The organism is Balneolales bacterium ANBcel1, assembly GCA_029688905.1.
Lineage (GTDB): Bacteria > Bacteroidota > Rhodothermia > Balneolales > Natronogracilivirgulaceae > SLLW01.
Map to the genome: position 1 here is coordinate 115,343 of JARULB010000006.1, position 57,671 is coordinate 173,013.

Genomic DNA, 57,671 nt, shown 5'->3' on the forward strand with positions numbered 1-57,671 from the left:
TGTAGTGATACATTCTGCCCGCCCGTCATCCACCCAATCCGTTCACCCAAAAACAGCTTCAAGCAAATGAGTCATATTCCAGAAATTCGTACATCCGCGACACAACGTCCCATTGGGGGAATCTCTCTTTTTCTGATGGTGTTGTTGCTTCTCACCAACTGCACGGCAATGGAGGCTACGGCTCAGTCAGAGCAGGTTCCCCATGAAATCGCGCCGATAACCGCTCCCTTCCCGATGCCGCAGCTGGAACGCCCGGCCATCCCCGACCGGGTTTTCGACATCCGGGATTTCGGCGCACAACAGCGGCATGAAAGCGAAGACGAGCTCATCACCGACGCTATCCATGATGCGATTGAAACGGCGCATCGTTCGGGCGGAGGCACGGTATTGATTCCGGAAGGATCGTGGCTGACCGGCCCCATCCACCTGATGAGCAACATCAACCTGCATGTAGAGGAGGGCGCGACCGTCTATTTCAGTGAAAACAGGGAAGATTACCTGCCGGTAGTCCGCCAGCGCCATGAAGGGGTGGAAGCGTACAACTACTCTCCGCTCATCTATGCCTACAAAGTGAAGAACGTGGCCGTAACAGGCAAAGGAGTATTTGACGGTCAGGGACAGCAGTGGTGGGATTGGTACCGTGAATATGGTCCCCCGCCCCGGGCCATCGCCACCAAAGTGCCGCTCAGCCGGCGCGATTTCGGCAAGGGCTCCGGCATGGAGGGCATGAGGCCCAATTTCCTGGTATTCTGGGAGTCGGAGAACATCCTGGTGGAAGGGGTCACGTTCAACGACGGACCGATGTGGAACGTCCAGCTGATTTACAGCAAAAACGCCATCGTGCGGGACGTGACCGTCAACAGCCTTAATGCCCCCAATGGCGACGGACTGGTGATCGACTCATCCAGCGAGGTGCTTATTGAGTACAATCACTTTGAGACCGGTGACGATGCCGTGGTGATCAAATCGGGACTCAATGAGGAGGGCCTTGAAATCAACATCCCTACGGAAAACGTTGTTGTCCGGAACTTTACCGCCCGTGATGTCAGGACCGGCAGCGGCGGTGTGGTATTCGGCAGCGAGACCTCCGGCGGCATCCGGAACATCTATGTGCATGATGCCGTGTTCGAAGGCAGTGACCGCGGTATCCGGTTCAAAACCGAGCGCGGCCGCGGAAATGTGACCGAAAATATCTATGTGCGTGATGTTCGCATGAAAAACATCACCTACGAAGCGATCAACTTCAATACGTTCTATACCGGCCCGGATGTTATCGGACCCGCCCCCGCTATTCGCAACATCGACATTCGAAACGTGGAAATCGACGGGGTCCCCAACGCCATTGTACTCATCGGTCTGCCCGAACTCTGGCTCGAAAACATCACCCTGGAAAACATATCTGTGGTTAACGCAGAGCGCGGGGCACAGCTTACACGCGTAAAAAACCTGGCGATTAAAAATGTGGATATCCGGTCCAGTGACCGTGCGATGACCGCCGAGGATGTCTACGAATTCTCCATCGAAAACCTGCGCCTTACGGATGATACCGGCCAGGCTCCGCTTCTGTTCCGGGGCCGCCATACAGGCGCCGTGTTCTACGGAAATTTCCCGACCGACCAGGTCCGATTCGAGGATGGCCTGACCGATGATATCCTCAAGGAACATATGGACCCGCAAGCCTGGTAGTATATGTATGCCAATTATTTACCTTTCTGGATCGTGGCCGTCCTGCTTGTCGGGACGTGCCATGCCTCCGGAACCTCGCTTTCAGACACACCATCCGGCCTGGAGCATCGCCTGGCCGGTTCTTCGCCGCCACACCCGGAACTGAGCGAATCCGTTCTTTCCCGGTTGCTGGATGTGCTCCATGTCCCTGATCAGCCGATGCATGAACGCGAAGCAGCCGCCCGAATTCTGGATCATACCAGTGTGAATCAGGCCCGTTCTCTTCCGCCGGATTCTCTGATCGATTTCCTGGACCGGCTCCATCTTGTTCCCGCGGATCTGCGATGGTACACCGGACGACTCCTGGTGTATGCCTCAGCCGCACACACTCCCGTCTACGAACACCTGATGACCCTCTCCGCCGGTCATCCAGAGCCCGATGTGCGATACTTTGCGGCAAGGATCCTAACCGCAGCCGGCCCTCATCCGGAAGATCACGATATCTCATTCCGGCACTTTATGGACCTCCATGCGGCGGATGCAGACGCTTCCGTGCGTGAGGCAGCTCTGAGATACATCGAAACGTGCGCATACACGGACAAACGGGCAGTGGACCTGTTTGTACGCCTGCTTCGCAATACCGACCCATCCCGACGGTTTCTTGCGGCAAGAGCTTTGGAAAAGTCCGGGGAATACGCAGGTGACGCACTTCCCCATTTGCTCGACCTGTTGAGCGCTGAAGACGGATACCCCGCGATACGGGCGCAGGCATGGCGGGCATTACGCAGTGTTGGCGGCGACGATCCCCGGATTGCCGGTCCGCAGGCCCCACGCTCTTCTGGTTCGGGTGATATGGTTCCCGGACTGGAACAGCGGCTGGATGCCGGGTTCAGAAGTAGCGCCGAGTCTGACCGGTTCACTTTTCCGGATTCGTTTTCCAAAGGGGAGGCGCTGTTCTCGACAAGAGGCTGGAGAGGCGGTGAGATGCAAATCCCGGCTTTTCCCGGAGCACAGGGATTTGGCAAATGGACTCCGGGCGGCCGCGGTGGCGAGGTCTACCATGTTACCAGTCTGGGCGACGACGGACCGGGCACCCTGCGTGACGCGGTCTCCGAAAGCCATCGGATCATCGTATTTGATGTCTCGGGTATCATTGAGCTCGAGGAGCAACTCGATATCGAGCAACCGTTTATCACTATCGCCGGACAGACCGCCCCCGGCCGTGGCATCACCGTGTCCGGGAGCCGGACACAAATCAGTGCCAATGACATCATTCTGAGGCATCTGCGATTTCGTCCGGGGGATGAATCCGGGCAACGTGACAAAGCCATCAATGTAACTACTGCCGACAACATCATCATTGATCATCTTTCCACCAGCTGGGCCAAGGAAGAGACCATGTCGGTGGTACACAGCGGTCGTGTCACCATCCAGAACAGCCTGATTACCCATGGCCTGGTGGATGCCGGTCATTACAAAGGCGACCGGGGGTACGGCTCGCTTATCCGTGGAGCAGGTCCGGGCAACCGTGATTACGCCCAGGGATCGAATTACAGCTTCATCAATAATCTGTGGGCCCATCAGAGATCGCGCGCACCGCGACCCGGCAACTATCTGGATCATCAGACCGATCCGGTCGGACCCGTTTTCGATTTCCGCAACAATGTCTTCTACAACTGGGGCGGCAACCGATCCGGAGATAATTTTGATGACCACAGTATCAGTCGCTACAACTTTATCGGCAATTACTACAAACCCGGTCCGGACAGCGACGGCCACTACGCGTTTTACGAGGAGTCCCCGTATGCAATGGCTTACTGGCGGGATAACGCGATGGCGGGTGCCGTGCCCGATGACCAGTCGCAGCTTATTCTCGGCCTGGAGGAAATTCCGGGCGATTATCTGCAACCTCAGCCGTTCCATGCCGGGGATTACGGGATCACCCTGAGTGCCCGGGAAAGCTACTACCGTGTTTTGGAAAGGTCAGGCGCCCATCCTCGTGACCACTACGACCGGAACGTGATTGAGGAGGTTCGAACCGGCGGAGGCACCCTGATCGACAGCCATACCGAGACCGTTGGTTTCCCGCATCATGGCCGTGCCCTTCCACCCGTGGATACCGGAGGAAACAGCATGCCCGACTGGTGGTTGATTCGTCATGGTATCCATCCGGAAACAACACTGAATCCTGATGGCGACTTCAACCGGAGCGGATACACCAATATTGAAGAGTACCTCAACGGAACAAGCCTGGATCTGTTCTATCAGGCCGGGAGTCCCGCAAAGAAGTGATTACCGGTTCCCCTTTGTTCGGTGCATACTATTAGATTCCCCATGTGAACAGCCGACGGTGGAATATCTGTCGCTCCATCCTGCCGGTCACTCTTTGCGATTGTCTGCCTTTTGTGTTAACCGGTCGGGGTTTGTTGAACCATACAGATGCCGGAAAAGCCGATTTTTGGCCTTTCCCGGTTCTGTGACCGGGACATGACCCTTTAGCCGACGCATGAATTCCGAGTTCTGCTTTAGAGCTTCGGCAAACGTCTCCAGGTGTTCATCACTATCAGACAAAAAAGTATCTCCTGCTGTCATGCCTGGTTTAATGCATAAATGTTTTCTTTATGCACTGACGCAGGCAGAGCCCCATACTCGTGACATGCAAAGTGAAGATTTATGCAAATTTTCCCGATAACCGGAGTTTTTTGTTCAACTCGGGGAAAAATGCACACCGGCTTTACCGGTTACTTCTAAAGTCAAAAAATTCAGTCAGCTCTCATGGCTTCCATATGGCAGACAAAGTGCTTCAAACGGGCGCGAAGTGTCTTCAATGCACGCCTGATTTGCGTATCTACGGTATTGACAGATATGCCAAGTGTTGCGCTTATCTCCTTGTAGGAAAGTCCGTGCAACAAACGCAGCACCAGGATTTCCCGCCGGCGTTCCGGAAGTGCAGAAATAGCTTGTTGTATGGAGTTGGAGGCGTCCTGCCCGTGCAACTGTTCCATTGGAGACGGAATGCGATCCGGGATATTTGCTTCGGAATCCTCTTTGAGCGGAGTCTCAAAGCGCTTTTTTCGATAGTCGTTGATAACCTGGTGGTAGACCGATCGGTACAGATAAGCTCGCACAGCAACCCTGGGCTCCCAGCGATACCGGTTTTCCCATATTCTGACGAACACTTCCTGCACAACGTCTTCCATCACCTCCTCCTGCTTCACATAACTGTAGGCATATTCGCACAGAGGTGTGTAGTAGGTCTCAAATAAATCGGAGAAAGCCGCCTTGTTATCATTCCTGATCTGTTCGGCCCAATTCATGTCACGGTCGTTAATCCACTTACATTCCATAGCATCAAGGTGTTAAAAAAGCGCTTTCAGCTGTTTGACTTTTTTTACTGTTCTCTATTTATGCCTTCGATCCTGCATCCCCTTCCATGACCGAATGTCGATTATTGTACGGCCAAAGTAAACGGTTAAGTAACCTGTAAAAAAAACACCGGTATCACAACCCGGAGTGATTACATATCAACGCCAATATCCGCGCTTTCATTGATCGTAACTTAATCGGTTACTCTCTAAGTAAGAGAAATTTGAAACGGTTGTCAACAACAATTTCAAAAAAAAATCGCCCGCCGGTAAACTCTTGAAGTTATCGCAGTAAACCGATGTCTTGGAACAGATTACGCACCCTGCTCAGTCAGGCATTACCTTGTAACTGAAATAGTCGAGGGCGTTTTCGTAACAGAGCCGGCCGACCATATCACCGATCATGGTGAAATCCATCGGTACGATGCCCTGCTCCATATCGGAGCCCAGCATGTTGCAAAGCACGCGCCTGTAATATTCATGCCGCGGAAATGAGAGAAAACTGCGGGAGTCTGTGACCATGCCTGTAAAGCGGCTCAGCAGGCTCATGCTGGAGAGTGTTTTCAAATGTTCTTCCATGCCTTCTTTCTGGTCGTGGAACCACCAGGCAGGTCCATGCTGTACTTTGCCGGCGATTCCGTCTCCCATAAAGTTGCCGATCATGGTGGACAGTACGGCGTTATCAGACGGATTCAGATTGTAGAGAATGGTTCGGGGCAAATTTCCGCTCACTGCCAGCCGGTCAAGAAAACGCGAGAGCGGACGTGCAATTTCAAAATCACCGATAGAGTCGAAGCCCTTGTCGGCTCCCAGTTGACGATATCCCCGCGTATTGTTGTTTCTCAGCGCACCGATATGCATCTGAAACGCCCACCCTTTTTCATAGTCCATGAGCGCAAATTCATGCATCATCGCCGACTTGAACTTGCGAATACGGTCATCGGAAAGCCCCTCTCCTTTCAGGGCCGCCTGAAAGATCTCTTCGATCTCTTTTTCGGTGTAATCTTCGGCATAAGGTTCCTCGATCCCGTGGTCAGATGCGCGACAGCCCAGGGTATCGAAATAGTCATGACGCAGCCGCAGCGCTTTCAGAAATGACTCAAAGTCATTGATATCCACTCCGGAAACTTCCCGCAGCCGACCGACATAGTTGAGAAAACCTTCCGGCTCTTCAATCTTCATGGCATTATCCGGACGAAATGTGGGGAACATCACCGGCTCGCTGCCGCTCCGGTTTTCCATATATGCACGGTGGTGCTCCAGCGAATCCACCGCGTCATCCGTGGTGCAAACCACCTCCACATTTTTGTTTTTCAGCAGATTTCTTGTTGAGAACTCCGGACTCGCAAGCATCTCTTCGGTCTGTCTCCACACCGATTCGGCGTTCTCCTCGTTCAGCAGATCCTCAATACCAAAGTACCGTTTCAGCTCAAGATGCGTCCAGTGAAACAACGGATTCTTCAGGGTTTCGGGTACAGTCCGGGCCCACGCGAAAAACTTTTCACGATCGGTGGCGTCTCCGGTAATCACGTTTTCGTCGACTCCGGCGGTACGCATGGCCCGCCATTTATAATGGTCGCCCTTCAGCCAGACTTCCGAAAGGTTTTCGAATTGCTTGTCCTGGTTGATTTCGTCCGGTGGAAGGTGATTGTGAAAATCAACGATCGGCCTGGAAGCGGCATACTCATGGTAGAGTCGTTTCGCGGCTTCGGTCTGCAGTAAAAAATCATCATGGATGAACGGTTTCATAGGAACCACACTTTTTTATTCGAATTGGATATTGGAGGCAGGACAGCCGTATTTCGCCTGCCGGGGCGGGTAATCCGGCCGAATCCTCACACAGATGCCGATTAGCGGTCAACCCGGCCCGATCCGCCCCCTTTCATCAGTTTCTCGACCTCTTCCCGCGACACCAGATTAAAGTCACCGATTATCGAGTGTTTCAGGCATGACGCGGCCACTGCAAACTCCAGCGCGTCACGGGAGTCGTCATAGGTCATCAATCCGCAAATCAGACCTGATGCAAACGAATCACCGCCCCCGACCCGGTCAACGATCTGGATATCGTATCGGGTGGAACGGACCGGTTCGCTGCAATCGCCATCGTCGTGCAGCATGGCGCTCCAGCCATTCCGGCTGGCGGAATAGCTTTCTCGCAGTGTTATGGCCACCGTCTCAAATCCGTATTTTTGACGGATGGATCGGGCCAGCTCACTATAGCCCTCCTCATCCAGTTCTGCCGACTCCACATTGGTTTTGCCCGCCTGGAACCCGAGGCTTTTCTGAATATCCTCTTCGTTGGCGATACTGACATCCACATACTCCATGAGGGGATTCATCACCGCCTGAGCCTCCTTCTCGGTCCACAGCTTCTTGCGGAAATTAAGATCGCAACTCACCGTGGTTCCCGCTTTCTTCGCAGCCTTACAGGCAACTTCCAGACACTCCCGTGCATTCTTCCCCAGTGCGGGTGTGATGCCGGTCCAGTGAAACCAGTCGGCGCCGTCAAACAGCGCATCCCAGTCAACCATCTTCGGGCGCATCTGCGTCACTGCGGATTCGGCCCGGTCATAAACCACTTTTGATGCCCGCTGGCTTGCGCCGGTCTCCAGAAAATAGATGCCGACACGGTCTCCCCCCCGGGCGATATGATCGGTATGGACGCCATGTTTCCGTACGGCGTTGACCGCCGCCTGCCCGATTTCATGCTCGGGTAGCCGCGTTACAAAATGGCTTTCAAATCCGTATCCCGCCAGGGCTACGGCGACATTCGCCTCACCTCCGCCATACGTAGCGTCATAGCGGTCGGTTTGAACAAACCGCGAAAAACCGGGCGTTGCCAGGCGGAGCATAATCTCTCCAAAGGTCACTGTTTTTTTCATCGTTCGGCTATCCTCGTTATACGTTCTGTAAATAGTTCTGCTATTGGCTTTCCTGCCAGTCAGCTACCGCCTTTGAAAGCGCGGCGGCGTTATCACGGATCACATCAATGTTACCGGCACGCACCGCCTTGATATCCACCAGGGCGCTTCCCACCCCAAGGGCGAAGGAACCGGCATCCAGCCAGGCCCCGACATTATCCACCGAAACGCCACCGGTGGGAAGCAGTTTGAGGTGCGGCATAGGGGCTTTGACTCCTTTAATGTAGGAAGGCCCGAGCGTATCCGCGGGAAACACCTTGACCACATCGCTGCCCAGCTCCCAGGCCGTCTGAATCTCTGTCGGCGAGTAGGCGCCTACCGATACTGCTGTTCCGGCACGATTTGCGGTATCGATGATCTCCTTTTTCATTACCGGGCTCACCACGAACGAAGCTCCGGCATCCACCACCTGCTGCGCCATGTCGGCATTGAGCACCGAGCCGATTCCAAATACCATCTCATCCCCCACCCGTTTGATCAGGGACGGGACATGTTTCAGCAGTCCCGGGATGGTCATGGTCGCTTCAATGAGCCGGACACCCCCCTCCAGCAAGGCGTCAACCACCGGATCGAGCTCTTTGGGATCGTCCAGGCGCACCACAGCCACCAGTTTGTGCGTGCCAATCGCATCCAACACCTCTTTTTTTTCCATATGTGTGAAATCCGTTTAGATCGTGTATATAAAGTGATTCTGCATTTCGGGTGCCGCACAGTCTCCGGGTTCCCGCTGCACGTTCGGACAAGCCGCCAAATCAACCGGCGACACTTGCGTCATCCGTCCGTATTCCGCGGGTGAGCACCGAGAACCGCACTCCGGGTCCGACGGCATGCAACACCGTGGAACAAAATCCGGCTACCCGGACTTATTCTGAAAAATAAATTACACCTGGTTCCGGCTTCGCTCGACTTCAAGCGCTGTCCGGATTCCCATCTCCACGCCGCGCAGTACTGCAAGGCCGCGCAGGCGTCCGATGTAGGAGTATCCCGGCGCGGAATTCATATGCAGGCTTCGGAGGATATTCTGACCGTGATCGGGACGGAACGGGATCCTCAGGTCGGTTCTGCCTTCTTTATGCCGGCGCTCCTGCTCCATAATGATATTATAAATAACCTTTTCCATCGCCACATCGCCCTTCAGGTGAAGCGCTTCATGGAACGATCGCCCTTTCTCTCTGCGGACATTCCTCAGGTGCAGGAAATTGAACCGGTGGCCAAGCCGCTTCACCATACCCGGAAGGTCGTTGTCCGGCCGCACACCGTAGGATCCGGTGCAGAAAGTGAGGCCGTTACAGGGAGAGTCGTATGCTTCCACAATCGCCCTGGCATCGGCTTCGGTACTGACCACTCTGGGGAGCCCAAACAGGGGAAACGGGGGATCGTCCGGATGAATGGCCATCCGCACGCCGGCCTCTTCGGCTACGGGAGCGATCTCCCGGATAAACGCGTGAAGATTGGCCCGCAGATCGTCTTCGGAGATACCGTCATAGGAATCCAGTATCTCCTGAAACTCTTCCGGCGTATATCCCTCTTCCGATCCCGGCAGCCCGGCCAGAATGTTTCTGGTGAGCTTTTTTGCTCCCTCATCATCCAGGCTGTTGTAATATGACTCCGCTTCCGTCAGCAGTTTCCTGTCGTATTCCCGCTCAGCGCCCTTGCGCTTCAGCACAAACAGGTCGAATGCGGCCAGGGCCGTTTCATCAAACCGGAGGCAGGTGTAACCCATGGACATTTCGTGATCCAGGTCGGTCCGGGTCCAGTCCAGTACCGGCATAAAATTGTAGCACAGCACCGGAATTCCGGCTTTGCCCATGTTGCGAACCGACTCCTTGTAATGCTCGATATAGGTGCGGTAGTCTCCGGTTCGGCGCTTGATATCCTCATGTACCGGAATACTCTCTACGACCGACCATTTCAAACCGGCATCATCGATCATCGCCTTGCGTTTTTCCAGCTCTTCCAGCGTCCAGACCACGCCGGTCGGCCGATGATGCAACGCCGTCACAATACCGCTGACGTCCGCTTGCCGTATGGCCTCCAGGGTGATGGTGTCATCCGGCCCAAACCAGCGCCATGTTTTTTCAAACTTCACATTCATCGGTGGTATCCTGTCGTTCTCTGTTCACAAAAATCGCCTCAAATATCGGAAATTATGATACGCCATGCATCATGAATATTCCTGGGGAGAGTACTTGGGGCACTTCTTATCGGCAAAGAGCGGTTGGAGGCGGGAGTGCCGCTGGATGCCATCCACCAGGGGGATGCTCACCCAGTCGTCGCCGATCAATGGACGCGCATAGCGAATGAAGTCGTCGGTCACATCATGCCGGTTGTCGGCGATCCACTGCTGCGGGAATTCACGCTCCGAGTTGGCGACCTGATCGAGCGGCACCTTGTCGTACCACACATGGTAGAGGTCACCCGGCATGCGCAGGATGGTGGACATGAAGCCCGATCCATCCTCTTTTGCGATCATCACCGCCTTCTGTCCCACACGGTACGCCTCTTCGAGATCGGTTACGGAGGCATAGATCATGTTGTGGCGCTGGTCGGTGCCCGGAACATTGTTACGCGCCGCGCCACGTGCCGGCAGCCCTTTCTCGTTGAGATGGTTGACCAGCTTCTGGCCCACCGTGATTTTGCTTGCCGAGAACTGGGTGTGCCCGAAGGAGTCTTTGGTTTCACCGATATCCCCCATCGGGAAGCCCTCGCTAACGGCCACGATGGAACGCCCGAACCTGCGGACATTGTCGTTGATGGCGTCGGTCATCTCCTCCAGACTGATATTCGACTCCTTCATGAAAATCTGAAGCGGCATTTCACGATTCGGATCGGCCAGCCGTGCCGCCGCCGGGATAAAACCGATCTTGCGCCCCATAATCTGGATGACCAGCACCGGATCGGCCGGCGAGGATCCGCGGTTTTCTTCATTGGCGTTCTGAATATTCAGAGCCCAGTACCGCGCGACGCTGCCATACCCGGGGGTGTGATCGATAAGCCGGAACTCCGAGTCGCCGACATCGTTGTCGATGGTTTTTGGAACACCGACCCCGATGAGATCCAGGCCCCGCTCCTGTCCAAGTTTGGCCACCTTGTTGGCCGTATCCATGGAGTCGTTTCCGCCGATATAGAAAAAGTATCCGATATCGTGAGCTTTCAATACCTCAATGACGCGGTCAAAGTCCGCTTCCTGGTGTGGCTTAAGCTTGTAGCGGCAGGTGCCGATGGAGCCGGCGGCCGGGGTGGTTCGCAGCAGTGCGATCTCCTCCTCAGGCTGGCGCGACAGGTCGATGAGCTCCTCCTTCAGCACCCCTTCGATGCCATGGTTACCGGCATAGACCGTCCCGAAGGTATCGGGGTAGGCACGGCAGGTTTCCACGATGGCGCGCAGAGAGTTATTTATGACCGGTGTGGGGCCGCCCGACTGGGCGACCAGTACGTTTCGGGCTTTCATGACTGCCTCCTATATTTTCAACCATTCGGTGTGATAGCTTCCGTCCTTGTCCACACGCTCGTAGGTATGGGCACCGAAATAGTCGCGCTGTGCCTGCAGCAGGTTGGCACCCAGACGATCGAGCCGGTAGGAGTCGAAGTAGCTCAACGCCGAACTGAAGGCCGGGATGGGGATGCCGATCCGGGAGGCGGTGGCCACCACTTCGCGCCAGGCGTCCTGTGATTTGTGGATGGATTCCTTGAAATAGGGATCCAGCAGCAGGTTCTTCAGGTCCGGATTTTTGTCGTAGGCATCCTTGATGTGCTGCAGGAAATGGGCACGGATGATGCAGCCACCCCGCCAGATCATGGCGATCCCCCCGAAGTTGAGGTCCCAGCCGTATTCATCGCTGGCGGCCTGCATCAGGCCGAAACCCTGGGCATATGAGCAAATTTTGGAGGCATAGAGGGCATCGCGGATGGCGTTCTTGAATGCTTCGGGGTCGCCGTCAAACGATATTTTGGGTCCCTGGAGGATACCCGATGCCGCCACACGCTCATCCTTCAGGGAGGATATGATGCGCGCGAATACGGCTTCGGCGATGGTAGGCACCGATACGCCGAGATCGAGTCCGGCACGCACCGTCCACTTGCCGGTCCCTTTCTGCCCGGCCTTGTCCAGAATCACATCGACCATGGGTTTACCGGTATCGGGATCGGTCTTGCCCAGGATATCGGCGGTGATCTCTATGAGGTATGAGTCCAGGTCGCCGGAATTCCATTCGTTAAAAGTCTGATGGAGCTGCTCTGCATCCATCCCGAGTACATGTTTGAGCAGCATATAGGCCTCGGTGATTAGCTGCATGTCTCCGTATTCGATGCCGTTATGGACCATTTTCACGAAATGTCCGGCGCCACCCTGACCAATATGTGTCGAGCAGGCGTCCCCATCCACCTGTGCCGAAATGCGCGTAAATATCGGCTCCACCAGTTCGTAGGCTTCTTTCTTTCCGCCCGGCATGATGGATGGGCCCTTCAGCGCGCCTTCCTCACCGCCGCTCACGCCTGTGCCGATATACAGAAACCCTTTGGCTTCCAGTTCCTTCGACCGTCGCTCGGTATCCTGGTAATCGGAGTTTCCGCCATCGATGATCAGATCGCCCTTGTCCAGATACGGCAGCAGCGACTCGATGGTCTTATCGACCGGCGCACCGGCTTTCACCATCAGCATCACTTTGCGAGGTTTCTCCAGGGCATCGACGAACTCCTTGATCGAGTAGGTTGGCAGGATATTTTTGCCGGCGGCTTTCTCTTCCGCGAATTTCCGGGTTTTGTCCTCCGTCCGGTTATACACCGCCACGGAAAAGCCTTTGGACTCCATATTCAACACCAGGTTTTCTCCCATCACCGCCAGTCCGATCAATCCAATATCATATGTTTTCATAATGTCTCAGTTTTTGGTTGTTTCAATAGTTTGTTTTGTCAAATGAAATTGTTTTTACAGGCCTGCTTCGCTGTCCGCGCATGGTCTCCGGCTGCGTCATGAGTACCGGATCATCGCGTTACTCTTTCAGCCGGTACAATATTTCTCCCGCCTTTTCCACGAGCAGCACACCTTCGTCTTCCCTGTTTCTCCACTGTTCGATGTCAATAGTGGCGGGATCCATATACCCGAGGTTGATTTTCTCGCACCTCTCCGGACCGATCTGCGATGCCAGCACCACATTCACATTGGGGGTCTCAATACCGTTTTCATAGGTCCCGCTGCCTTTCACATGGGTGGAGTGGGCCAGAATACCGCGTGGAATGTGGCTGAAGCGATCCATCTGCTTCATGAAATAATCCCTGACATGGTACCCGATTTCATCGATAAGCTTTCCGTGTGTGTAGGAAACCTCGGTGATATGCGGGGCATAAATGATTAAACGCCCTCCTTTCGCGATAACCGGCTCGAGCTTGTACATGCACTTCCCTGCGGTCCAGACATCCTCGTACATGGGCGGGGCCATGGAGAGCACATCGGTATAGGGGGTATCCACAAATCGGATATGTTCCTGGGCGGAAAGGTCGGCCGCTTTCTCGTACGACCGCTCCGGAGCGCCCATGAAGATGCCCTTGATTCCGCTTCCCTTGATCACCATGCTGAAACAGGTTCGGGGAAGATCAATCATCGCCGCGGCCATATCCACCACCTGCCTGACCGGCGTGTAGCGGGTCCCGATGATGTCCCTGTTGGTAATGACCGCCCCCAGCCAGTGGAAAAAATTGAGGATCTCGGGTCCGGATATACCGGGAAAGAAGTACTTGTTGCCGCCCGAAAAACCGACCACCTCATGCGGGAAGGTTGGAGCCAGTATCAGCAGATAGTCGTATTCGTAGATCAGCTTGTTGATTTTGACCACTACGTCCTCGCCGAACAGGCCGCCGGAAACCTCCTCTATTTGCGCTTTGGTGATGACGCCGATTTGCCGGAGCTGGTCGGGATTGTCCCAATGGTGGTTGTGCACCTTGTAGGACGGGACACCCTTTGCCTTGCGTCCCAGCATGTTGTCGATGGCTTCCTCCGACATGGGCTGATGGGTACCCAAAGCCACCAGATATTCCAGTGCGGCGACCCGGTTACCGATATTCTCATGGAGCAGCCGGTAGAGCGTCGCCAGCGGAGCGGTTCGGGTGCTGTCCGGAATAATCACCAGTACCCGTTTGCCGTCAACCGGTACCTCGGCAAGGGCATCGGCAAAAAAGCTGCCCAGTTCGGCATCAGTAAGGTTTTCAGCGGAGCTGATCTTCTCTTTTACCATTTCATCTTCGTGTTATGAACGTATGTGGCTGTTGATCCGGAGGAACACCGGCCGGACTCATCATCATTTCCAGGGGGGTGTTTCGGGAAGGCTGGCCAGGAACTCTTCAACCAGCTGCTCTTCGTACCCGCCGGCATACGTCTCGTTTATAAAACGGTCGGCCGCTTCGTCATGGAACTTCTTCCAGGAGGCGTCCTCACGGCCCGGCATAATCGGGTAAAACAGCGCGTTATTGGCCCGTGCGGCTTTCAGGTCACCGGGTGCGTCGCCAATCATCAGAATATGGTGCGGTTCGTATTTTCCGGATGCGGCCAGGGCAAGGTGCTCTTTTTTGGCCCCCATCTCCTGCCCGGCGATGACCCGGACAAACGAATCCAGCGCGTTCTCCGACCACTCCTTCTGGAGGGCTTCGGTCGGTGTGGCCGAAACTACCAGCATGTCCGCGAGGTCATTGAGTTTTTCGAGACTCTCGCGCACATAGGGAAACGGCGGCATGCCGTACACCATCTCGTCGACGGTGCGGTTGACCGCCTCGCTCCACTCAAGTGCGGTCTCCAGCTCTTCGTTGCTGCCGGTTTCAGCGATGTACTCCTTGAAGGATTGATTGCTCAGCGGCCGGCCCGAGTCGATAAACTTCCGAACCTCCGGCGCTTCGGGAATAGCCACCCCGCGTTTCTTCACATCCTCCCGATCACGGAGCAGATCGAAACCCATTACCAGGGCCGGGAACCGGTTGATACCACGCCATTTGGAGTAGAGATTGACGAATTCGGCCGCCTCTCGCGCATATTTGGATACCGCCTGAAGTTTCCAGTACCGGATGTTATTGGGGATGAAACACTCCTTGTGCTTGATCTCCATGGTATCGAAAACACAGCCGTCGGAATCGATACCGATGAAAAACTTTTTTTCGGGTTGAAGGTCGCGAAGGACGGAGTTGGGTGAGGATTGACTCATGTTGAAATAACGGTTAACGGATGATAGGTTCACTGTTGAAATCAGACGCCGCTGAAGGCGGAGAAGCCGCCGTCCACCGGTACAACGACGCCATGAACAAATTTGGATGAAGGGGCGACCAGCCACATTACAGTCGAAACCAGGTCTTCCGGATCTCCGAAACGGCCCGCCGGGGTGTGATCCACGATGGTCTTGCCGCGATCGGTCAGGCTCCCGTCGGTTTCACTGGTGAGCAAAAACCGGTTTTGATCCGTCAGCAAAAAGCCGGGGGCAACGCCGTTGACCCGGATATCGGTGGAGTAGTTATGCGACATGTGCACCGCAAGCCACTGCGTGAAGTTGCTCACCGCAGCTTTGGCCGCGGAGTAGGCCGGGATTTTCGTTAATGGCGTGAACGCATTCATCGACGAAATGTTGATGATGTTTCCGCTTTTCTGTTCTGCGAAATAGATTCCGAAGACCTGGCACGCAAGGAAGGTACCCATGAAATTCAGGTCGAATACCCATTTCACCGCATCTTCGGGGAGATCGAAAAACGGTTTATCCGGACCGGTTGTGGCTGCGGGTTTGTTGCCGCCGGCTCCGTTGATGAGAATGTCCACACGCCCGAAGCGTTCGACGGTCTTCTTTGCCGCCGCCTCGATACTCGACTTGTCCAGGACATCGGTCCTGACCGCCAGGGTCTCTATGCCTTCGGCTTCCATTTCGGCGGCCAGGGCATCCATGGCCTCTTCCCCAATGTCCAGAAGTGCGATTTTTGCGCCGGCGCGACCGAGCGCCCAGGCCATCGAGGCACACAGTACTCCGGCACCTCCGGTGATCGCGGCGACCTGTCCCTGTACATTAAACAACTCTGTATTACTCATTTTCTCCTGTTATTTTTTTCCATGTTCCATCTATTATCGTGTCGCGCCCGGATCCGATTTCCGAATGCGGCTGTCCGTCACCTGCTGTTTCGGACAATGTCGGGAGCCTATGCCAATGGCCTGCTATCCCCGGCCCTATCGAATCAGGCGCCTTTCGGAGGCGAACCCGTACAGGCTCAAACCTGCCCATCAACCCGCCTTGCAAACGCGGGTTTTTCAAACATTGGGGGGCCTCCTCATAAGCTAATCATTATGCATTTTTTTCGAATGGTGCAATGTGCCTTCGGAAGTGCCGGTACAGACATCCTTCGTACACATCTTCATTACGGGCCATCACCTGCACCATCCGGTCACGGAAGCCCGGTGTGCCGTCTTCCCCGCGATGTGTCAGCACGGATCCGAAAGTGACATGAAACACCTGTCTTGCATTATCGTCGTCCAGCAGCTTCGGAAGTTCCTGATCGCTGTAACTTTCCGGTAAACCCATCTTGCCGGTATCTGCGGAAATATGATACGTTTTACGGTCGGTATCAAAGTGTTCGAGAGAAAACGCCAGAATTTCGCGGAACAGCTCCGTGTCGGTCATCGCAAGGGCTCGCAGAGCTTCGAGATAACTGGTCCCCGCGGTCTTGACGTGCACCTTCCCAACGTCGAGGTCACCGATCGCCTCATAGACGCGAAACTTGTCGCTGCCGGAGTGGATGCTCAGTTTGTATCCGCCGTAAGCCCCGGCAATAGCCTGGTGCAGCAGGTACTCTTTGCGAAACTCCTCGATATCGCCTTTGTAGTCCACCCCTTTCTCAAAATCTCCACAGAACCGGGGGGCGAGGCTGACCAGCTCCACACCCAGCCGCTCAAGTTCGGAGGCAACCACCAGGTGCTCTTCCGGGGTAGTGGGATGCGGAGTTTCATCGACCGACAGTTCTACTTCGGTATCATGATCCGGGTACTGATCCCGCATGTACCGGAACATCTCATGGGTGTGGATGACCACTTTTCCGTACTTGACCGCCGCACGCAGAATATCGGTTTCGGATGGTTTGAGCACAACATCGCCGGCAAGGGAGAGCGGCTGACTGGTATACCGTTTCATGAATCGGTCCGGGTCATCCTGCAGCTTGTCCCATGGCAGCTCCAGAAACGCCTTTTTGAGCCGGGTTTCGTCCATGGACTGGCTCTCGTTGTTCACGTGGTCGCTCGGATCGATGGTGTACATGGTGAAGCCTGCGCTGATCATCCGGTCGATGTCGGCCGTAGTCTTGAGGTGATCGGCGTCCGACCCGAAACCCTGCCGGTACCCGGTCTCGAACACCGCCCAGGTCGCCGCATCCATCACCTCCTCGGCAGATCTTTCGGTACGATCGAGTTCGCGGATAGACTGCTGTGCCAGGATCGGCTTGAAGAAGGGCTTGCTGTCCATCAGACACTGGAGATGAGCTGTTCCGGCATTACCGATCCGGTCACCGAACCCGAAGGAGTCGGCGTTGCCGATAGTTACCGGTTTAGTAAACGGCACAAAAGCACGCAGGGCTTCGGCGTTTTGATGGTTGGTACGGCAGGCCATAAAGCAGACATCGCCGCGCTCAATAATTTCACCGGTAAATCCGGGGGGCAGGTCGTCTCTGTCCGGCGCACCGATGATCAGCCACTTTTCCACTCCTTTTCTGGCAAGAGTCATCAACACGGGCTCTTCCAGAGTCACTGATGATGGGATGATCATGAATCCGGGCAAAATTGTTTTAATGCGACTCAGATAACCGGTGTTCTCTTCGGTTTCGGTATTCACTTCGGGTTTGGACATAACAGCTTTTCTTTTGTGCTTTATCAATTAGAAGCCCAACAACCTGGGCAGGAACAGGCTCAATTCTTCAAAATAGGTGACGACCATCAGGGAAAAGAGCATGGCGGCAAAAAACGGCAACAACGGCCTTACCACCTGAACAATAGAGAGTTTGGCCACACCGCATCCGACAAAAAGAACGGTGCCGACCGGCGGGGTGCAAAGTCCGACACTCAGATTGAGAATCATCATTATACCAAAATGGACGGGATCCATGCCGAGTTCCATGACAACCGGCAGAAAAATTGGTGTGAAAATGAGTACGGCGGGCGTCATATCCATAAACACTCCGACAGCAAGCAGAGTAATATTTATGATGACCAGGATCAGGAACGGGTTGTCGCTGAGGGTGAGCAGTCCTGCGGTGACCAGCTGCGGGATGTTTTCGTACGACATCACCCATGACATTCCCAGCGACGTGCCGATTAGCAGCGCTACGATTGCCGTGGTATTGCAACTGTCGAGAATGGTTTTCGGGAGGTCGGAGAGCTTGAGTTCCCGGTTGATGAAAGCCGCCAGGATGAAGGCGTAGAGCACCGCGATGGCAGAGGCCTCGGTGGCCGTGAAGATGCCTGCGATAATACCGCCGATGACAATCACGATCATCAGCAGGCTGGGCAGCGCTCGCCCGAATTTCCGTAACACTTCGCTCAGAGGCAGCCGGTCCGATACCGGATATTTCTTTCGAAATGCGTAGTATCCGGCGACGAACATGATCATCAGTCCGGTGAAGGCCCCGGGAAGGTAGCCGGCCAGAAAGAGTGCGGCAATGGATACCCCTCCGCTGGCCAGGGAGTAAACGATCAGGATATTGCTGGGCGGGATGAGCAATCCTGTGGTCGACGAGGTGATGTTGACCGCCGCGCTGTATCCGCGATCGTACCCCTGCTTGTTCATCTGGGGAGTCATGAATGTGCCGACGGCGGAGGCGGCGGCTACGGCCGACCCGGATATGGAACCGAACAGCATGGCTGCTATGACATTGACATAGGCGAGTCCGCCGGGTAACATGCCAACCAGGGATTTGGCGAAATCGATTAGCCGTTCGGCAATCCCTCCCTTGTTCATCAGCTGACCGGCCAGGATGAAAAAGGGAATCGCCAGCAGCGTGAAACTGTCCAGGCCGGTGCCCAGCCGCTGTGCTACGGTGGTCATGGCCGGTGTGACATCAACGCTTACCAGCAGTGTCAGAATCGTCGCGATGCCGATACTGAACGCCACGGGAACCCCAATCGCCAGCAGTACCACAAATGAGATAACCAGTACGAGAATCCCTATTATTTCCATAGCCTCTTTCGTTTAGCGTTCGGTTGACTCCATCCGGATGCCGATCCGGCGACTCTGCCGGAAACAACGGCTCTGTTCACCGGTCCGGCGGGAGCTGTTCCGAAATTATCCTGCAAGTACATCTTCCTCCTCCGTTGCATGTTCCGGTTCCACCTCCTTCCTGCGAATTCCAAGCTCCTGGAGGATAAACTCTACGGCGTAGAGTACCATGGCAATTCCGCTAAGCGGCAGTGCCAGATAGACCACCGACATGGACACCCCGAGGGCAGGAGAATACTGATCAAGCACATAGGTCAGGATTACCAGCTGAATGCCGCCGTAGACCAGCACGCTCAATGCGAAGAGCGCGATCAGGGTGTGAATTACCACGTTCAGCTTTACCCGTTGCCGCTCATTGAGTTTGAGCACCAGCAAATCAAGCGCCAAATGCATCCTGAGCCGGTAGGCGTAGGCCGCGGCCATCAGGCCCAGCCAGATCAGCAGATAGCGGGAGAGCTCCTCGGTGAAGGTGACCGGCGCCCCGGCCACGTATCGCATGAACACCTGAAACAACACCGCCAGCACCAGCACCGACATCAGTGCCACAGATAAACGAGAAAGAAGGTAATCAAGACCCTTAATCAATAAATTCATCACCCAGTACCTGAATTTCTGTCATCAGTTCATATATGAGAGGCTGATTTTGCCGAATGTGTTCATAGTATGGCTGCGAGGCCTCCATAAAGGGCTCCCGATCGGGACGTATAATCTCCACACCGGCAGCTTCCACCGCCTCCAGCGCATGCCGGCTGGCCTCCTCCCACAACCGGCGCTGATGCGGCACCGACTCCAGGGCCGCCTCACTGACAATCGCACGCTGCTCTTCATTGAGTACGTGCTCCCAGGTGTGCTCCGATATCAGCAAAATATCGGGGAGCGCGGTGTGCTCGTTGAGTGTGTAGTATCGAGAAACTTCGTAGTGCCGGGAAAGGTAAAAACTCGGGGGATTGTTCTCGGCGCCATCCACAACCCCCTGCTGCAGCGCCGTATAGAGCTCCCCCCAGGAGATCGGAGTTGCCGATCCGCCAAGCGTGTTGATCATGCGAATGGATGAGGCACTTTCCTGAACCCGGATGCTGAGCCCGCTAAGGTCATCCGGGGTGTGGATGGGCCGGCGGGTCGTGTAAAAACTGCGTGTTCCCGCATCATAATAACAGAGCCCGACAATGCGATAGGGACGGCTGGCATCCAGGATTCTCCGGCCGATCTCACCGTCCAGTACGGCATGCATGTGCGCGTTGTTCTGAAACAGGAACGGTACGCTGAATATGGAATACAGGGATGTAAAACTCTCCATCACCGATGTGGAGACTTTGGTGATGTCCAGGCTTCCGATCTGAAGCAGCTCCAGTGTTTCGCGCTCGGTGCCCAGCTGCTCATTTGGGTAGATATTTATGCGCATGCTGCCGTCGGACTTTTCATGAACCAGCTGCGCCATGTGCTCCATGCCCTGGTGCACTGGATGCGAGGAGTCCAGCCCATGGCCCAGACGGAGCACAACCGTGTCGTCTGAAGTGCCGCAACTCGTTGACAGAAGCAGAAGAAGCATGAGCGCCAGGCCGGTAATTCGGGTTCGAGTCATATGAAATAATACCAAAGTATACGGTTACTTTACCGATTAAGTAAGAATACTTCTTTTCTGATTGAGATACAAGAGTTGCATCCTTGCTGATGGTTTACCGGAGCCTGTTAATGCCGTGCCGGATAATACTGTCACCGCTACGGGTAACGGTATCGGAACACCCGAATAGCCTGGACAAAACCGACCGTTCTGCCGGTTTTACATGCGTCCGGTAAACGGCAGGTACAGAATAAGCCATATCACAGAAACCTTCTGAACCCCAGGCGGGAAACACTCGTAATTATCCGGGATGGCGAGAATCCGTCAACAGTATAAAGACGCAACGGCTTCGGATTTGCGCCACATGAGAAATCCGAAGAATTGCAGTTTACGGAGCGGGTGCTGCCCGGCGAATCCGGATTAATTCGCTTCGAAATTCTCCCTCAGGGATGGGCTGTGGACGATACCACCGGAAGAGGCATAACCGTGTCGTTATTGAAGCAGCGGGGATGGGTCATATGATGTGAAGGTGGGGCAGGCGCATAAAAAAAACCCGATACCCCTGAAAAAAAAGAAGTATCGGGTCAAGGTGATATAACCTTATGCAAGGCTCGGGTTGGGCCAGGCACAGTGTCGGCCGGCTCTGATGCAGAGACGGGCCGCAGGCGGTGTCAGGTAAACCCGGCACCGGGCCGGGTCCCTGAACCGCAACTTGTGGCGTCGATGGGCACGTTTAGAAGCCCATGCCTCCGCCCATGCCACCCATGCCGCCCATATCAGGAGCTCCGCCCGGGCCGCCCTTGTCATCATCTTCGGAAGGTTTTTCCGAGACAACGGCTTCGGTGGTCAGCATGAGTCCGGCTACCGATGCGGCATTTTCAAGCGCCGTACGGGTAACCTTGGTCGGATCGATGACACCGGCTTTCACCAGGTCTTCGTACACTTCGGTGCGTGCGTTGTATCCGAAGCCGTCCTTGCCTTCTTTCACTTTCTGGACGACAATGGAGCCTTCCACACCGGCGTTACCGGCGATAATGCGCAGCGGCGCTTCCAGGGCGCGTTTTACGATATCGAAACCGACTTCCTGATCCGCATTTTCGCCTTTCAGTGTATCCAGAACGTGAGCGGTGCGAAGCAGGGCGACGCCACCACCGGCGACAATTCCCTCTTCCACAGCAGCACGTGTCGCATGCAGGGCATCTTCCACGCGGGCCTTCTTCTCTTTCATTTCCACCTCGGAAGCTGCGCCGATGTACAGAACGGCAACACCGCCGCTCAGCTTGGCCAGACGCTCCTGAAGCTTCTCACGGTCGTAGTCGGAAGAGGTCTCATCAATCTGGGCCTTGATCTGGTTGATCCGCGCCTTGATATCGTCCTCTTTCCCTTTACCGTCGACAATAGTGGTATTGTCTTTGTCGATCGATATACGGGCACTCTGACCGAGGAAGTCGAGTGTCGCATTTTCAAGTTTGTAACCACGCTCTTCGGAAACAACGGTACCGCCGGTCAGAATGGCGATATCCTCGAGCATTGCCTTGCGGCGGTCACCGAAGCCGGGAGCCTTGACGGCCGCGATCTTCAGCGTGCCACGGAGCTTGTTAACCACGAGGGTGGCCAGCGCTTCGCCTTCGATATCTTCGGCGATGATCAGAAGCGGCTTGCCGGTCTGTATGACTTTCTCCAATACCGGAAGCAGATCCTTCATGTTGGAGATCTTCTTGTCGAAGATCAGAATGTAGGGATCTTCCAGCTCGGTGGTCATTTTCTCGGAGTTGGTCACAAAGTAGGGAGAGAGGTAACCGCGGTCGAACTGCATCCCTTCTACTGTTTCCAGGTGCGTATCGGTTCCTTTTGCTTCCTCAACGGTGATGACTCCGTCCTTGCCCACTTTCTCCATCGCATCGGCGATCAGGTTGCCGATAAATTCGTCGTTGTTGGCGGAGATGGTTCCAATCTGAGCAATTTCGTTGCGGTCACTGATGTCACGGCTCATTTTCTTGAGCTCGGCAACAACGGCTTTAACAGCGGTGTCGATACCACGCTTCAGGTCCATCGGGTTGGCACCGGCGGTTACGTTTTTGAGTCCGGTCTGGATAATGGACTGAGCCAGCACCGTTGCGGTAGTGGTTCCGTCACCGGCATTGTCGCTGGTTTTGGAGGCCACTTCACGCACCATCTGGGCGCCCATGTTCTGTACCTTATCCTCGAGTTCGATCTCTTTTGCAACGGTAACACCGTCTTTGGTTACGGTCGGCGCGCCAAAGGATTTCTCAATGACCACGTTGCGGCCGCGGGGGCCGAGGGTCACTTTCACAGCATTGGCGAGTTTGTCAACTCCCCGCTTGAGTTGGTCGCGGGCTTCTACATTATAATGAATCAGTTTTGACATAGGTCAGTTTCTTTTTAAAAGTTATGGTTCTTAAAGTCTGCATCAGCCGTTCGATCGGTTCTGTGTCGCCGAGGCATCAAACGGCCTGATATACGGTTCAGGAAAGTACTCCAAGGATGTCGCTCTCCCGCATGATGATCAGCTCTTCACCGTCAATTTCAATCTCGGTGCCGGCATATTTGCCGTAGAGAACCTTGTCCCCTTCCTTGACGGACATGTCGATCTTGTTGCCGTTTTCAACTTTACCGGCTCCAACAGCTACTACGGACCCGCGCTGCGGCTTCTCCTTTGCCGAATCGGGAATGATGATACCCGAGCTGGTTTTTTCTTCAGCTGAGTCGGGGCGAACCAAAACACGATCACTGAGAGGTTTGATACTTGCCATGATGATTACTTGTTTAATGGTGATAGGTAATGTTTGGCACTCTTTGTTTCGGAGTGCCAGTTTTTAATCCGTGCCAATAATAAGAACTGCTGGGTTATTACGCAAGAAGCATTTTTTACATTTTAGCAGTCACTACCAACAGAGTGACAACAGTGCCAGATCAACACAACGGAATCCCGATTCGTTCACAGTTTTTCCGGCTGCGCGCTCTCGTTGCGTGCTCGATATAAACCGGCATTTTGCCCGGCCGGTATTAAGCGTATCCCCGGTATCTGGCCGAAGGCGTTCGGCTATTTTGAAACCTCCTGTGAAGGAACGCCTCCCTCTTGTCGATCGAGCCACTCCGCGAGCTTCACAAACACTTCCGGCTCCAGTTCTTCCGCCCTCCTTCCCGCGTCAAACCCCTCCGGGAAGGTATTGCCGAAGAGGGGTTTCAATGCGTTGGACAACTTTTTTCTGCGCTGCTGAAACGCGGTGCGCACAACCAGCTTGAACCGTCCCAGGCTCACCGGGAGGTCTCGCACGGACCCCGGATACCGCTCGTTGCCCGGCCGGTAGAAGATCACCGCGCTCTCCACTTTGGGCGGCGGATGAAACACATGGCGGGAAACCGGAAACAGCAGCTCGATCTGCCCCAGTACCTGTGCCTGTACGCTCAGAATTCCGTAATCGCGGGTACGCGGCCGCGCCACAAGCCGTTCGGCAACCTCTTTCTGAATCATTAATACCGCGCCGGAAAACAGGTCGCCGTTATCTATCACCCGGAACAGGATGGGACTGGTGAGATAGTAGGGCAGATTTCCCACCAGAAACGGTTTGCCCTCAACTCCGGCTGCCATGGACTCTGGCTGCGCATCCAGAAAGCTCTGCGCATGCACCGTGAGGCCGGGATACTTCTGCCGCAAAACGGTAATGGACCGTTCATCCACCTCATAGGCCGTCATATCCGGAAACCGCTCCAGCAGCATGCCGGTCAGTGCGCCGGTACCCGGACCAATTTCCACCACACGGTCGGTATCGCCAGGGCGGACGGCCGAGACGATCTTTTCCGCCACCTGACGGTCACGTAAAAAATGCTGCCCCAGAGATTTCTTCGGCCGTATGTTCATAGATCAAAGCGTGGAGATTGTTTTCAATGCCCTGCCACCGTTTAATTTGTAAAACGTGGCCAAGTCACGTAACTTTTTGGGATATGACAACCTTCTGTGACGAACGTTTCAGCGTTCTGTTATCCCATCAACCCGCCGGTCCATGGAAATAATGAACCCCTACCAGGTTGCGCAGCAATTCGGCCTGAAGACCCTGGAAAAACCCGAAGAGCGCACCGGATCACATATCAGCATGAAGATAGGGCTCCCCCGCGAGCGATCCAAGGATGAACGGCGAATGGCGGTCACACCCGGCGGTGTCGCCGATCTCAAGGCCAACGGCCACGAGGTATTTGTCGAGGCCGGTGCCGGTGAAGACGCCCGGTTTCCCGACCATGAGTATTCCGAGGCCGGAGCCGAAATAGCCGCAACCGCCGAAGAGCTCTACAAGCGATCCGAAATCATCCTGAAAGTGGCCCCGCCCGACGAAAGTGAGCATGAACTGCTGCAACCCGATCAGGTTGTCATCTCGGCACTGCATCTTGGCGGCACTACCGAAAAGTATCTCAAGGAGCTGATGCGCAAAAACATCACCGGCATCGGCTTTGAGTTCATCAAATCTCCCGACAACAGTTTCCCGATTGTCCGGATGATGCACGAAATCACCGGCTCCATGTCCATTCAGATCGCCGCCCATTATCTGGAGAACAATCAGAACGGACAGGGCATCCTTCTGGGCGGAATCTCCGGTGTGCCGCCTGCGACGGTCGTGATTCTCGGAGCCGGCATCATTGCCGAATATGCGGCCCGTACGGCTCTGGGATACGGCGCCCAGGTGTTTGTCATGGACAATGACCTTGCCCAGCTCCGGCACCTTGAAAACTCGCTCGACCGTCGAATCATCACCGCCATGGCTACTCATCAGTATATCACCTCGGCCCTCAAGGTTGCCGACGTGGTGATCGGCGCGGCGATGGTCGAGGGGCACCGCGCACCCTGCTGGGTCACCAGGCCCATGGTGGAGGCGATGAAACCGGGCAGTGTTATTGTGGATGCCGTCATCGACCAGGGCGGATGTATTGAGACAAGCCGGACTACCACACTCTCCGATCCCGTTTTTACAGACAGCGGCGTGGTGCATTACTGCGTGCCCAACATCCCTGCCAACGCCGCCCGTACCGCAACCACGGCTCTGAATAATCTGCTGGTTCCGTTCCTGCTGGATATCGGCGACGCCGGCGGCATCCGTGAGGCGCTGTGGACCAACGTCAGTCTTCGAAACGGCACCTATGTTTATAAAAACCAGCTCACAAAAAAATCCCTCTCCCAGTTTTTCAACATCCCCTACCGTGATATCGAAATGCTGATCGCCAGCCGGATCTAGGTGCCGGATTCCGGTGTGCAACTCATTATCAGAATTACCCGTAATGAGGATCGCGCAAAAAGCCGTTGAAACCGGTCTGCATTTGACATAATATAGAACGTTGTCTGTGCCTCTCTCCGAATAACATGAGAGGCCAATGTGGCGTACCGCATATCACGGCACTTACTCCCCGCCGAAGCACCGGCAGGGCACGTTTCCATAGCAACCCAAATCATTACGTACTGATGAAATCATTTACCACGCATTTGTGCCTGACCGGCACCCTGTTTTTTCTGATTATTTCCTGCAGCCCCGATAATGGTGAAGTACCGCTGCCGGGCCCGCTTTCCGAGGCCGATATCATGGAGCATGTGGAAGTGCTCGCCTCTGATGAATTCGGCGGCCGCGCCCCCGGTACTGTCCATGAGGAGATGACGGTTGAATACATCGCCGACCAGTTTGAACGGTTCGGCCTGGAACCCGGAATGCCCGGCGGATCCTGGACCCAGCCCGTGCCGCTGATGGCCCAGCAGACCCATCTCGCAGAACTGACCTTGTCCACCGACGGGGAGGCCCTGAACTATCTGGACGACTTCATGGCCTGGCCCGCACACGTGCAGGAGTCGGTGGAAGTCAACGAAGCCGAACTGATCTATGTCGGCTACGGAATCGAAGCCCCGGAAGAGGAGTGGGACGACTTCAAGGGAACGGATGTATCCGGCAAGGTGCTGGTTTTCAAAAACTTCAACCCCGTCACCTTTGAAGACCGCTTTGACGGCGGAAACAGGCTTTACTACGGACGATGGACCTACAAATTTGAACAGGCGATCGCAAAGGGCGCTCTGGGAGCCTTTATCATCCATACCGACGAAACCGCCGGTTACGGCTGGGATATCGTTCGCAACAGCTGGAGCCGGGAACGTTTCTTTGTGTTTGATGATGAGGGACACAACACGGAGTTTTCAGGCTGGCTCACCCATGACCGCAGCAGGGAGCTGTTTGAAGCCGCGGGCCTTGACCTCGACGACATGCTGGCCGCCGCCGAAGACCCCGCCTTTGAGCCGGTGCCCATGCCCAATGTAACGGTTAACCTCTCCCTGCAAGCCGATTACCGCTCCATCGAGGGGCAGAATGTGGTTGGCAAGCTCCCCGGTTCCGATCCCATCCTCGCCGACGAAGCGGTGGTGTTCTCCGCCCACCACGACCACCTGGGCATCGGCACCCCTGTTGACGGCGACTCCATCTTCAATGGTGCCTGGGATAACGCCAGCGGGGTGAGCCTGCTCATCAACATGGGCCGGCTGTTTGCCATGGAATCGGAAGAGATCCGCCGCACTCTCTATTTTGCAGCCGTAACCGCCGAGGAGTCCGGTCTGCTGGGATCGCAGTACTTCGCCGAAAACCCGCCGGTCCACGCCGGAAAGATCTCCGCCAACATCAACCTCGACGCCACCAACATCTTCGGAAAAACCAGGGATTTCGTAGCCATCGGTTACGGGCGATCCGATATCGATGGAATTCTGGATGAGGAGGCCCGCAGGCTCGGCCGAACTGTCAAACCGGACCCGCGTCCGGAACAGGGAATCTATTACCGGTCCGACCATTTCTCGTTTGCCCGGCAGGGAATTCCTGCGCTTTACCCCAATCCGGGAACCGATTTTGTCGACAAACCCGACAACTTCAATGATCAGGTCGCAGAGTATCGCGAAAAAATCTATCACACGGTACACGACAAGGTCCACGACTGGTGGGATCTTTCCGGGGCCGTTGAGGATATGAAGCTCATCTATCGGGTGGCAAAACGCATCGCAAACGCGGACGCCATGCGGCAATGGGTTCCGGGCGGTGAGTTTGAACAGGCGCGGATTAACGCGATGGAAGAGGCCGCCGCCCTTCCGGAGCCCTACTAACATCCACGTATGGGTTCCGGGGGCAACAAAGGCGAATTGAGCGAGCAGAATTTTCGGCGTATCAGCCGGATAAATATTCTGCTCGTTCCTCCCCTTTTTATCATTTTCGCCTGGCCCTATTATGTGTTGGGGATTCAGGCAGGCCTTCCGGAATTACTGCTTTTCGCTGGATCCGCCGGTTTCTCGCTGTCATTCACCCTGACCATTCTCCACGGACATGTCACTATTGCCGTTGGCGCGCCACACCGATATAACTATCATGACTGGCTGCGAAGACACCGCTGGTCGTACGGACTGCTCATCAAACCGATCTTTTTTTCGACTCGCTTGCGGCTGTTTCTTTTGATTTTGAGTGCGGGAATTCTTATATCAGGCTTAGTACTCTGAAATCAAACCCATAACCCGTGCAATCAGGAAACCATTATGAGTAAAGATAACAGCATCAGCAGAAAAGCTTTTCTAGGGAAAATTGCCATGCTCGGCCTTGCCGGATCCGGAGCGGGTGTATTTTTAAAAGGATGCGGAAACGGAAATGGCGAAGAGGCGGCACCGGAAGCGGCGGCCGATCCGTGCGGAGATCTTTCCGGTATCAGCGAAGCGCAGCTTCAGCTCCGGGAGACTCTGAATTATGTAGCCGAAACCCCCAATCCCGAGGAGCGATGCGACAATTGTGAATACTGGGTGGATGATCAGCACGGACCGCAATGCGGCGGTTGTACATTATTCGCCGGACCGGTTCATCCCGCCGGATGGTGTTCATCATGGGTGCCGCAGTCCTGAGCCTTTGCTGACCGATAAAGCCCTCGCTCGGCCTCTTTTCGGATGAGGTGCCGAAATTCCGGCCGCGAGGCTGTATTTTCATGTGCCAGCAGTTACCGTTTTACCTTATTCGCCGGTATAGGGCACCCCCTTGCGAATCCAGTCCGGGGCCGGAGCGCCTTTCAGGTGGTGATCCAGATACTCCTTCATCCGCAGGAAGTAGTCCAGTTTGTTGGCGTATTGCTGCGGGTGATGGGGCTCGTTCCGGTACTGCAGGAAAATGACATCTTTCTGCAGACGCCGCATCGCCAGATAGAGCTCAATCCCCTGTTCCCAGGGCACCGCGTCGTCCCGGTCGCCGAACATGATCAACATGGGGGTGCGGATGCGGTCGGCGTAGAACACCGGGGAGTTTTCGATGTACTTGTCGCGCTTCTCCCACAGACTCCCCCCTATCCTGCTCTGTGTCTGTTCGTACTGAAACTGCCGGGCCAGTCCGCTTCCGTGCCGGATGCCGCTGTAGGCACTGGTCATGTTGGAGACCGGCGCCCCGGCGATGATCGCGGCAAAAATGTGAGTCTGGGTCGCCATATGTGCCGCCTGATATCCGCTCCAGGAGTGTCCGTGCAGAGCTATGGCCTCCGGATCGGCGATACCTCTGTCAATCAGCATTTGGACGCCCGGCACTATGGAGCGGGTGGCGGAAAATCCGGGAATGCCGATATCGTATCGTACATCCGGCAGGAAAACCGCATAACCGTTACTGGCGTAGAAGGGAAACCCCGGCCGGTGGTTTATCACCTGCTCATTGAAATGGTGCAGGCGGTGTGAAAACTGCTCGTAGAAATAGACCAGTACCGGGACCGGCTCTCCTTGCGTATAATTATCCGGGGTAATCAGCACCCCGTCCAGCGGTTCTCCATCCATATCCCGCCATTGCACCAGCTCGGCGTTGCCCCAGGCGTAATTGCCGATCCAGGGGTTGGCCAGGGTGGCCTTCCTCGGAAAACGAAGCCGCCGGTCCGACACCCAGAGATCAGGAAACTCCCGGTAACTTTCCCTTGTAAACAGTATGCGTTCGCCGGATTTCGACTGGCCGACAAATTCATAGCGCCATGGCCCTTCCAGAAAGCGCTCACATCCCTCCCTGCCGATTCGCACGCCGTAAAAGCCATACTCTTTATTCCGTTCATTAAAACTGCGAACCAGCAGATGTTCATTGCGCAGAAACGCGTCATGTTCCGGCGAACTGGCTGCGATCCGGAACTGTCTCTGCAGCCTTCGCCCTTCACCCGCTGTCAGGTTCAACGCTTCCCTCGAGCGGGTGTCGATCTGCCAGATATCGTATTTGTCATAAATCACCACTGCGCGGTCACCTTCCACCCAGCCTGCCATACCATAACTGTTCGGTGGATGGGGTGCATCATGATCTTCATCGGCAAAAGACACTCCGAGCGGCTCGGTCAGGTTATGGATGATGTTTCTGTCGGCGTCATACAAATGCCAGTGCTCCGATTCGTAAAACAACACATAACGACCGTTGGGCGAGAGAGAAACCGGGGCTGAGCGCAACCGGTCGATCACCTCCTGGCGGGAGCCGTCCCGGAGGTTGACCATATAGTAGTCGCTGTACCAGCCGTCCCAGGTGATTTCGCGTTTATAGGGCCGCGGATTGCGACCCAGGGCATAGCGGCCATTATCCACCGGCGTCACGTACGGCACCCGGTCATCCGCCAGTTCCACCAGCCGGTTCCGGTCAAAATGGTAAACCACCAGATAGGTGTGATCCCGCCGCTGCTCCCATGTCTGCTTCTCGTGGGGTTTGATCAGTGGATCACGTCCGTGCCACACGTCCACTTCCGCCTCTGCCAATATGGTATCCCTGTCGGTAACGGTACTCTGTTCCTCCTTTTCCCGATACAGGCTGTGCCGATACATGGTCACGGGCTGCCAGCCGAAAAAGAGGCGATTGCCATCCCTGGACCAGGTCAGCTCCGAGTGTAGCGGCACCACCCGGTCGTCCCCGAACACGTTTGACGCTGCAATCCGGTCAAGGCGCCAATCCGGCCCGTTCCATACATACAATTCTGCCGGTGATGGATTTCCATAACCATCTTCGCGACTGTACAGAAACGCCAACCGGCTCTGCTTTTCGTGCCAGGTAAATCCGTCGTATACAGCGTTTTTTTGCCGGTGTACGATGCGGGCCGCGAGCGAATCGGCCTGAAGGTCCACGGCAAGCAGGGCGTTGGTATCTCCTGCGGAATCCACCACCGCATACACCATTCGTGTGGAGAGGCTGTCTACCGAAAAAGAGCGAACGCCATCAGCATGGAACAGACGGCGGCGTGTTTCAGAATCAGGTGCATGGTTTTCGCGGGATGGCTGGAATTCATCCGGTCTGTTTTCATCGCTTGATGAATCAGCTTCATCCGATGATTTGTCACCGTTCGGTGTAATTGGATCACGCGGTGTGTTCCGGTCGGGCCGGTTTTGCAGAAAGGCATCATCCAAAAGGGAATAAACCGAGAGAGTGCCGCCCGGTGGCGTTCGCTCTCCGGGTTTGTCGGGCTGATCCGGATCGGGCCGGGTCATTACCATCAGCCAGCGGCTGTCCCTGGAAAACCGGGCCTCTTCCACATTGCCGAACCGCAGGGTGTCGGAGCGGTCGGTACGCACTACCACCAGGCTGTCGGGTTGTGAGTTCTCCGTCAGGCGTTCCCTCCAGGGTTTATGGATGCGTGCCATCATCCATCGGTCGTCATCCGAAATCCCGGGGGAGGTGCCCCGTTCCAGGCGGATCAGCTCCTCGCCCAGTTCATCGATAAGCAGGGCCGTACCGTCACCGCGATCCGGCGTAGCCTCATAGATCACAAACTGTCCGCTAAGGGACAATTCCGGGTTGACGATCTGCCGGAATTTCATGATATCCTCGACCTCCATGGCCCGGCCCTGTGCCCGGATGTCCGTCACGCCGGACACCAGCAGCAGAATCAGAATTCCGGCGGCCTGCAGATGTTTCAGCGAAGCCAGGTTTGCCATACCGGCTGCAAAGGACGGAAAATGGCGGCCTCGCACGGGTTGTTTCACCTGGGACAAGTCCGGTATGCGGTTGCCGCAAACCGGGGCACCATCTCTGCTGTCGACATGGGTCACATCCACACTATTTAATTTGTAATACATATCCTGTAAATCAGCCCGTGAGATCACGGATTCGTTTCATAAAAAACTTCCTGCGTCCTTCGGTCGGCCTGCCTTCATTGTACATTTTCCAGAACAGTTTCTCGGCTTCCATCGTACCGATCAAAATGATTTTCTGGTCGTCTTTGAGTTCGTGTTCCGGCTCCGGTTGCAGTGTTATTTCTCCGTCTTTCTCAATCCCGACGATGGTGCAGCCGGTCTGGTCGCGAATCTCCAGATCTCTGATAAGTTTACCGCGAAGCTTTTTGGGGGTGCTGACCCGAAACACATTAAGCCCTTCCGCCAGCATCACCACCTCTCCGCGCTGCAGGAAGTTGAAAATGGCATTGGCACCCATGGTAGCGTACGACAGGGTGAAATCGGCACCGGCACGACGCAATGTCTGCTGGTTGCGGTCGAGCGTTGCCCGGGAAATAATCTGAAGGTCGGGCCGCAGTCTTCGACAATAAAGGGTCAGATAAATATTGGTGTCGTCTTCATTGGGGGTAATGATCACCGTATGCGCCTTGTCGATATCGGCCTTTTTAAGCACCTTCAAGTCGGCGGCATCACCAACAATCTGTACGCTTTTGAATTTTCCGATATGCGCGGATTTTTCAACTATTTTGAAAGGAATGCGTCGTTCCTTTAGCGACCGGGCCACCACTTCGCCGACTCGTCCTCCGCCAAGCACTACTACCGGGGCATCGGTGGCGTGATAGATGCCCAGGAGTTCGTCATATTTCCGCAGGCTGTCGATCCTGCCTACCATCACCAGAATGCTTTTACTCTCTATCCGGGTATTGGATTTGGCAATGCGGAATTTGCCCCGTTCCCAGATTCCGACGACATTCACGCCCGTGAGTTCCCGAAGCCGGGTTTCTGTCAGTGTTTTCCCCACCAGCGGGGTATCCATGGCCGGAGCTTCGGCAACAATCAGCTCCTGGAAGCGGCCGATGACATGCACCCGGGCGCTTCCGCTTACCACCCGGCGCACCAGCGACTGTCCCATCATTTCGGCCAGGTTCAATACCAGGTCGCTTCCCGCCAGCTGCAGGATATCGACGGCTTCATCGGTGTGCGTAAACGTGACAATTGGTACCGATTCGGTCAGTTCCCGAATGGTGAACGTGACATTGGTATTGACCCGCTCATTATCATTGGCAACCACCATCGCAGCCTTTTCGACACGGACTTTGTGCCAGGTCTCCGGATCGTCCACCGCACCGTGGATCACGTTATATCCCAGGTCACTGATATCCAGCGCCTCGTTGAGGTCCGGCACAATGATCCAGTAGTCATAGTCGAACGTTTTCAGTTTATCGATGAAAGCGACCGCCACCGCGTTGTAGCGAGTGAGAATGATGTGATTGCGGGTTTCTGTCGGCAGGGATTTCGGTGCGCGAGCCTGAGCCTGGGCCTCCAGCCAGGGCGCGTAAAAAAACTGGATAAAGGTAAATGGGAGCATCACCAGAAGAAAGACCACACCGCTGACCAGAACCACACTGGAGAATATCCGACCGACATCGGAAGTGAACACAATATCACCGAAGCCGAGCGTGGACATGGTAACCAGTGTCCAGTACAAGCCGGAAATCCAGCTGTGGCTTTGGCCTTCATAGTAGGAGATCACCTGAAAAAAAGCGGCATACAGGAAAATCACCGCAACCAGAAGGGCCACAAACAGCAACAGCCTCTTGAAGTTGGTTCGTGTCGACTTTCTGTCAAAGAAATGATGCAGATACGATTTTTTGGCAGTCATATGCAGAAAAGGTCAGAAAAGATGTATGGCCGAAGACCGGTGTGCCGGAGCCGGGACACCTGATTCGCGACAGGGCCGGGCAATTCCGGAGTGTGGGGAAATGTTCACGTTTTCATTATCTTTAAGCCGTCGCGATTACCCGATTTTCGAAACATTCACGGAAATTGATCCGCGAATGCAAAGGTAAGAATATATCCAGTGAAAGTCGTAATAATCGATGCCCTTTGAAGCGGTTACACCGGCAATGACTGTTGCGGATATAACGAAAACCGGTATTCCAATGTTCACCGAAGGCATCCTGAGACCCTCCCGGGTCATCTTCATTTATAACCTCTGCAAGCCATGAGTCACAATGTCAATTTTCTGCCGCTTGAGTACCGTAAACCCTCCGAACAGGAGCTGCTGAAGCGGTCACGGGAGTTTCTGCTATTAATGAAAAGACGCCGTACTGTCCGGGATTTTTCGGAGGAGCCGATACCCGACGAGGTGGTCATGAACTGCATTGAAGCGGCGGGCACCGCTCCTTCCGGAGCGCATATGCAACCCTGGCATTTTGTAGTGGTGAGGGATGCCGGGATAAAGAAGCAAATCCGGGAAGCCGCCGAAAAGGAGGAGCGCATGAATTACGAACTTCGCTTTTCCGGTTCTATGAAAGAGGATATCGCCCGGCTGGAGACCAATTTTGAGAAACCTTACCTTGAGAAGGCTCCGGTACTGATAGCCGTTTTCAAGGAATCCTACCGGGTGGATGAGAATGGCGTCCGAAAAAAGAATTACTATGTGAACGAATCGGTCGGTATCGCTACGGGCCTCCTCATAACCGCACTGCACAATGCCGGACTGGTTGCCCTCCCTCATACTCCCAGCCCCATGAAGTTTCTCAACACCATACTGAAACGGCCCTCCAACGAAACTCCCACCGTCCTTTTTCCGGTGGGATATCCCGCCGATGACATCAGCGTACCCGATCTCAAACGAAAACCGCTCAACGAAATCGTTACCGTTTACTGAGGTGGTACCGGCAAACCGGAAGCGGCAAATGACCGGTTCGCCGAAAGTATGTTTTATTGATATTAACAACTGTTGCATTCCATTGACAGCATTCACCCCGGCTATCCGCCATGTCCGACCATCCGACAAACCCTTCCGATGAACCCGTTGAATACCCGATTGACGGAGAGCTGGATCTGCACATCTTTCCGCCTTCGGAAGTACGCGAGCTGGTGCCCGAATACCTCAGAGCCTGCCGGGAGAAACATATCCTGACAGTCCGGATCATTCACGGGAAAGGAACCGGGACTCTGCGGCGCCTGGTGCATGCCGTGCTGGAGGCCATTCCGTGGGTCAACCACTATCATCTGGCCGGGCCGGGCGGCGGTACCTGGGGGGCAACCATCGCCTACCTGGATCCTCCGCAATCCTCCAACCATCCGGAAAAAGCGGCGACTGACGCTTAATCTGAAAAAAAACGCCGTTAATCCGGCATGTTAGACTGCACGCCTCTCAACCCGGAATGCACCCTGTCACCCCCTTTAATATCGAAATCCGGTGCCACGGTCCGGATTCATTTCCCGCCGCGGCAAACCTGAAGCTCAATTTGGAGTAACCGAACGAACCTTCACGGACACCGCCAGTAGCTCTTCCAGGTATTATCCTCCCATTTGAATCCGGCACGGAATTCACCTTCGGGGTGAAGCTGAAGCCAATCCATACGGTTGATCTCCACGGTGACAACCCGGAAGTTGGGTTCTCCCAAATTGACCTCTTCCATGCCGGTTGAGGAATCCCGCACCGCTTCGGGCCAGACATCATCCGGATCGGAGACAATGGTGCCCGGCGGATACTTCACCGAATAGATTCGGCGTTCGGCGGCGGTGGTATGCTTCCATTCGTCTGCATGCAGTTCGCTATCAGGGGCGTGAATTTCCGCTTTTCCCTCCATTTGCAGCTGAATCCGGTTTTTGGAGTCATAAACCAGCCAGCTGGTATCAGGACATCTCTCCATATCCAAAACTTTACGCGATCGCCGGTCGGTATGGAACAAAATAATCCGGCTCGATACAAACACTTTTCTGAGCACCACCATACGCTGAAGCGGCTTTCCCCCCGAAACAGTCGCGAGAACCGGAAACCGAAACGGATGCCCCTTTCTGTAATCACGCGCCTCCAAAAGGCTTCTCCAGATGTCTTCCCTGATCTCTTCAAGCGAGCTAAATCGTTTCATATATCCATCCCCGCAGGGCTTGCTATGTTCATATCAGGTACCCCGGCAAATTCTTTTCTGTATATCTCCGACCCAGGGGCACTTTTAATAAAAAATATCGGTTGATTCGGACTCTTGCAACTTTGTGCATAAATCATTTATAATTAACTTATTAGAAGTGGTTGGATTTGATGCGTGGCGGGGGTTGATGACTGGAAGCTTAACCACAGGAGAGCTTACCCTGAAAACCACGGTATGGGACTGATTATAACAGGAGTTTACAGCTATGCCTGATGACTTTAAAAATATCAGCCGAATTGACCAGCCATCCAAAAATACTTTTGGATGGTTTGTACGAATCCGGCGTGACGGGAACCGGATCAGCCGGTTCTTCAGTGACGGGAAGTTCGGCGGCAGAGAACAGGCGCTCGCTTCGGCACGGGATTACCGCGACAGCAACCTGTCCAAATGGGAAGGGTTTGCCAAGAACCATGACCGGACCATGCATCTCGGCAAAGAGAGCAATATCGGATATCCGGGTATCAGCTATTGTGTAAAAACGAAAAAGCGGAACAACTCGATTCATAAAGAACATGTCTTCCAGGTTTCCTACTCACCGGAGAAGGGTGTCCATAAAAATAAATCCTTCTACATCCCCAAAGCGCGGAACAAAAGGGAGTTTAAAAAGAACTATGAGCGAAAGCTCAAGGAAGCCATTACTTTTCGCGACGAACAGATGATCAGGATCTACGGGGCGAGATACGTCAATTACAAAAAACGGCGTAATAACGGAGGATAAAGGGGGCGTTTTTTTATACCTTTGGATACCCGTTTCCACCCACGCAATATCCCCTTCCGATGAACCTGGTATCCATTCTAATGCTGCTGCTCGGCATCACATCGGGCGCACTTTTCGTTTTTTTCCTGCTGAGGCGCGACGCTGCGGCCAAACAAAATCGCATACAGGAACTGCTTGACGAACAGGCCCGGCTCTCCGAGGAGGTTTCGCGTATGGAAGAGCGCAGCGACAGCCGGCAATCCCGCATTGACACGCTCGAACAGGAGCGCCGTGATCTGGAACTGCGCAACACCGGTCTCCACGAACAACTTACGGAAGCCAAAACCACCAACCGGCATCTGCAGGAGAAGCTGGACTCGTTTAAAAAGGAGATCGCCGAAATCCAGGAGTCGTACAAAGACCAGTTCAAGGTACTGGCCAACGAGATACTGGAGGAGAAAAGCAAACGGTTCAGTGAACAGAATCGGACCGGCCTGGAGCAACTGCTCACACCCCTTGGCGAAAAAATCAAAAGCTTCGAGAAGAAGGTGGAGGACACCTATAAAGAGGATGTCCGCGACCGTATTTCGCTGAAAGAGCAGATCGCCCAGCTCAGTGAACTCAACAGTAAAATGACCGAGGAAGCGGGGAATCTGACTCGCGCTCTCAAAGGAGAAACCAAATCGCAGGGCTCCTGGGGTGAAGTGATTCTGGAACGGATTTTGGAAAAATCCGGCCTGCAGAAAGACCGTGAGTATGTGGTTCAGCCCTCTTTCAGCGATGACGGCAAGCGCAGGCAACCCGATGTGGTTGTCCATCTGCCCGACAACAAACAGCTGGTCATCGATTCCAAGGTCTCACTGGTCGCTTTCGAAAAATATGTCTCCGCCGACGACGAACAGGAGCGCTCCAAAACCGCCCAGGAACACATCCGGTCGGTGCGACGGCACGTACGTGACCTGAGCGACAAAAATTATCAGAATCTGTATGGCATCAACAGTCCCGATTTTGTACTGCTTTTCCTGCCGATTGAGCCGGCGTTCGGCCTGGCGATTCAGCTCGATCCCGAATTGTACAACGACGCCTTCGACAAGAATATCGTGATCGTCTCTCCAACAACGCTTCTGGCCACGCTGGCCACCATTTCCAATATCTGGAAGCAGGAATACCAGAACCGGAATGCCATGGAAATCGCCGAGGCGGGCGGACGCCTGTACGACAAGTTCGTCGGCTTTGCCGAGGACCTCACCGACCTCGGAAACCGGATTTCCCAGACACAGAAGAGCTACGATGGGGCCATGAACAAACTCAGTGACGGCCGGGGCAACCTCGTCAGACAGGCCGAACGACTGCGTGAACTTGGGGCACGTGCCAGCAAAACCCTGCCGGCCTCGCTACAACCAGACCCCGATTCCGACGATTGAATTTGCCTATCTGCGTCCCGTAAAAAAGGATTCGTTTGCAACAGAAGAGTCGGAGCCGGTGTTGGCAGGCATGGTTAGCGGCAACCTGATGGTAAACGTGGAGCCCTTCCCTTTTTCGGTTTGAAGCTGGATGGTCCCCTGGTGGTAGGCTACCAGATTTTTGACAATAAACAGGCCCAGGCCCGAAGAACCTTCGCCGCCCGTTGGCTGGGAGGATAGACGCTGAAATTCTCCGAATGCCTTCTTTTTATCTTCATCCGAAAAACCCTGGCCATTATCCGATATTTCGATCAGCATTTCGCCGTCTCCGGAAAACCTGCGAATACAAAGGGATATGCGTCCACCACGCTGGGTATATTTGATGGCGTTGGCCAGCAGGTTCTCGATGATACTGCGCAGGCTGCTTTTGTCACATTCCAGATAGCAGTTCGGGGGGACATCCGCCTCCAGGGTTTGCGATTTTGTCCGGCTAAGCACACGAAAATCCCGAATAATCGCTTCGCACAACTCCGATAAATTGACTTTTTCGTAGTTGACCTCCAGTTCGTTGCTGCTGATCCGCTTGAAGTTTACCAGATCTTCCAGAAGCCGCATAATGCGTCCGCCCGCCGACTGAATAAACGAGCTGTATTCCAGTACCGACTCCGGATCGTTGCTTTCGCTCTTCAACAGGTCACAGTAACCCATGATGACCCCCACCGGGTTTCTGAGATCATGCGCCACAACACTCATAAAACGCGACATGGTCTGGTTTGCAAACTCCAGTTTTCCCTTTTCATCGCGCAATTCAATCGTCCGGTCGCTGACCAGCTTTTCAAGCTGACGATTTTTGCGACGCAGATACCAGGTGCGCCAGTACAGCAGCAGATAGATTGCCAGCGCCAGGCCCAGGGCATAGATTACATAGGCAACGCGGCTCAGGTACCAGGGTGGGTGGATGGTTATGTGCAGCTGCCCCTCTTCGCCCACCAATCCGTTCCGGTTTATGGCCCTGACCCGGAATACGTATTCTCCGGCGGGCAGATTGGTGTACTCCCTGAAATTCAATTCGTGCACATCCGACCAGTCCTCGTCGAATCCCTCCATCCACACCTGAAAAAAGACGGTACCGGAATAGACAAAGGTGGGAGCCGCATAGGTCAGGCGCAGGCTGTTCTTTTCATAGGGCAAGTCGAGTGATTGCAGGTTATCCTGCTCCGAAAAGCGTTGTCCAAGAGCCGAGTAAGTCCGGATCACATTTCCGTCACGGTCATGGACACTTCTGACCGCGCTCCGAAATCCGACTCCGTAACGGTCCGGCAGTGATCGGTCCAGCATGATCAGCGACTCATCACCACCCATCCAGATTTTGCCATCGGTATCGGCAAGCATGCTGTACAATCCGATGAACAATCGTTGTGGAAGGATGATATCATCCAGATTCCAGGCACCGGGTTCTTCGCCCCCGGGATCATCCTGCTCAAGCAACACCAGTCCTCCCGGTCGGTAAAGCCATAAATCGCCGCTGCCGTCCCGGGCATCCTGATGTCGAAATACCTGCTGATCATCCTCGGGAAACAGTTCCCTGACGCCGGGAACCAGTTCGAATATATTTGGCGGGATGGAGTCGGCTTCGTGATACCGATCGTATGTCTCGGAGAGGTGAAACAATCCGATACCCGATGAAAGGGCCCAGGAACCGTCCGGCATGTGACCCATGAAATGTTCGCGCTCCGATACGGCGGGATACTCCGTTGTGTGAAAACGGCGTATCTGCGGCTGGTCAGCGTGTGGGTCTGTTCTGATATCCACCCGAATGATATCCTCAAAACGGTTTCCCAGCCAGAGATAACCATGGCGGTCTTCAGCCATGAACCGGATATCAGCCCGTTCCAGTGGCAGTGCGGTGACCCGGAATGCGTTGTCAAAATCAGATCGCCGGTAGGCTTCGGGGTCGATGGTGATGGCGAAAATGCCGTTATCGGCGCCGGCAAAAAGGGTATTGGAATGACGTTTTGAAGCGTACAGGCTGTAAATGCGCTGACCACTGCCGCTCCCAGCTATCGCTTTCTTTCGGCCATTCACAAGAAGAGAGAGAGAGTCTTCGGGTCCGGCAATCAGCAATCCGTCGGCCGGAGTTCCGATCACCTGTTCAACCGTCATCAGATCCCAGGTCTGACCCTCCTCGGCCGCCTCCACCTTCTTCAGCCGGTTCCTGCGAACCAGAACGTTATCATTGGACGGTGGAATCTGACTCGCATCTCCACGGCCGGTGACGGCCTGAATCATATAGAATAATCCCTGGCTGGTTCCAACAAAAAGTGTGTCCTGCTTGCGGGCAAGGGAGAGCGTCGCCCCTTCCAGCCCGAGTTCGTTGTCCCAGTAGCGCAGCGGACGGCCGTACTCAAAACGGGTTATGCCGTTGTTGGCGAGTGCCCAGAGTCCGCCTTCCCGGTCTGTGCCCAGGCCGATAATCAGATTGGTGCGCAAACCGTCATCCTCGGTCAATTGATCGAGGATGGTGCCTTCCGGACTGATTATGATAATACCGGCATTGATTGTGTTGATGGCAATCATACCGTCGTCTGTACGCAAGGCACCATAAAGCCGGATGCGGGAGAGATGGGTATCGAGACCGGTATCCAGGGGTTCTGCCTCGAAAGTCCATCGCGCCGTTCCGATTTTTTCCGGGGCAAACGGTATCACATTGACGGAACCGTTCTTATCATCTTCCGTTGCCGGGGAGTCATCCGTATGATTCGCCGGGTCCGGGCCGCCCATTTCCTGCTCAGAGTGTTTTTTAACATGGAGATGGTAAAAGCCGCTCTCCTGGTGTCCGGCAAAAGCCGTTGCGTCCGACAGTTGCACCAGCAGTGAAAGCCGCCCGGCGGGTTGATCGGACTCAATGACCAGAGCCAGCCGGTCGTCCTCAACCGTAAGCAACCCCAGCTCCGGGTGATTTATCAGCGGCCGTCCATCAAAGGTGAACAACCGGCCGAAGTTGGCGTTCTCACCGGATTCCCAAATTGTGAGTGTCTGGAAGTCCCATTGAAGAAGGAAATCGTTGGCGTTGAATATGACTCCCCCGTCGATGCTATACACATCCCAGACATTGTTGATCGCGATATTGTCAGGAACAAGATGCATGAGAGAGTGGTACTCCGGCCGGCCAAGCGAATCGGGTTCCAGATAACCAATTTCGTTGAGACCGCTGACATAGATACGGCCGTCGTCACCAAATGTCAGGCTGCGCGCCGGGCGCTGGCGATTCAGTTCCACCAGATTCCAGTCACTTCCATCGTAAATAAGCACACCGGAGCTGTTGGCTATGTAGATGAACCCGTCATCATCCTGAAGCATATCCCAGTTCTGAGGCGCTCCCTGGTAATCGTGCCCCGACCAGGTCTGCTCATAAATCTGTCCCCGAACATCAGGAACAGCTGATAGCATCCCCAAATCCAGGGCTGCGGCCTGCTCTTCAGTGAAAAGGACAACTCCTGCAATAAGAATGCAGAAGCCGGCTTTCAATGGAAGCATCCGGTGTTTGTTATTGTCTGGCGCCATACCCGGTTTATCATACCCAATGCATTAAAACATAAGTTGAGAATAACAAACTTGCGCATAAAGAGGAAGAAAAAAACACCGAAATTGCCTTGAAATATTGTCATTTTTTGCTCAATACCCGTGTTATCCTGCCACAAATAAGTAACTGCGTGAAATCAAACCCGTGGCAGAAACACTCGATCTTAAGGTGGTGATCACGTATTTTCCATACCTGACTTTCCCCAATACCTGACCGATGAAACGCATCATTATTGACATAGAGATAAAAAACGTGATCGAAATCGTCAAGAAACGCAAGGGGCGCATGGCCGCGTTTCTCGCAAAATATTTTGTGCGGGAGGAGGCGATTCACGACGAGGTGGAAGCGCGGGTTGTCGGAGAGATCCAGAAAACCCTGGAAAAAAACATCGGAATCAGGCTTCACGAGGAGGGAATCAAGGCGCGGGTAACCATCCGCAAGGAAAACCCCTGAGGGGCTTGCCAGCCGGCAAAGGCGGTATTCTCCGGCTTCCGACGTGCCGCCATTTGTGCGATAAGTTCCCCCCGTAATCACCCCCCGCAGTACAGTGATTATCCGGCAGCCACAGGATCACTGTAACCGGTGGAAGAAGCCGTAACCGTATCAGCGTATTGTGCCGTCCCCTTTCACGTAGCGATCGAACCAGTCGACGACCCGCTCCATGAAGTCGATACGGTGCGCCCGTTCGACGAGGCCATGTGGCTGTCTGGGATACATCACCAGTCCTGTTGGAATGTCGTTAAGCCGCAGGAACTGATGCAGCTGGATGGACTGCTCGGGATGGACGCGGTCATCTGCCATTCCGTGCGCTACCAGAATGGGCGTATTGGCGTTTTGCAGGTGCGCGATGGGAGAACGGTCCCAGTTGAGGCCATGATTCTCAAACCACCATAGGTCCCAGTGGGTAATGGACATTTCGTGCGGGATGTCGGTGGTTCCCATGAACGAGATCCAGTTGGAGAGGCCGGCAAAAGTGATTGCCGCCGCAAAGCGATCGGAGTATCTGGTTCCGGCCCAGGCCGAGAAGTAGCCACCGTAGGAGGTACCGGAAATGCCTACCTTCCTCGGATTAACCACCCCATCGTAGGCCAGGTGGTCGATTCCGCGAATCACATCCTCGAACTCCTTGCCGCCGAGGTCGCGGTGATTGGCCATGGTGAATGCCGACCCGCGGCCCCCGCTGCCGCGATAATTGGGTTTGAGCACCACATATCCGTGAGAGGCGAGCACTTGCGCCGGGTACAGCGGACGTGTATTCCATCCGTCCAGGCTCACTCCTTCCGGTCCGCCGTGAGGCAGAATGGCCAGCGGATAGCTCTCTCCATCCTCGTAACCCACCGGGTAGGTGAGCACACCTTCAATCAGCAGGCCGTCGGGACCTTCCCAGGTGATCGTTTCCTGCCGTCCCAGCGTGAGGTTGTCCAGAAACGAATTGTGCCGGGTGAGGCGCTCCCAGCCGGTGCCATCAAGAGTGTGGAGATACACCTCTGACGGATGATCGCGCCGGTGTACTGATGCGGCAAATGTTTCTCCGGAACTGTCGAAGCTAACGGATCGGAACACCTCCAGGCCATCGCCGGCCAGAAGCACCGCATGCCCTCCTGACGCCGGAATCTCACGCAACGTGGTGCGTGTCCCTTCCACGGCAACAAAACGGAGAGTAACATCGTCTTTCCAGGCGAGCCATTCAATTGTTCCTTCGTAGTTTTCCGGGGTTATGTCTATCGGCGTGTAATCGCCGACATCCAGCACGTAAAGTCTCTGCGGGAGGGGATCGTTTAACGCTTTCGCTGCCAGAAAGGCGAATTGCCGGCCGTTTGGTGACCAGCGCAGGGGTCCGACTTTACCCTGGCTTTCGGCCAGCATATCCAGTGAACCATCCTCCCGGTCCAAAACGAGGATTTCGCTGAACATCATCTCATCGTCAATACCCGTTCCATGCGTGGTGCGCACCGCCAGATGCCGCCGGTCCGGTGCCCATTCAAAATCCCAGACGGTCATGTTGTCCGGCGTAGCGGCCTGGGCCTCTCCATTTTCCTGAATCCAGAGCCGCACGTGGCGCTCGTCCTCTCCATAGACATCCATATCAAAGCCCTGTTCGCGCCGCTCCCTCACTTCCCGGGGCCAGGGACTTCTCATGGTGTAGGCCAGAATCGACGGGTCATCCGAAAAGGAGTACGCCATGACCCCTTCCGGAGCGCTGGTGTGCTTTTGAAGGCCTCCGTCAACGATATCCAGGGAATAGACCTGTGGACGATCGTGATGGTCCGTGTCGGTCATGCGGAATGCAATGCGCCGGCTGTCGGGCACCCAGGAAACGGAGGATACGCTTTGTGGCGCGGCGATAAGCTGGCCGGATTCGCCGGTCCGGATATCCAGAACATGCAGCTCCTGGTAGTCGCCACCGATCTCATCCTCCGCCGAACGGGGCTTTCGGAGGGTATAGACGACATGGTTCCCCTGGTCATGCATCAGTACCTGTCCCACATGCTCAAGGGAAGCTACTTCCTCCGGTGTGATCTGCGCACGGGATTCTCCGGCAGTTGCGGCGAATAACAGGAAAGCCAGGACGATGGTGAAGCGGGTGGGGTATGATCGGGTCATGGTGATGGGTTGTAAGGTGTCGGTTGATGCCGGACAGATACCGCATCCGGTTATCCTGCTGATACATGCATGTATCCGGCCTCATAGCCGGCCGGAGTGGGGGCTTCAGGGCCGGTACTCCTCACGCAATTTGTCTCGGAACAATGATTTGAACTTGTCGATCTTGGGACGAATCACCACCTGGCAGTATCCCTGGTCGGGATTGTTTGCAAAAAAGTTCTGGTGATAGTCTTCGGCCTGGTAAAACGCGTCAAACGGCGTGATTTCGGTGACGATCGGATCATCGAAAATATCCGATTCATCCAGCTTGCCCTTGTAGTATTCGGCCCGTTCACGCTGATGGTCGTTGTGATAGAAGACCACGGAGCGGTACTGCGGTCCCACGTCGGCACCCTGGCGGTTCAATGTAGTAGGGTCGTGGGTGCGCCAGAAAATCTCCAGCAGCGCATCGTAACTGACCAGCTCGGGGTTGTAGGTAATCTGAACGGCTTCCGCGTGACCGGTTTCTCCGGTTTTCACGACCCGATAGGAAGCTTCGTCCTTTCTTCCGCCGGAATAGCCGGAGACTACCGAGGTCACACCATCGACACGGCTGAATATCGCTTCCACGCACCAGAAGCAGCCCGCGCCGAATGTGGCTTTTTGCTCATTTGCCATTATTGCATCTGTTGAGGTAATACGGGCACCGGCAATATCGGCGAAAAACAAGGCCGTCAAAAGTACCAGTGCCACTGTAAGTTGTTTGATGATTGCTTTCATGAAGAAATCGCAAGCCGGGCAAACCAGCCTATCAGGCCTGGGGGGGCTCCTCTTGTCCCTCGCCCGGCGAACCGAACCGGAACTGATTGGAGAACGAGGTCTTCAGCTCTTCGAGGTCATCCTGGCTGACCAGCTCGTTCATCTCCTTGACGCCCACTTTCTGAATCAGATTGAAAATCATGCGGTTGAAAATCATCTGATGGGCCATGGATGTGATCTGCATGAGCTGTTCCTGGCCGATCTGCTGATTGGACAGTTGCAGTTTGTTCATAATCGGTTCCAGAACCGTATGCGCCATTTTGGCCAGCTGCTTTTCCAGTTCCTGTGCCTGTTCGTTTTTCTTGCTTGTTATCTCTTTTCCGTCCTGATCTACTAACTTCATGTAATTAACTGTTTATTTGTGATTTACTATTAGGCTACCGGAAGCGGCCAAAACAGGAACCAGCCCACAGTTCCCTGCCGGCAACACTCATTCGAAACGAAATTCATGAGGCGGCTCGGCATCCAGCAGATGACGTACAAAAAAGTCCCAGGTTCGCCGGACCATATATCTTTCGTTGGCAAACCCGTGATCTCTGTTGGGCATAACAATCAAATCGAAATCTTTGTTCTCTTCTATCAGTTCATTGATAAAAAGGAGCGTCATGTTGGGATGGACGTTATTGTCCATGGTTCCGTACGAAAGCAGCAGCCTGTCTTCCAGCTGGTCCGCTTTCGTCCAGATCGCCTGCGTGGCAAACGTGTCATCCCCGTTATTTATGATCCGCTGGCCCTGATATTTTTCTCCCCAGTAGTAGGTGTAGCCGCGGTTGTCCAGGTTTCCGGCACTGGCCACGCCCGCCTTGAACACGCCGGGGTGGTCCAGCAGGGCGCTCACTGTGGCGTATCCGCCTCCGGAGTGGCCATAGATCCCTGCCCGGCTGTCATCCAGCCAGTCGTAGCGTTCCGCAAGCTGCCGGATGGCGGCGATCTGATCCGGAATGCCGTTATCGCTCATATCGCCATACCAGGCGGTGTGAAATGATTTTGAGCGCAGCGGCGTACCGAGGGCATCCAGCTGGATGACCACGAAGCCGAGTTCGGCAAGGGCGTGCACCTGCCCACGACGGGCCGCCGCAAAACTGCGCGTGCCGACGCTGCCGACCTGCGGACCCGGATAAATATTGATGACAACCGGATAGCGATTCGCCGGGTCGAATCCGGACGGTTTGTACATTACACCATGGAGATCGGTTTCTCCGTCCCGGGCCAGGGTCACAAAGGGCTCGGGAAGAGTCCAGGGGGATTCAAGCAATCCGGTGATATCGGCTTCGGCAACCGTCATTACCACGGCTCCGGTTCCGTCACGGACCACCGTAACCGATGGCTCACGGAACGAGGAGTACTCATCCACAAAAAACCTGCCTGAGGGCGATACGGAAATGTCATGGTTGGCCGGCTCCGGTGTTAACAGCACAGGCTCGGCCGTCTGAACGGCTGGAGGCTCCACGTTATCTCCCTGCTGAGGATGGCGGCCTTCGGTGGCGGCATCATCCGCCCGATACGATCCGATATTCACCCTGTAAAGATGCGCAAGGTAAGGGTCGCGGCCCTCTTCCCTGCCGGCGGCGGTAAAGTAGATATCGCCGGAAGCCTCATCCACAACCAGCACATCGACCACATTCCAGGCGCCTTTGGTAATCCGGGCAACCTGACTCCCGTCCCCGAGCCGGTGGAGATAGAGATGGCCCCATTCGTCGCGGCGGCTGAACCAGATGACCTCTTCGCGGTCAAACAGCACACGCCAGTTCGGGGCGCCCCGTGAAGTCAGATTCGACTCGAAAAAGGTCTCCGCCTCTTCGCTTAAGACATGGCGGACATCCCCGGTCCGGGTATCGGCGATGTAGAGGTCAACGCGCCGGTAGTCGCGCGAGGTGTTCACGAATGCCATTTGGGAGGCGTCTTCACTCCAGGCGATGTCGGCCCACTGCCCGTCGCGTTCCAGGCCGCAGCAGTTGGAGGTGCGCTGATGCGCGGGCTTGCTGTCGATCCAGATTTTGGTACGGCTCTCCACATCCAGGATAACCCGTTCGTGCATCGGCACGATGGTGTCGCCGGGCAGCGCATAGGGCCAGGATTCGAGTACAGGCCGATCCTGCGCCGTCTCCAGCAGGTGCATCTCTGCCACGTCGCGTTCGTCGAGCCGGTAGGTGGCAATTTTCCGGGAGTCGGGCGACCAGTTCAGCACGGGACGTTCCGAATGAAACCATCCCTGGGAATTGGTGCCGAATCCATAGCGATATTCTCCGGCGGTAGTCAGCGCGAATTCCTCGCCAGTCTCCATGTCGCGTATCCAGAGGTTGTGATCGCGGATAAAAGCTGCCAGCCGTTCATCGGGGGAGAGTACACTGTTTTCGGGCTGTGATTCGCGCTCCGACTCCCGGCACCGGTAGTTGTCAAGGTCGCACTCCCAGTGTGTGCTGTTCGCCTCGAAGAGGATGGCGGACTCATCCCGTATGTAGCGGAAGGTGCGAAAAGGGAGGTCACCTGACTCGATTTCCTCATCGGCCTCGAGGAGTTCAGTGAGGGATTCGGCCAGTCGCTCGTGGTCGAATGCTGGTACCTGGTCACCGGATGCCGGATCAACAAGGAAAAAGCGGTGGCTGTTCGTGTCGGTACGGGTGCGGTACCAGAAGCGGTCGTCGTCTATCCACTGCGGAGAGATGCCACTGAAATACACTTTGGGAGCAGCATTCCAGCTCAACAGCTCTTCCGCACGACGATAGTCCTCTTCGGTAACGGACGATGCCGGCGACGGCCTGTCGGCAGCGGCCTGATGCGCCGTGGAGCAGGCCGAAAATGATAACAGGGAGATCATCACCCCGAGAAACCCCAGCTTTCCAGCGGCGATTTGTTTTGGTATGGCCGGCAAAACGCGACTGTTCAGCCGATGCGGGAAGTTCGTCTCAATATCGGTGGATCGCGACGCGGCCGGTGAGATACGGCACAGCTGTCCGGCAGTCCGGTGTTTCACAAATATCCGGCAAAACGGAATCAATCCGGTCATGGCAGTGGTATTTGGGTTATCAGGAAAAATGGGAGCAAGAGTTTCTGTCAGGGCCGGTTCGGCGGCAGGTGAATAAGCGGATCGGGCATGGCGTACTTATAGAGCATTCGCTGTTCGTCGCTCACCGTGTAGATGGCGTTATGCTGTCTGAGCACCGAGATCCCCTCCAGGTCACGGTTTCCGGCCGGTGCGGCAAACGCGGCCAGTGGCCGGCCGGTGGTATCAAGAATAAAAACGGCGCGGGCCTGGTCGCTTGCCATCCAGAGCAGGCCGGTTTCGCTGTCATAAAACAGTCCGGACAGATCGACCCCATCGCTCTCCGGATCCGCCCCGAAATCGACCGGTCTGTACTGAAGGTTGCGGGCCTCACCGTCGCCGGTCAGCTCCAGCTCGATAAAAACTCTGGGATTTTGCTTGTTTACGAGGTAGATGGTACCCGTGGAGGGGTTGACGGAGATGCCTTCGAGTCCGTCGTTGACTCTTTGCTGCTCCACCTCCACATCAAACCGTTGCAGTTCGGTACCGTCGGTCGCATACTGCACCACCTGCCTGAGGCGCTCTTCGGCGACATACAGGGTCAGGTCTCCGGGATGCTGACTGATGCCCTCCATATCGTGACCGTTCACCCGCAACTCTTCCAAAATTTGGCCGGTTTGATCCAGCCGGTAGATGCTTCCTCCGGGATCGTCGCTCACCGACCAGAAGCCGTCTCCGTCATAATCCGGACTCAACCCGGAAGGATCGCTTAACGCCAGCGAATGGTGAGACTGTAATTCGAGACGTTCGAGCAGATTCCTGTTTCCGGGAGTGGGTTGGGTCATGGGAACAAGAAACCCCTTGTGCTCTGCGCGAAATGCGGCACGCCCCATGGATATTTGCGGATGGACATCCAGCTTGTGGTAGGATACCGTATCAATTTGCGGGGTATTGGCGGATGCGGGTCCGTAGAGGCCGATTTGGGCCCCTTCTTCCGGGAGCTGAAAGCGGGTGTGAACCGCTGATTCGCCAGAAGATTCACCGCTGGTCCAGATCAGCAGAAATCCGTCCGGCGGGATGGCGGTCTGATCCGGAATGGTGTCGATACGGTCTGAATAGACACCGCACTCCACACCGGCGATGATCCATCCGCTGACATCCACCTCTTCAAACTCCCGGTTGTGCAATTCAATCCATCCGCTGTACCCGTCGTAATCAGGATCGGCGATAATTCCGTCCTGAACGACCATAAATTCACTGATAACGACATCGCTGAATTCAAAACCGGAGTTGTCGCCGGGCTGCCCTCCACACTCAATGACGACACCGTCTTCATCCGGGTCATCGGAAACGGGATCGGAGCAGGCCAGGTGCGTGAAACCAAAAGTGAGTATAATCAGCAGAAAACGAAACAAGGTAGCGGGTGTGGATTCCAACAGAGAAGTAATTGCAGGACAGGATATATTTTTGAACATCAGATTGGTGATACCGGCTCTTTTCCCGAGGCTGCAGGAAAATGGCACAATAGGTAAAACTGCGAAACCCCTCTTTTAAAAGCAATTGAAATTGTAACTTGACAAGTTGCCCGACTGTTGATTACATTTTAACGACACTTACTAAGTAAAATGTCTACAGACAGTTACAGCATGCCCAAGACGAATTATCTGCCGATTACCATGTGTACCATGTGTTGCACACCCTCCGGAGGTAGTGGGTAGATATCAGCTGTAACCATGTCGTGACAGACATTTCTGATGTAAAGCCCGCTGCCATCCGGTTGCGGGCTTTTTTTTTGCCTGTCAGCGGATCCTTGCCGCAAAACCCCATCCACAAAACTGACACCGTAACTTTCTTCATTCGATTTCCCGAATCAATCGCACGCACATGCCGATCCAAACCAGCACAACCGAAACCAACCGGAATGGCCGCAGAGCCAACAACGAACCCGAGTCATCCGGGACCGATAACCGCCATGGTGAGCCACCGACCGTATCCGGCAGAACAGCCGGCGACAACGGCAAGATGAGGTCCGGGCATATCCCCGGACGGGTTGCCATTGTCGGTGCCGGTCCGGGCGACCCCGAGCTGATTACCCTGAAAGCGGTGAGATTGCTGCGATCGGCCGATGTCGTTTTGTATGACCGTCTTTGCAACCCTGACCTTCTGCATTTTACCAGGCCCGGCACCCGGAAGATATGCGTCGGCAAGCAGTGTGGAAAACCTTCCATCAGTCAGGCCGATATCAACCGGCTGTTGATTTCCCATGCGCGAAACGGTGGCATGGTGGTCCGGCTAAAGGGCGGCGACCCGTTTATTTTCGGGCGGGGCGGTGAGGAGTGCATGGAACTGGCACAGCACGGCATTCCATTTGAAGTTGTGCCCGGCATCAGCAGTATTTCGGCTGTGCCGGCCTATGCGGGAATACCGTTGACCATGCGCAATCAGGCAACCGGATTTACGGTCATCAGCGGACACCTGCACGACGGCAGTGATTCCTACGACTGGCGAGCTCTGGCCGGTATCTCCACCCTGGTGATCCTGATGGGGCTGAAAAACCTGCACCGTATCATTGAAGAGCTGATCCGGAACGGCAAGCCGGCCGACACTCCCATTGCGCTCATCCGTTGGGGAACCACCGTGGAACAGCAGGTGATCACCGGGACCCTGGCGGACATCCCGGCTAAAACCGGGGGAGTCACATCCCCCGTCACCATCGTTATCGGCGAGGTGGTGCAGCATACTCGCGAGCTGGCATGGTTTCAGCCGGAGCGCGCGCACACACGCACTGTCCGGCAGCTAAGCTGACCGGCAAAGAAAACCGCCCGTTTCCGTTGATCCCGGGCAACAGCCAATACCATATTATGAGCGATTATCACCATAAGCATACACGTTTGAACGAAAAAGAACGTCCGCAGGCAGGGGCACAACCGGAAAGCGGCAGCATGAGCGGCCACAGCAGGCCTTCCGGGCGTACAGATTCACAGGCCTCCCGCATATCGGATGAAGAGATCCGCCGCCTGAATACGAGATTCCGGGATGCCGGTCCGGAGCAAATTCTGCAATGGACCGTTGCCCGTTACGGCGATGATGCCGTGCTCTCTACCGGGTTCGGGGCGTCAGGAATCGTGCTTATGCACCAGCTTTCACTGGTGAAGCCGGGAGCCGCAGCGTTTTACCTGGATACCGACCTTCTGTTCGGTGAAACCTATGAACTGATTGACCGAATTCGCGAACGAATGGAGTTGAATCTGGTGCGGGTGCGGCCGGAACTATCGCTGGATGAACAGGCGGAACAATACGGCGACCGGTTGTGGGAAACGCGTCCCGACCAATGCTGCCACATCCGGAAAGTGCTGCCGCTGCAACGCTTTCTGTCGGATAAACGGGCCTGGATCACCGGCATCCGCAGAGATCAATCCGAGACCCGCAAACACACCGAACTGTTTGCATACGATCAGCGGCTGGATATCCTGAAAATAAACCCGCTGGCGTCGTGGCCGGAAGAAGACGTTTGGAGCTACATCCGCATCAACGATTTGCCTTACAATGAATTACATGACAAGGGATATCCCAGTATCGGCTGTTGGCCCTGCACAAATCCGGTAAGCGAAGGCGAAGACCTGCGCGCGGGACGCTGGTCGGGAACCGGGAAAACAGAATGCGGCATTCACATGAAATAATCATGACCGATTTAAATTATATGAACTACCTCACTAAAAGAATCCGAATCAAATAAACCAAATGAAAGATTTGCCAGAAACAGAGAACGGCGATAAGATTCCAGTTAATGAAGAAAATGAAGTTGAACGCTTTACTTTCTCTCTCCTTGGTAAACAAGCCTTACAGTTTTTCAATTTAGAAAAAGGTTTTTTACATACGCTAAAGCTGTTGATTATAAATCCGGGAAAGCACATTCGGGCCTATTTGAGTCATGATCGTAATCGCTTGATAAACCCATTTAAATTTTATCTATTTACTGGAACAATATTTGTTTTTATCTATCGATATTTACTTTCAGAGGAGCATTTCGAGAATAGAGTTGATTCTGAATTGGAGCAAGAAGTCTTTTTGTTCATTATTCACTACTATCACTTTTTTCTGCTGTTTGCAGTATTCTTTATCGCATTCTTTTCTTACTTGCTTTTCAAAAAAGAATCAGGCTATAACCTAATAGAAATTTTGATTTTTAATCTATATATTACGGGCATATTTTTTGCAATATCTATTATTACGTCTCCACTGGGTGATAATTTTCAGCCTTACAGTGATATTATCATTAGCCTTATTTCTTTCTCCTATTTTATATTTGCGTACATATCATTTTTTAGGGGAGATTACTTGGAAACAACAGTTAAAACTGTATTAGCTATTATCCTTGGAATATGTACGATTATATTTTTAATTATTCTGTCAGGGTTTATCGTAGGTTTTTTGCAAGCCGTATCTCAAGCCTAAAAATCCAAAATCAACAATCTCATATCTAAATCACGCAAATATGATTTTTTTTCAAAAGGTAACAGATAAGTGGAACCGTCTTTCAAAAGTTAAGAAGACCGTTATATGCGCACTTATCATTATAATATTGGGTGTACTTCTATATTCAATAGGTTTCAAGATTGGCGAAGCTTTTGGTGATGCGTTTGGGAGTTAAAAAGCATATACCGCTATTTGAACTGTAGTAATATTCATGAACCCTAAATCTGTGGGTATAACATTGGTTACAATCTGTCAGCGGCCCTTGCTTTTGCCAAAATCACTGCTGGAAAGAATACTTGCTGCATTCTCTGAGTGCAGCGTAACCGCTGCAGGTTAAACCTGGGCCGATATTCAAATCACCATGAAATCTTTTTATCCGATATACCTGACCCGGCTTGATGAGAAGAAGGTCGTGCTGCTGGGTGGTGATGAAGAAGCCGAACGTAAGCTCGATGAACTGCTCTCGTTTGGTGCGAGGGTGCATGTTTTGAGCGAAGAGATAACGGATGAAATGCGCCGATGGCATGACGGCGGGCGTTTCAAGTGGACAGCGCGGGAGTACCGCTTCGGTGATCTGGAGGGAGCCGGATTCGTGGTGGCGGCCGATTACTCCCAACAGATGGCCGAAGAAGCGGCCGGAGAGGCGAAGGAGCGCAACCTGATTATCAATGTGATGGACAACATCCCGCTTTCCAACTCCGCGTTCGGCTCGGTGGTGCGGCGCGGCAAGCTTACCGTCTCCTTCTCGACAAATGGACTGGCACCCGCGCTGGCGGTTCGGCTCAAGCAGAGGTTCCAGCGGGAACTGGACGAGGCTTATGGCGAATTTCTGGAGTTGGCCGAACAAATCCGTCCGTCCATTATGGCGCTGATGCACGATTCGGAGGCCCGGAAGAAACGATGGTACGAATGGGTGGATTCGGAGGTAATCCCCCTGCTGCGTGAGGGGCGCAGAGACGACGCTTTGGCATTGACGGAACAGATATGGGGCCGGGCAATCATGAAGCGGTCGGGGTTGCGGGCGAAAGAGAAGCTGCTTGTTCGATTGTTACGGAAAGCAGCCGCTCTCTTTTCGTGAATCCCGCCGGTTAACCTTCAGACCACGCCTGCGGTGCGGCACGGAGGGTTTGCCGGTATTCGCACGGGGCAACTCTGCTGGATGCCGAAACGACTTATGCACCTCTTGCAGCAAGGGAATCTGCGGACAGCGGATAGCGGCGAAAATTGTTACTCTTGCGCTTCCGCGTACCGGTCTGCGATGCTTTCCAGTTGCTCCTGGATGCGCTCCTCCGGCCACCATTCACCGCGAATCATCACACCTGCCCGCTCACGAACTGCCGCGATATCGACCAGCGGATTGGCCTCGAGCAGAATCAGATCTGCCCGGCGTCCTTCTTCCACCGTACCGAATGCATCGGGTGTATTCAGATATCCCGCAGGATTGCGGGTTCCGGTGACCAACACGTCGAACGGAGTGAGACCGGCTGCCACCATCATCTCCATCTCGTGATGGATGGAAAATCCCGGCACGTTGAAAAACTGGGGAGCGTCGGATCCCAGCGCGATGGGCGCGTTATGTTCATGCATCGCCTTTAGCAAATCGCGCCGGACCTGCACAAGTCGTTGTGCCGCTTCCTGCTGAAAATCGTCTCGTGCCTGAAAGTTATGCTTGGCCTCCACCCAGTGATCCAGCACACTCTGGGGCATGTAGCGCATTTCCGGCCATTGGATCATCTCTTCAGGAGCTTCCGGCGATGCCAGATGCTCAACGAGGCTGAGCGTCGGTATATTCCAGGTACCGGCCTCAATGGTTCGTTCGATCGCCTCATGCATCCGCTCTTCATCGATCAGGTCCACAACGCCGCTCCCAAAAAAGCCGGGATTGCGATCAGCGGCGTCCGGATGCTCTTTCGCCATGAATTCAACGTAGCGGTCGAAATGATCGATGGATGCCTGATGCACCTCCAGTGCTCCCAGAAGGCCGACTTCCTCGGGGATATGGCCTCCAAACGGAATTCCTGCCGCATGCGCTTCATCCACCAGGGCCTCGTACGCATCCGCCCGAATATTTCCGATTTTGATCAGGTCGAATCCGGCTTCGACAAATTCATGCACGGCTTCGCGAGCTTCATCCGGACCCGGGATGTTATTGGGGCTGGTCCACGGTGTGGCGGCGGTGACATGCGGTCCGGGGATTTCACCATTGTCGATCCGTTCGATAAGTTCAAGATGGTATTCGTGTCCCGACATGTTTCGCACGGTGGTCACGCCATTTGAAATATAGAGAAAAAGCATGTCTTCGGCGTATTGCGGATCATCGGGGCCGGGGATGTGTCCGTGCATTTCCGCCAGGCCGGGCATCAGGTAACGCCCGGAGCCGTCGATAACATTTGCGCCCTCGGGAATTTCGACCTGGTCGGTCGGGCCCACCGTTGCAATCTGATCGTTGCGCACAACCACCGTATGATTTTCCAGAACCAGTTCCGTGTGCATCGGTACCACCGTCACATCTGTGAAGGCATACAGTCCGGGGATGGTGACCTCCTCTTGCTCGCAAGCCGTTAATGCAACCGCCAATAACATGACCGTCATCGTCATGGAAATCCCATACCGTTGTTGAAACAGCTTCAAAATGTTCATCATTTCCTCCGTTCCGTTGATTCGACTTGTTTCGATTTTTACCTGGATTAATGGCACAAATCTCTGTTATACTGACACATAAGTGTTTAACAAGATTCGAACCTGTCAGAATTCCGTCACCTTTGAAACCGTCATCTGGTCAAATGCCCGGCCGCATTCATCCGAACATCACGAGTTTAAAACTGCTTGTGCCGAGCGGTCTGATTTCCTCTTAAGCCCCTGCTGCACATCCATCAGCAGGTTAAACACAGAGATTCGCAACCATACAGTGCTGTTCCAAATTGATTAGCGGCAAGCCGGCTCTCCGTACATCATTCCGGTGGATTGTGGTGTGCAATATCCGGATTACCGATATTACAGTTAGGGTGTCAGACACATATCATGGGCACCTGCGGCACCCCTATCACTCGTGATGGCTTTATTATGAACCGGATTGACCGACTTACCGCGATTATTACCTATTTGCAGGGTCGCAACTTCACCAGCGTTGACGAATTGTCCGGGCGATACGGAATTACCCCGAGAACCGTCTACCGTGACTTATCCGCCCTGCAGGAGGCCGGAGTCCCGCTTGGATCGGAACCGGGCAAAGGCTATTTCATCGTCAAAGGTTACCACCTTCCTCCCGTAATGTTTAACCGGGAAGAGGCCGCTTCCCTGCTGACGGCCGGACGCCTGATGCAGAAATGGGATCACACAGAGCTTGGCCGGGCCTACAGCAACGCGCTCAACAAAATCAGGGCCATTCTGCCTCCTTCCGACAAAGAGTATCTTGAAACACTGGAACAGCACATCGCCCCGTTTCCACAAACCAATTCGCATCAGCCAAGACCGGATCTCCGATTCTTCAACATGCTCCAAAATGCCGTTATCAAACAGGTAATCGTAGAACTTGTCTATCACTCTCCTTACGGAAAAGGAAAAACGACACGACGTATCGAACCACTGGGACTTCTGGTCATGGGCGATTACTGGTACCTGGCAGGATGGTGCCAAATAAGAAACGATTACCGGACATTTCGACTGGATCGTATGGAATCTTGTGCCCTCACAAAAAAGACATGTAGCAGTAACCACACATTAAAGGAGTATTATGAACGCCATCTTCACCGGGAAAATGAGATTGAAGAGGTGGTGGTCCGTTTCGAGCGAGAAGTTATGCGCTTTATGGGTGATCAAAAATACTGGTACGGCTGGGCATGGGAGAAGAGCGTGCCGGATGGTGTGGAGGTGACCTTTTTGTGCAATCAATGCGAGTATATCTGTCGCTGGCTGTTGACCTGGGGGGATAGTGCAACCGTAATCCGGCCACATCGCATCCAGGAAAAAATGTATGATCTTGCCCGGGAACTGAGCCGGCATCACAACACAGAAAGGCCGTAAAAAAAAGTATGACGGGTTTGACACAGGGTTGTCAGTGGGACCTCCTAATTTGGTTTTAACCTTTAACAAATCCTTGAAAATTATGAAAAACGAGACCTTCTCAACCCATGTGATCACCCCTGAACAAATGCTGGAACACTGGCAGGGCCACCGAAACCTCACCCGCCGAGTGATTGAAGCCTTTCCCGGCGATTCGTTGTTCACCCACACCATTGGCGGAATGAGGCCTTTTTCCGAAATGGCCGTTGAGTTGATACAGGTTGCCGGTCCGGGTATATCTGCCATTGTATCCGGGCAATGGAAAGAGTTCGGTGATATGTCGGATTTTAAGGCCGAAACCTCCCCCAAAACCAAAGATGAACTGCTCGCACTCTGGGACCGGGTCACCGAACACATCAACGAATTGTGGCCAAAGATTTCGGAAGAGCGGTTTCAGCAAAAAGAGATCGCTTTCGGGCAGTACGAAGGCGAAATCTGGTCACATCTCTGCTATTTCATCGACAATGAGATCCACCACCGGGGCCAGGCCTACGTCTATCTGCGCGACCTCGGAGTTGAGCCACCCTTCTTCTGGGAACGGTAACCATTTTTTTCTTTTTCCGAACCGGGTACAATCCGGAGTCTTTGCGCGCACCGGATTGTACTCGCAATGCTTTTGAAAAGCTGATATTTCCTAACTATCGTTTCCCGGGGCCAGACGGCTCCGGGTGCCGTTATTTTCTTGCCGGGATGCTTGCCCAACCAGCGCGCTACTTGGCCGGACGGTGCCGGGTGACGTTATATTACGCCCACCGGCCGCTGCATTAAACCGGTGGCATCTTGATACTGCCCTAATTACATTACCTTAAGCAGGGTTCTCCATTTACTATTACAAACCCGTCAGCACCCCTCTGCTTTTTTTTTGACTTGTTCCGCGAAGTCTTTTTTTTACCAAAACAAAATTATTTATGACCTACCTCAACAGCGCGCTCATTTTTTTATCTGCCTTCCTGCTTATACAGTGCGACGTCACCTCGACCGGCGACACCACCGAAGATCGGGACGATGAGCAGGAAGAAGAACAGGTTACTCGTACCGTTTCCGATATTGATGGCAACGAGTATCGCACCATCATAATCGGTGAGATGGAGTGGATGGCGCACAACCTGCGCACCACCAGTTATACTAATGGAAACAGCATCCCCACCGGACTTTCCAACGACGACTGGGCAACCACCCGTGATGGGGCCTACGCCATTTACGACCACGAGGCG

At 54.4% G+C, this 57,671-nt stretch carries 45 protein-coding genes (1 of these 45 cut by a window edge); 18 read left to right on the forward strand and 27 right to left on the reverse strand.

Annotation, left to right across the window (positions count from 1 at the left end; genetic code table 11):
- Positions 1–66: 66 nt before the first annotated feature.
- On the forward strand, positions 67–1,686 hold the full coding sequence (locus tag QA596_09560; GenBank protein ID MDG5767711.1) for a glycoside hydrolase family 28 protein: 1,620 nt from the start codon (positions 67–69) through the stop codon (positions 1,684–1,686).
- Between the two features lie 3 nt (positions 1,687–1,689).
- A complete protein-coding gene (locus QA596_09565) occupies positions 1,690–3,957 on the forward strand; it encodes a HEAT repeat domain-containing protein (protein ID MDG5767712.1) in 2,268 nt (755 codons plus the stop codon).
- 470 nt (positions 3,958–4,427) lie between these two features.
- Here the strand turns inward: QA596_09565 and QA596_09570 are convergent, their stop codons facing one another.
- From QA596_09570 to rsmA, 17 genes are all read right to left on the reverse strand, one after another.
- Positions 4,428–4,982 carry an RNA polymerase sigma-70 factor gene (locus QA596_09570; GenBank protein ID MDG5767713.1) on the reverse strand — a complete coding sequence of 185 codons (555 nt, stop codon included), beginning with the start codon at positions 4,980–4,982 and terminating at the stop codon, positions 4,428–4,430.
- Positions 4,983–5,357: 375 nt separating this feature from the next.
- Entirely contained in the window at positions 5,358–6,779 is a 1,422-nt protein-coding gene (gene uxaC / locus QA596_09575; GenBank protein MDG5767714.1) for a glucuronate isomerase, read from the reverse strand.
- Positions 6,780–6,880: 101 nt separating this feature from the next.
- Positions 6,881–7,912 carry a sugar kinase gene (locus QA596_09580; protein ID MDG5767715.1) on the reverse strand — a complete coding sequence of 344 codons (1,032 nt, stop codon included), beginning with the start codon at positions 7,910–7,912 and terminating at the stop codon, positions 6,881–6,883.
- A gap of 40 nt (positions 7,913–7,952) precedes the next feature.
- Complete coding sequence (locus tag QA596_09585; GenBank protein ID MDG5767716.1) at positions 7,953–8,603, reverse strand: bifunctional 4-hydroxy-2-oxoglutarate aldolase/2-dehydro-3-deoxy-phosphogluconate aldolase; 651 nt, start codon at positions 8,601–8,603, stop codon at positions 7,953–7,955.
- Between the two features lie 228 nt (positions 8,604–8,831).
- Entirely contained in the window at positions 8,832–10,040 is a 1,209-nt protein-coding gene (uxuA, locus tag QA596_09590) for a mannonate dehydratase (GenBank protein ID MDG5767717.1), read from the reverse strand.
- 75 nt (positions 10,041–10,115) lie between these two features.
- Positions 10,116–11,402, reverse strand: a complete 1,287-nt coding sequence (locus tag QA596_09595; protein ID MDG5767718.1) for a diphosphate--fructose-6-phosphate 1-phosphotransferase — start codon at positions 11,400–11,402, stop codon at positions 10,116–10,118.
- A 9-nt stretch (positions 11,403–11,411) separates the two neighbouring features.
- A complete protein-coding gene (gene gndA / locus QA596_09600; GenBank protein MDG5767719.1) occupies positions 11,412–12,824 on the reverse strand; it encodes an NADP-dependent phosphogluconate dehydrogenase in 1,413 nt (470 codons plus the stop codon).
- Between the two features lie 118 nt (positions 12,825–12,942).
- Positions 12,943–14,181, reverse strand: a complete 1,239-nt coding sequence (locus QA596_09605) for a lactate racemase domain-containing protein (protein ID MDG5767720.1) — start codon at positions 14,179–14,181, stop codon at positions 12,943–12,945.
- Between the two features lie 63 nt (positions 14,182–14,244).
- Complete coding sequence (locus QA596_09610) at positions 14,245–15,138, reverse strand: HAD hydrolase-like protein (protein MDG5767721.1); 894 nt, start codon at positions 15,136–15,138, stop codon at positions 14,245–14,247.
- A 41-nt stretch (positions 15,139–15,179) separates the two neighbouring features.
- Entirely contained in the window at positions 15,180–16,004 is an 825-nt protein-coding gene (locus tag QA596_09615) for an SDR family oxidoreductase (protein ID MDG5767722.1), read from the reverse strand.
- A gap of 250 nt (positions 16,005–16,254) precedes the next feature.
- The gene (locus tag QA596_09620; protein MDG5767723.1) at positions 16,255–17,805 is read right to left on the reverse strand and encodes a tagaturonate epimerase family protein; all 1,551 of its coding nucleotides are present in this window, start codon (positions 17,803–17,805) and stop codon (positions 16,255–16,257) included.
- Positions 17,806–17,832: 27 nt separating this feature from the next.
- Complete coding sequence (locus tag QA596_09625; protein ID MDG5767724.1) at positions 17,833–19,131, reverse strand: TRAP transporter large permease; 1,299 nt, start codon at positions 19,129–19,131, stop codon at positions 17,833–17,835.
- A gap of 105 nt (positions 19,132–19,236) precedes the next feature.
- On the reverse strand, positions 19,237–19,764 hold the full coding sequence (locus tag QA596_09630; GenBank protein ID MDG5767725.1) for a TRAP transporter small permease: 528 nt from the start codon (positions 19,762–19,764) through the stop codon (positions 19,237–19,239).
- A complete protein-coding gene (locus QA596_09635; GenBank protein ID MDG5767726.1) occupies positions 19,748–20,752 on the reverse strand; it encodes a TRAP transporter substrate-binding protein in 1,005 nt (334 codons plus the stop codon). Before QA596_09635 ends, QA596_09630 begins: the two co-directional genes overlap by 17 nt.
- Positions 20,753–21,464: 712 nt before the next feature.
- Positions 21,465–23,120 (reverse strand): chaperonin GroEL, encoded by a 1,656-nt coding sequence (gene groL / locus QA596_09640; protein MDG5767727.1) that lies wholly within the window; start codon positions 23,118–23,120, stop codon positions 21,465–21,467.
- Between the two features lie 97 nt (positions 23,121–23,217).
- Complete coding sequence (gene groES / locus QA596_09645; protein MDG5767728.1) at positions 23,218–23,505, reverse strand: co-chaperone GroES; 288 nt, start codon at positions 23,503–23,505, stop codon at positions 23,218–23,220.
- 290 nt (positions 23,506–23,795) lie between these two features.
- Positions 23,796–24,614, reverse strand: a complete 819-nt coding sequence (rsmA, locus tag QA596_09650; GenBank protein MDG5767729.1) for a 16S rRNA (adenine(1518)-N(6)/adenine(1519)-N(6))-dimethyltransferase RsmA — start codon at positions 24,612–24,614, stop codon at positions 23,796–23,798.
- Between the two features lie 142 nt (positions 24,615–24,756).
- Here rsmA and QA596_09655 point away from each other — a divergent pair, with 142 nt between their 5' ends.
- The 4 genes from QA596_09655 (at position 24,757) to QA596_09670 (ending at position 28,646) form a co-directional block, all read left to right on the forward strand.
- Positions 24,757–25,977 (forward strand): alanine dehydrogenase, encoded by a 1,221-nt coding sequence (locus QA596_09655; GenBank protein ID MDG5767730.1) that lies wholly within the window; start codon positions 24,757–24,759, stop codon positions 25,975–25,977.
- A gap of 224 nt (positions 25,978–26,201) precedes the next feature.
- On the forward strand, positions 26,202–27,866 hold the full coding sequence (locus tag QA596_09660) for a M28 family peptidase (GenBank protein MDG5767731.1): 1,665 nt from the start codon (positions 26,202–26,204) through the stop codon (positions 27,864–27,866).
- Between the two features lie 36 nt (positions 27,867–27,902).
- Positions 27,903–28,253, forward strand: coding sequence for a hypothetical protein (locus tag QA596_09665; protein MDG5767732.1), 351 nt, complete (start codon positions 27,903–27,905; stop codon positions 28,251–28,253).
- Between the two features lie 36 nt (positions 28,254–28,289).
- A complete protein-coding gene (locus QA596_09670; protein ID MDG5767733.1) occupies positions 28,290–28,646 on the forward strand; it encodes a high-potential iron-sulfur protein in 357 nt (118 codons plus the stop codon).
- 105 nt (positions 28,647–28,751) lie between these two features.
- Here QA596_09670 and QA596_09675 read toward each other — a convergent pair whose 3' ends face one another.
- Together QA596_09675 and QA596_09680 are read right to left on the reverse strand one after the other, a co-directional pair.
- Positions 28,752–31,808 (reverse strand): prolyl oligopeptidase family serine peptidase, encoded by a 3,057-nt coding sequence (locus QA596_09675; GenBank protein ID MDG5767734.1) that lies wholly within the window; start codon positions 31,806–31,808, stop codon positions 28,752–28,754.
- Between the two features lie 10 nt (positions 31,809–31,818).
- Positions 31,819–33,567 (reverse strand): NAD-binding protein, encoded by a 1,749-nt coding sequence (locus QA596_09680; GenBank protein ID MDG5767735.1) that lies wholly within the window; start codon positions 33,565–33,567, stop codon positions 31,819–31,821.
- 342 nt (positions 33,568–33,909) lie between these two features.
- Here QA596_09680 and QA596_09685 point away from each other — a divergent pair, with 342 nt between their 5' ends.
- Both QA596_09685 and QA596_09690 read left to right on the forward strand, forming a co-directional pair.
- Positions 33,910–34,578, forward strand: a complete 669-nt coding sequence (locus tag QA596_09685; protein ID MDG5767736.1) for a nitroreductase family protein — start codon at positions 33,910–33,912, stop codon at positions 34,576–34,578.
- Between the two features lie 110 nt (positions 34,579–34,688).
- A complete protein-coding gene (locus tag QA596_09690; GenBank protein MDG5767737.1) occupies positions 34,689–35,024 on the forward strand; it encodes a Smr/MutS family protein in 336 nt (111 codons plus the stop codon).
- 161 nt (positions 35,025–35,185) lie between these two features.
- Here the strand turns inward: QA596_09690 and QA596_09695 are convergent, their stop codons facing one another.
- Positions 35,186–35,791 carry a pyridoxamine 5'-phosphate oxidase family protein gene (locus QA596_09695; GenBank protein ID MDG5767738.1) on the reverse strand — a complete coding sequence of 202 codons (606 nt, stop codon included), beginning with the start codon at positions 35,789–35,791 and terminating at the stop codon, positions 35,186–35,188.
- Positions 35,792–36,056: 265 nt separating this feature from the next.
- On the opposite strand from QA596_09695, the gene QA596_09700 reads away from it, so the two are divergent.
- Both QA596_09700 and rmuC read left to right on the forward strand, forming a co-directional pair.
- Positions 36,057–36,569, forward strand: coding sequence for a hypothetical protein (locus QA596_09700; protein MDG5767739.1), 513 nt, complete (start codon positions 36,057–36,059; stop codon positions 36,567–36,569).
- A gap of 59 nt (positions 36,570–36,628) precedes the next feature.
- Positions 36,629–37,972 (forward strand): DNA recombination protein RmuC, encoded by a 1,344-nt coding sequence (gene rmuC / locus QA596_09705; protein MDG5767740.1) that lies wholly within the window; start codon positions 36,629–36,631, stop codon positions 37,970–37,972.
- 6 nt (positions 37,973–37,978) lie between these two features.
- On the opposite strand, the gene QA596_09710 is transcribed toward rmuC, so the two are convergent.
- Entirely contained in the window at positions 37,979–41,515 is a 3,537-nt protein-coding gene (locus QA596_09710) for an ATP-binding protein (protein MDG5767741.1), read from the reverse strand.
- A 235-nt stretch (positions 41,516–41,750) separates the two neighbouring features.
- Here QA596_09710 and QA596_09715 point away from each other — a divergent pair, with 235 nt between their 5' ends.
- Complete coding sequence (locus QA596_09715) at positions 41,751–41,987, forward strand: hypothetical protein (GenBank protein MDG5767742.1); 237 nt, start codon at positions 41,751–41,753, stop codon at positions 41,985–41,987.
- Between the two features lie 150 nt (positions 41,988–42,137).
- Here QA596_09715 and QA596_09720 read toward each other — a convergent pair whose 3' ends face one another.
- The 5 genes from QA596_09720 to QA596_09740 form a co-directional block, all read right to left on the reverse strand.
- Positions 42,138–44,138 (reverse strand): S9 family peptidase, encoded by a 2,001-nt coding sequence (locus QA596_09720; protein ID MDG5767743.1) that lies wholly within the window; start codon positions 44,136–44,138, stop codon positions 42,138–42,140.
- Between the two features lie 105 nt (positions 44,139–44,243).
- The gene (gene msrA / locus QA596_09725) at positions 44,244–44,897 is read right to left on the reverse strand and encodes a peptide-methionine (S)-S-oxide reductase MsrA (protein ID MDG5767744.1); all 654 of its coding nucleotides are present in this window, start codon (positions 44,895–44,897) and stop codon (positions 44,244–44,246) included.
- Between the two features lie 31 nt (positions 44,898–44,928).
- The gene (locus tag QA596_09730) at positions 44,929–45,279 is read right to left on the reverse strand and encodes a hypothetical protein (protein ID MDG5767745.1); all 351 of its coding nucleotides are present in this window, start codon (positions 45,277–45,279) and stop codon (positions 44,929–44,931) included.
- 87 nt (positions 45,280–45,366) lie between these two features.
- The gene (locus QA596_09735; protein MDG5767746.1) at positions 45,367–47,943 is read right to left on the reverse strand and encodes a DPP IV N-terminal domain-containing protein; all 2,577 of its coding nucleotides are present in this window, start codon (positions 47,941–47,943) and stop codon (positions 45,367–45,369) included.
- Between the two features lie 47 nt (positions 47,944–47,990).
- Positions 47,991–49,334, reverse strand: a complete 1,344-nt coding sequence (locus QA596_09740) for an SdiA-regulated domain-containing protein (GenBank protein MDG5767747.1) — start codon at positions 49,332–49,334, stop codon at positions 47,991–47,993.
- Positions 49,335–49,803: 469 nt separating this feature from the next.
- Here QA596_09740 and cobA point away from each other — a divergent pair, with 469 nt between their 5' ends.
- The 4 genes from cobA (at position 49,804) to QA596_09760 (ending at position 53,473) form a co-directional block, all read left to right on the forward strand.
- Positions 49,804–50,724, forward strand: coding sequence for a uroporphyrinogen-III C-methyltransferase (cobA, locus tag QA596_09745; protein MDG5767748.1), 921 nt, complete (start codon positions 49,804–49,806; stop codon positions 50,722–50,724).
- Between the two features lie 86 nt (positions 50,725–50,810).
- Positions 50,811–51,599, forward strand: coding sequence for a phosphoadenylyl-sulfate reductase (locus QA596_09750; protein ID MDG5767749.1), 789 nt, complete (start codon positions 50,811–50,813; stop codon positions 51,597–51,599).
- A gap of 61 nt (positions 51,600–51,660) precedes the next feature.
- A complete protein-coding gene (locus QA596_09755) occupies positions 51,661–52,374 on the forward strand; it encodes a DUF3667 domain-containing protein (protein ID MDG5767750.1) in 714 nt (237 codons plus the stop codon).
- 382 nt (positions 52,375–52,756) lie between these two features.
- Positions 52,757–53,473 carry a bifunctional precorrin-2 dehydrogenase/sirohydrochlorin ferrochelatase gene (locus QA596_09760; protein MDG5767751.1) on the forward strand — a complete coding sequence of 239 codons (717 nt, stop codon included), beginning with the start codon at positions 52,757–52,759 and terminating at the stop codon, positions 53,471–53,473.
- 149 nt (positions 53,474–53,622) lie between these two features.
- Here the strand turns inward: QA596_09760 and QA596_09765 are convergent, their stop codons facing one another.
- Complete coding sequence (locus QA596_09765) at positions 53,623–55,038, reverse strand: amidohydrolase family protein (GenBank protein MDG5767752.1); 1,416 nt, start codon at positions 55,036–55,038, stop codon at positions 53,623–53,625.
- A gap of 420 nt (positions 55,039–55,458) precedes the next feature.
- Here QA596_09765 and QA596_09770 point away from each other — a divergent pair, with 420 nt between their 5' ends.
- The 3 genes from QA596_09770 to QA596_09780 form a co-directional block, all read left to right on the forward strand.
- The gene (locus QA596_09770; protein ID MDG5767753.1) at positions 55,459–56,418 is read left to right on the forward strand and encodes a YafY family protein; all 960 of its coding nucleotides are present in this window, start codon (positions 55,459–55,461) and stop codon (positions 56,416–56,418) included.
- 82 nt (positions 56,419–56,500) lie between these two features.
- On the forward strand, positions 56,501–57,001 hold the full coding sequence (locus tag QA596_09775) for a DinB family protein (protein ID MDG5767754.1): 501 nt from the start codon (positions 56,501–56,503) through the stop codon (positions 56,999–57,001).
- A gap of 364 nt (positions 57,002–57,365) precedes the next feature.
- A protein-coding gene (locus tag QA596_09780) for a fibrobacter succinogenes major paralogous domain-containing protein (GenBank protein MDG5767755.1) crosses the window boundary here: on the forward strand, positions 57,366–57,671 show its start. Its footprint extends 1,377 nt past the window's final position; only the first 306 of its 1,683 coding nucleotides appear in the window; its start codon is at positions 57,366–57,368; its stop codon lies off the right edge, out of view.

Coding starts and splice junctions, on each gene's coding strand:
- gndA (MDG5767719.1), bottom strand. CDS start 12,824: ATGAAAACATATGATATTGGATTGATCGGACTGGCGGTGATGGGAGAA.
- QA596_09580 (MDG5767715.1), bottom strand. CDS start 7,912: ATGAAAAAAACAGTGACCTTTGGAGAGATTATGCTCCGCCTGGCAACG.
- QA596_09595 (MDG5767718.1), bottom strand. CDS start 11,402: ATGAAAGCCCGAAACGTACTGGTCGCCCAGTCGGGCGGCCCCACACCG.
- cobA (MDG5767748.1), top strand. CDS start 49,804: ATGCCGATCCAAACCAGCACAACCGAAACCAACCGGAATGGCCGCAGA.
- QA596_09730 (MDG5767745.1), bottom strand. CDS start 45,279: ATGAAGTTAGTAGATCAGGACGGAAAAGAGATAACAAGCAAGAAAAAC.
- QA596_09715 (MDG5767742.1), top strand. CDS start 41,751: ATGAAACGCATCATTATTGACATAGAGATAAAAAACGTGATCGAAATC.
- QA596_09670 (MDG5767733.1), top strand. CDS start 28,290: ATGAGTAAAGATAACAGCATCAGCAGAAAAGCTTTTCTAGGGAAAATT.
- rsmA (MDG5767729.1), bottom strand. CDS start 24,614: ATGAACATACGGCCGAAGAAATCTCTGGGGCAGCATTTTTTACGTGAC.
- QA596_09565 (MDG5767712.1), top strand. CDS start 1,690: ATGTATGCCAATTATTTACCTTTCTGGATCGTGGCCGTCCTGCTTGTC.
- QA596_09655 (MDG5767730.1), top strand. CDS start 24,757: ATGGAAATAATGAACCCCTACCAGGTTGCGCAGCAATTCGGCCTGAAG.
- QA596_09675 (MDG5767734.1), bottom strand. CDS start 31,808: ATGTATTACAAATTAAATAGTGTGGATGTGACCCATGTCGACAGCAGA.
- QA596_09570 (MDG5767713.1), bottom strand. CDS start 4,982: ATGAATTGGGCCGAACAGATCAGGAATGATAACAAGGCGGCTTTCTCC.
- groES (MDG5767728.1), bottom strand. CDS start 23,505: ATGGCAAGTATCAAACCTCTCAGTGATCGTGTTTTGGTTCGCCCCGAC.
- QA596_09770 (MDG5767753.1), top strand. CDS start 55,459: ATGAACCGGATTGACCGACTTACCGCGATTATTACCTATTTGCAGGGT.
- QA596_09710 (MDG5767741.1), bottom strand. CDS start 41,515: ATGGCGCCAGACAATAACAAACACCGGATGCTTCCATTGAAAGCCGGC.
- QA596_09610 (MDG5767721.1), bottom strand. CDS start 15,138: ATGAGTCAATCCTCACCCAACTCCGTCCTTCGCGACCTTCAACCCGAA.
- QA596_09690 (MDG5767737.1), top strand. CDS start 34,689: ATGTCCGACCATCCGACAAACCCTTCCGATGAACCCGTTGAATACCCG.
- QA596_09775 (MDG5767754.1), top strand. CDS start 56,501: ATGAAAAACGAGACCTTCTCAACCCATGTGATCACCCCTGAACAAATG.
- QA596_09660 (MDG5767731.1), top strand. CDS start 26,202: ATGAAATCATTTACCACGCATTTGTGCCTGACCGGCACCCTGTTTTTT.
- QA596_09700 (MDG5767739.1), top strand. CDS start 36,057: ATGCCTGATGACTTTAAAAATATCAGCCGAATTGACCAGCCATCCAAA.
- QA596_09765 (MDG5767752.1), bottom strand. CDS start 55,038: ATGATGAACATTTTGAAGCTGTTTCAACAACGGTATGGGATTTCCATG.
- QA596_09615 (MDG5767722.1), bottom strand. CDS start 16,004: ATGAGTAATACAGAGTTGTTTAATGTACAGGGACAGGTCGCCGCGATC.
- QA596_09755 (MDG5767750.1), top strand. CDS start 51,661: ATGAAAGATTTGCCAGAAACAGAGAACGGCGATAAGATTCCAGTTAAT.
- QA596_09625 (MDG5767724.1), bottom strand. CDS start 19,131: ATGGAAATAATAGGGATTCTCGTACTGGTTATCTCATTTGTGGTACTG.
- QA596_09585 (MDG5767716.1), bottom strand. CDS start 8,603: ATGGAAAAAAAAGAGGTGTTGGATGCGATTGGCACGCACAAACTGGTG.
- msrA (MDG5767744.1), bottom strand. CDS start 44,897: ATGAAAGCAATCATCAAACAACTTACAGTGGCACTGGTACTTTTGACG.
- QA596_09695 (MDG5767738.1), bottom strand. CDS start 35,791: ATGAAACGATTTAGCTCGCTTGAAGAGATCAGGGAAGACATCTGGAGA.
- QA596_09735 (MDG5767746.1), bottom strand. CDS start 47,943: ATGACCGGATTGATTCCGTTTTGCCGGATATTTGTGAAACACCGGACT.
- QA596_09680 (MDG5767735.1), bottom strand. CDS start 33,567: ATGACTGCCAAAAAATCGTATCTGCATCATTTCTTTGACAGAAAGTCG.
- QA596_09630 (MDG5767725.1), bottom strand. CDS start 19,764: ATGAATTTATTGATTAAGGGTCTTGATTACCTTCTTTCTCGTTTATCT.
- QA596_09635 (MDG5767726.1), bottom strand. CDS start 20,752: ATGACTCGAACCCGAATTACCGGCCTGGCGCTCATGCTTCTTCTGCTT.
- rmuC (MDG5767740.1), top strand. CDS start 36,629: ATGAACCTGGTATCCATTCTAATGCTGCTGCTCGGCATCACATCGGGC.
- QA596_09685 (MDG5767736.1), top strand. CDS start 33,910: ATGAGTCACAATGTCAATTTTCTGCCGCTTGAGTACCGTAAACCCTCC.
- QA596_09560 (MDG5767711.1), top strand. CDS start 67: ATGAGTCATATTCCAGAAATTCGTACATCCGCGACACAACGTCCCATT.
- QA596_09720 (MDG5767743.1), bottom strand. CDS start 44,138: ATGACCCGATCATACCCCACCCGCTTCACCATCGTCCTGGCTTTCCTG.
- QA596_09605 (MDG5767720.1), bottom strand. CDS start 14,181: ATGGTAAAAGAGAAGATCAGCTCCGCTGAAAACCTTACTGATGCCGAA.
- QA596_09620 (MDG5767723.1), bottom strand. CDS start 17,805: ATGTCCAAACCCGAAGTGAATACCGAAACCGAAGAGAACACCGGTTAT.
- groL (MDG5767727.1), bottom strand. CDS start 23,120: ATGTCAAAACTGATTCATTATAATGTAGAAGCCCGCGACCAACTCAAG.
- QA596_09760 (MDG5767751.1), top strand. CDS start 52,757: ATGAAATCTTTTTATCCGATATACCTGACCCGGCTTGATGAGAAGAAG.
- uxaC (MDG5767714.1), bottom strand. CDS start 6,779: ATGAAACCGTTCATCCATGATGATTTTTTACTGCAGACCGAAGCCGCG.